The 48,016-nt window shown below is 44.6% G+C and carries 42 protein-coding genes, 2 pseudogenes and 1 riboswitch; of the genes and pseudogenes, 6 read left to right on the top strand and 38 right to left on the bottom strand.

Annotated features, from left to right (window positions below):
* The first annotated feature begins 58 nt into the window (after positions 1-58).
* Together HMPREF9443_RS05930 and HMPREF9443_RS05925 are read left to right on the top strand one after the other, a co-directional pair.
* Entirely contained in the window at positions 59-319 is a 261-nt protein-coding gene (locus HMPREF9443_RS05930; protein ID WP_009145634.1) for a DUF4160 domain-containing protein, read from the top strand.
* 17 nt (positions 320-336) lie between these two features.
* Positions 337-591 carry a DUF2442 domain-containing protein gene (locus HMPREF9443_RS05925; protein ID WP_009145633.1) on the top strand — a complete coding sequence of 85 codons (255 nt, stop codon included), beginning with the start codon at positions 337-339 and terminating at the stop codon, positions 589-591.
* Between the two features lie 182 nt (positions 592-773).
* Here the strand turns inward: HMPREF9443_RS05925 and rfbB are convergent, their stop codons facing one another.
* The 4 genes and pseudogenes from rfbB to HMPREF9443_RS05905 all read right to left on the bottom strand — a co-directional run bounded on the left by rfbB (position 774) and on the right by HMPREF9443_RS05905 (position 6,723).
* Positions 774-1,736 (bottom strand): dTDP-glucose 4,6-dehydratase, encoded by a 963-nt coding sequence (rfbB, locus tag HMPREF9443_RS05920; RefSeq protein WP_009145632.1) that lies wholly within the window; start codon positions 1,734-1,736, stop codon positions 774-776.
* 92 nt (positions 1,737-1,828) lie between these two features.
* Positions 1,829-2,029 (bottom strand): annotated as a pseudogene (locus HMPREF9443_RS11250) (hypothetical protein); the annotation flags it as partial.
* A 42-nt stretch (positions 2,030-2,071) separates the two neighbouring features.
* The gene (locus tag HMPREF9443_RS05910; protein WP_009145630.1) at positions 2,072-5,443 is read right to left on the bottom strand and encodes a hypothetical protein; all 3,372 of its coding nucleotides are present in this window, start codon (positions 5,441-5,443) and stop codon (positions 2,072-2,074) included.
* A 269-nt stretch (positions 5,444-5,712) separates the two neighbouring features.
* Entirely contained in the window at positions 5,713-6,723 is a 1,011-nt protein-coding gene (locus tag HMPREF9443_RS05905; RefSeq protein WP_009145629.1) for a glycosyltransferase, read from the bottom strand.
* Between the two features lie 272 nt (positions 6,724-6,995).
* Here HMPREF9443_RS05905 and HMPREF9443_RS05900 point away from each other — a divergent pair, with 272 nt between their 5' ends.
* Positions 6,996-7,214 carry a hypothetical protein gene (locus HMPREF9443_RS05900; RefSeq protein WP_040565117.1) on the top strand — a complete coding sequence of 73 codons (219 nt, stop codon included), beginning with the start codon at positions 6,996-6,998 and terminating at the stop codon, positions 7,212-7,214.
* 115 nt (positions 7,215-7,329) lie between these two features.
* On the opposite strand, the gene HMPREF9443_RS05895 is transcribed toward HMPREF9443_RS05900, so the two are convergent.
* From HMPREF9443_RS05895 to thiC, 33 genes and pseudogenes are all read right to left on the bottom strand, one after another.
* A complete protein-coding gene (locus tag HMPREF9443_RS05895) occupies positions 7,330-8,373 on the bottom strand; it encodes an asparagine synthase-related protein (RefSeq protein WP_009145627.1) in 1,044 nt (347 codons plus the stop codon).
* A 3-nt stretch (positions 8,374-8,376) separates the two neighbouring features.
* Positions 8,377-8,793, bottom strand: a complete 417-nt coding sequence (locus HMPREF9443_RS05890; RefSeq protein ID WP_009145626.1) for an adenylyltransferase/cytidyltransferase family protein — start codon at positions 8,791-8,793, stop codon at positions 8,377-8,379.
* A 19-nt stretch (positions 8,794-8,812) separates the two neighbouring features.
* Positions 8,813-9,610 carry a LicD family protein gene (locus tag HMPREF9443_RS05885; protein WP_009145625.1) on the bottom strand — a complete coding sequence of 266 codons (798 nt, stop codon included), beginning with the start codon at positions 9,608-9,610 and terminating at the stop codon, positions 8,813-8,815.
* Between the two features lie 21 nt (positions 9,611-9,631).
* Complete coding sequence (locus tag HMPREF9443_RS05880) at positions 9,632-10,762, bottom strand: glycosyltransferase (RefSeq protein ID WP_009145624.1); 1,131 nt, start codon at positions 10,760-10,762, stop codon at positions 9,632-9,634.
* Positions 10,759-11,517, bottom strand: coding sequence for a glycosyltransferase family 2 protein (locus HMPREF9443_RS05875; RefSeq protein ID WP_009145623.1), 759 nt, complete (start codon positions 11,515-11,517; stop codon positions 10,759-10,761). The genes HMPREF9443_RS05880 and HMPREF9443_RS05875 overlap by 4 nt, the downstream gene beginning before the upstream one ends.
* Before the next feature lie 206 nt (positions 11,518-11,723).
* Entirely contained in the window at positions 11,724-13,649 is a 1,926-nt protein-coding gene (locus HMPREF9443_RS05870) for an LTA synthase family protein (RefSeq protein ID WP_009145622.1), read from the bottom strand.
* A 261-nt stretch (positions 13,650-13,910) separates the two neighbouring features.
* A complete protein-coding gene (locus tag HMPREF9443_RS05865) occupies positions 13,911-14,588 on the bottom strand; it encodes an RloB family protein (protein WP_009145621.1) in 678 nt (225 codons plus the stop codon).
* On the bottom strand, positions 14,579-15,787 hold the full coding sequence (locus tag HMPREF9443_RS05860; RefSeq protein WP_040565115.1) for an AAA family ATPase: 1,209 nt from the start codon (positions 15,785-15,787) through the stop codon (positions 14,579-14,581). Before HMPREF9443_RS05860 ends, HMPREF9443_RS05865 begins: the two co-directional genes overlap by 10 nt.
* Before the next feature lie 283 nt (positions 15,788-16,070).
* Complete coding sequence (locus HMPREF9443_RS05855) at positions 16,071-17,429, bottom strand: MATE family efflux transporter (protein ID WP_009145618.1); 1,359 nt, start codon at positions 17,427-17,429, stop codon at positions 16,071-16,073.
* A 145-nt stretch (positions 17,430-17,574) separates the two neighbouring features.
* Positions 17,575-19,467: an ABC-F family ATP-binding cassette domain-containing protein gene (locus HMPREF9443_RS05850; protein WP_009145617.1), complete on the bottom strand. Its 1,893-nt coding sequence runs from the start codon at positions 19,465-19,467 to the stop codon at positions 17,575-17,577.
* A gap of 99 nt (positions 19,468-19,566) precedes the next feature.
* Positions 19,567-19,836, bottom strand: a complete 270-nt coding sequence (locus tag HMPREF9443_RS05845; RefSeq protein ID WP_009145616.1) for a barstar family protein — start codon at positions 19,834-19,836, stop codon at positions 19,567-19,569.
* A gap of 10 nt (positions 19,837-19,846) precedes the next feature.
* Positions 19,847-20,377, bottom strand: coding sequence for a ribonuclease domain-containing protein (locus HMPREF9443_RS05840; protein WP_009145615.1), 531 nt, complete (start codon positions 20,375-20,377; stop codon positions 19,847-19,849).
* Positions 20,378-20,950: 573 nt separating this feature from the next.
* Positions 20,951-22,537 carry an FAD-dependent oxidoreductase gene (locus HMPREF9443_RS05835; protein WP_009145613.1) on the bottom strand — a complete coding sequence of 529 codons (1,587 nt, stop codon included), beginning with the start codon at positions 22,535-22,537 and terminating at the stop codon, positions 20,951-20,953.
* A gap of 35 nt (positions 22,538-22,572) precedes the next feature.
* Positions 22,573-23,247, bottom strand: a complete 675-nt coding sequence (locus tag HMPREF9443_RS05830) for a 4Fe-4S dicluster domain-containing protein (protein WP_009145612.1) — start codon at positions 23,245-23,247, stop codon at positions 22,573-22,575.
* Between the two features lie 292 nt (positions 23,248-23,539).
* A complete protein-coding gene (locus HMPREF9443_RS05825; protein WP_009145611.1) occupies positions 23,540-24,376 on the bottom strand; it encodes an FAD/NAD(P)-binding protein in 837 nt (278 codons plus the stop codon).
* Positions 24,369-25,427 (bottom strand): 4Fe-4S dicluster domain-containing protein, encoded by a 1,059-nt coding sequence (locus HMPREF9443_RS05820; RefSeq protein ID WP_009145610.1) that lies wholly within the window; start codon positions 25,425-25,427, stop codon positions 24,369-24,371. Before HMPREF9443_RS05820 ends, HMPREF9443_RS05825 begins: the two co-directional genes overlap by 8 nt.
* Complete coding sequence (locus tag HMPREF9443_RS05815; RefSeq protein ID WP_009145609.1) at positions 25,420-26,409, bottom strand: 4Fe-4S dicluster domain-containing protein; 990 nt, start codon at positions 26,407-26,409, stop codon at positions 25,420-25,422. Before HMPREF9443_RS05815 ends, HMPREF9443_RS05820 begins: the two co-directional genes overlap by 8 nt.
* The gene (locus tag HMPREF9443_RS05810) at positions 26,397-26,834 is read right to left on the bottom strand and encodes a hydrogenase iron-sulfur subunit (RefSeq protein WP_040565114.1); all 438 of its coding nucleotides are present in this window, start codon (positions 26,832-26,834) and stop codon (positions 26,397-26,399) included. Before HMPREF9443_RS05810 ends, HMPREF9443_RS05815 begins: the two co-directional genes overlap by 13 nt.
* Complete coding sequence (locus HMPREF9443_RS05805; protein WP_009145606.1) at positions 26,828-28,816, bottom strand: CoB--CoM heterodisulfide reductase iron-sulfur subunit A family protein; 1,989 nt, start codon at positions 28,814-28,816, stop codon at positions 26,828-26,830. The genes HMPREF9443_RS05810 and HMPREF9443_RS05805 overlap by 7 nt, the downstream gene beginning before the upstream one ends.
* Positions 28,817-28,827: 11 nt before the next feature.
* On the bottom strand, positions 28,828-29,217 hold the full coding sequence (locus HMPREF9443_RS05800; RefSeq protein WP_009145605.1) for a 4Fe-4S dicluster domain-containing protein: 390 nt from the start codon (positions 29,215-29,217) through the stop codon (positions 28,828-28,830).
* Positions 29,217-30,020: a CoB--CoM heterodisulfide reductase iron-sulfur subunit B family protein gene (locus tag HMPREF9443_RS05795; protein WP_040565113.1), complete on the bottom strand. Its 804-nt coding sequence runs from the start codon at positions 30,018-30,020 to the stop codon at positions 29,217-29,219. Before HMPREF9443_RS05795 ends, HMPREF9443_RS05800 begins: the two co-directional genes overlap by 1 nt.
* Positions 30,021-30,278: 258 nt before the next feature.
* Positions 30,279-31,682 (bottom strand): alanine/glycine:cation symporter family protein, encoded by a 1,404-nt coding sequence (locus HMPREF9443_RS05790; RefSeq protein ID WP_009145603.1) that lies wholly within the window; start codon positions 31,680-31,682, stop codon positions 30,279-30,281.
* Between the two features lie 154 nt (positions 31,683-31,836).
* Entirely contained in the window at positions 31,837-32,481 is a 645-nt protein-coding gene (locus tag HMPREF9443_RS05785; protein ID WP_040565112.1) for a hypothetical protein, read from the bottom strand.
* Between the two features lies 1 nt (position 32,482).
* Entirely contained in the window at positions 32,483-33,529 is a 1,047-nt protein-coding gene (locus tag HMPREF9443_RS05780) for a glycosyltransferase family 9 protein (RefSeq protein ID WP_009145601.1), read from the bottom strand.
* The gene (gene waaC, locus HMPREF9443_RS05775; protein WP_040565111.1) at positions 33,529-34,572 is read right to left on the bottom strand and encodes a lipopolysaccharide heptosyltransferase I; all 1,044 of its coding nucleotides are present in this window, start codon (positions 34,570-34,572) and stop codon (positions 33,529-33,531) included. The genes HMPREF9443_RS05780 and waaC overlap by 1 nt, the downstream gene beginning before the upstream one ends.
* A gap of 2 nt (positions 34,573-34,574) precedes the next feature.
* Positions 34,575-35,081 carry a D-glycero-beta-D-manno-heptose 1,7-bisphosphate 7-phosphatase gene (gmhB, locus tag HMPREF9443_RS05770; RefSeq protein WP_009145599.1) on the bottom strand — a complete coding sequence of 169 codons (507 nt, stop codon included), beginning with the start codon at positions 35,079-35,081 and terminating at the stop codon, positions 34,575-34,577.
* Entirely contained in the window at positions 35,071-36,045 is a 975-nt protein-coding gene (gene rfaD, locus HMPREF9443_RS05765; protein WP_009145598.1) for an ADP-glyceromanno-heptose 6-epimerase, read from the bottom strand. The genes gmhB and rfaD overlap by 11 nt, the downstream gene beginning before the upstream one ends.
* On the bottom strand, positions 36,042-37,532 hold the full coding sequence (gene rfaE1 / locus HMPREF9443_RS05760; protein WP_009145597.1) for a D-glycero-beta-D-manno-heptose-7-phosphate kinase: 1,491 nt from the start codon (positions 37,530-37,532) through the stop codon (positions 36,042-36,044). Before rfaE1 ends, rfaD begins: the two co-directional genes overlap by 4 nt.
* Complete coding sequence (locus HMPREF9443_RS05755) at positions 37,522-38,085, bottom strand: D-sedoheptulose-7-phosphate isomerase (RefSeq protein WP_009145596.1); 564 nt, start codon at positions 38,083-38,085, stop codon at positions 37,522-37,524. The genes rfaE1 and HMPREF9443_RS05755 overlap by 11 nt, the downstream gene beginning before the upstream one ends.
* Before the next feature lie 11 nt (positions 38,086-38,096).
* Positions 38,097-39,575, bottom strand: coding sequence for an LPS-assembly protein LptD (locus HMPREF9443_RS05750; RefSeq protein ID WP_009145595.1), 1,479 nt, complete (start codon positions 39,573-39,575; stop codon positions 38,097-38,099).
* 124 nt (positions 39,576-39,699) lie between these two features.
* A complete protein-coding gene (locus tag HMPREF9443_RS05745) occupies positions 39,700-40,629 on the bottom strand; it encodes a hypothetical protein (RefSeq protein ID WP_040565109.1) in 930 nt (309 codons plus the stop codon).
* A gap of 176 nt (positions 40,630-40,805) precedes the next feature.
* A pseudogene (locus tag HMPREF9443_RS05740) lies at positions 40,806-41,611 on the bottom strand (DUF535 family protein).
* Positions 41,612-42,105: 494 nt separating this feature from the next.
* A complete protein-coding gene (gene thiC, locus HMPREF9443_RS05735; protein WP_009145591.1) occupies positions 42,106-43,407 on the bottom strand; it encodes a phosphomethylpyrimidine synthase ThiC in 1,302 nt (433 codons plus the stop codon).
* A gap of 63 nt (positions 43,408-43,470) precedes the next feature.
* A riboswitch (TPP riboswitch) is annotated at positions 43,471-43,569 on the bottom strand.
* Positions 43,570-44,070: 501 nt separating this feature from the next.
* On the opposite strand from thiC, the gene serC reads away from it, so the two are divergent.
* Genes serC through HMPREF9443_RS05715 form a run of 3 tightly spaced genes read left to right on the top strand, consistent with a single transcriptional unit; the run spans position 44,071 to position 47,417 of the window.
* Positions 44,071-45,144: a 3-phosphoserine/phosphohydroxythreonine transaminase gene (gene serC / locus HMPREF9443_RS05725; protein ID WP_009145589.1), complete on the top strand. Its 1,074-nt coding sequence runs from the start codon at positions 44,071-44,073 to the stop codon at positions 45,142-45,144.
* A gap of 17 nt (positions 45,145-45,161) precedes the next feature.
* Positions 45,162-46,748 carry a phosphoglycerate dehydrogenase gene (gene serA, locus HMPREF9443_RS05720; RefSeq protein WP_009145588.1) on the top strand — a complete coding sequence of 529 codons (1,587 nt, stop codon included), beginning with the start codon at positions 45,162-45,164 and terminating at the stop codon, positions 46,746-46,748.
* Between the two features lie 30 nt (positions 46,749-46,778).
* Entirely contained in the window at positions 46,779-47,417 is a 639-nt protein-coding gene (locus tag HMPREF9443_RS05715; RefSeq protein WP_009145587.1) for a histidine phosphatase family protein, read from the top strand.
* 332 nt (positions 47,418-47,749) lie between these two features.
* Here HMPREF9443_RS05715 and HMPREF9443_RS11010 read toward each other — a convergent pair.
* On the bottom strand, positions 47,750-48,016 hold a 267-nt coding region (locus tag HMPREF9443_RS11010), incomplete at its 5' end, for a hypothetical protein (RefSeq protein ID WP_222859553.1).

The raw sequence follows: 48,016 nt of genomic DNA, 5'->3' as shown, positions 1-48,016 counted from the left end.
GGCAGCTTATGTTGTATTTTGTAGGAGCAAATATTATAATTAAAGGAGAGAAAACAGTATGCCGGCCATTTCAATGTTTTATGGTATTATTATTAAGATGTACAACAACAGTGAACACAATCCGCCTCATTTCCATGCATCATATCAAGGATATTATGCTACCTTCAATTTTGATGGTGAGCTAATTGAAGGAGATATGCCAAAAAGACAGATTAAATTTATAGCAGCCTGGACAGAAATTCACAAAGATGAGCTAATAGCCAATTGGGAACTGGCTATTAACGAAGAACCCTTATACAAAATCGAACCATTGCGTTAAAAGGAGTGACCACGATTATGAAAACGCCAGTATGGGTAGTTACCAACGTACAACCGCAAAAGGATTATACGCTGATTTTAACCTTTGCCAGCGGCGAAAAAAAGCTTTTTGATGCTCGCCCACTTCTTGCAAAAGCAATCTACAAGCCATTGAACAATCTCAGTTTTTTCCTGACAGCTAAAGCTGATTGTGGCTCCGTAGCCTGGAGCGATGAAATTGATATTGCACCGGAATATTTATACGAGTGCAGCCTTCCTTTGCAGGTTATTTAAGCTGCTACTTAATTTTGCTAATGTAAGATTAGCAGGGATGGACTTACAACTATGGATAATTTCTGCAAGCAAATTTATGAAGCTGGCATTAACGACGGCAGAGCTGAAGGTAAGGCTGAATACATTAAAAATCTTATGTCTATATAGTGCAAACGAGGTCAGCAACGCTGACCTCGTTTTTCTTATCTGTTTCCATACATCTTCTTATAATAATGCTGATACTCGCCATTAATAATATCCTGCCACCACTTTTGGTTCTCAAGATACCATTTAATGGTCTTTTTAATGCCATCGGCAAACTTCGTTTTGGGAAGCCAGCCAAGCTCATTATGAATCTTAGTCGGATCAATTGCGTAACGCATATCATGACCTTTGCGGTCAGTTACATGCGTAATCAGGCTCTCCGGTTTGCCAAGCTCCTTGCAAATCAGCTTTACGATATCAATATTGCGCATCTCATTATTACCGCCGATATTATATACCTCGCCTACTCTTCCCTTATGAATAATCAAATCAATAGCCTTGCAGTGATCCTCGACATACAGCCAATCGCGTACATTCAAGCCTTCGCCATATACAGGTAAAGGTTTATCTGATAAAGCGTTCACAATCATCAATGGTATCAGCTTTTCGGGAAACTGATAGGTCCCGTAGTTATTACTGCAGCGCGAAATCGAAACCGGCAAGCCATAGGTCCTGTGATAGGCCATGACGAGCAAATCTGCGCTTGCCTTGGAGCTGCTATAGGGAGAGCTCGGCCGAAGTAAGGCTTTTTCGGTAAACGGCTTTGCCTCTGCAGAAAGTGTTAAATCTCCATACACCTCATCTGTAGATATCTGATGGTAACGCCTGATACCGTATTTACGGCAAGCATCCATCAAGGTTGCAGCCCCCATGATGTTAGTCTGCAAGAAAATACCGGGATTTTCAATGCTACGGTCAACATGTGATTCTGCAGCAAAGTTCACCACGATATCGGGATGTTCTTCCTCAAAAAGCTTGTCTACTGCTTCTCTGTCGCAGATATCTGTCTGCACAAAGCTAAAGTTCGGCTTGTCCATCACAGGCTTTAATGTAGAAAGATTACCTGCATAAGTCAGCTTGTCAAGACAAATAATGCGGTACGCAGGATGCTTTGCCAGCATGTGAAATATGAAGTTGCTTCCGATAAATCCGGCACCGCCGGTTACGATAATATTAATAAGAACGCCCCCAAACAGAAAGATATTGTTAAGGCCTAAATTACAATAACAGGTTGCAAACTTTTTGAAAAGTAAAATGCATAGATTTTATCCAACTCAAAGTCAAACAGTTCCTCTGGAGTTTTATATCCCAGAATCTTCCTTAGACATACATTACACCAATCGGCTATAAACATCATATTTTCGCAGATGTAACTGTCAATTCTCTCGCCTTCACTGATGAATCTTCTGAGCAAAAATAAGCTCTATGTTCATTTTTTAGTTATCTTGCTTCTTCTCTAGTCCATTCTTAACTCCTCTTGAATTCGCTTCACCAATCGCTTATGAAGTTTCGCATCCACGATACTTACATCAAAGCCTGGAGGTGTTGTTTTAAATTTATCTTTTTCATCCCTTTGCAATTCATATTGTTTACGTTGGAAGTTTCTCAACCCATCTATGTCTACATCTTCTACTAAAATAGCTTCATTGCAACCACCTTTTATGCGCATCATATTCATTTTAACAGATGATGCCGGTTTAATTAATCTGCTATCACCATAATCAGACGTATTGACCTGTAAACAATAGCAATGCATATCCCTGCACAATGACTCCATAACATTAGAGAAATAATTAATATCCTTATTACATTCTACTGCAACAAATAAGTCTAAATAATTTTTAAAGGCACTACGTAAAGAAATTGAAGCTATTTCAAAACAACAGTATACAGAAAAGAAAACATCATGCCAATAAAACATTTGCAAGGTTTTTCCTTCACGCGGAAAATGGCTATAGTTTACTACCATCCTTTGTTCCTCTGGCGAGAAATGAATCTTTTCATGAAATGCCATATACGCAAAGCTATAATTATTAATCTTATACGGTAATATAACTGCCGTTAAATTTAAAATATCCTTTTGAAAGCTATTTTCATCGGAATGATTCAATGCTATAATCTCAATTCCGGAAATGATAGCTATCTTATTCGTAGCGCTAAACCTGTATAACCTTGCTAGCCACTCATAAGGTAAATAGCATTCCGGGAAGACTATCATATCTACTTTTTCCTTAACCGCCAGCCTTAGGATCTCTTCAAGCTTTTCATACCTATCTAATGAACGATCATAAACATCTTTCAATACATCTTCAAAATATTTCTCATATATCTTGGTATTAGCTATAGCAACACGCAACTTTTTCTTAGCTTCACCTTTGATAGCAACAAAAGTTTTGTCTATTGCATCATCAGGATAATATGTATATATATCTTTATCTGTATCTGGTCGATTTGAAGGAACAATAGTAACAACGTTGTCTAACCTATCTCCGTCATAATCATCGCCACCTGTATTTCCATTATTAAACTTATAGTTATAATTTAATAATGCGTAAAGCTTGTTAATTTTCTCATCTACTTCCAGTTTATTCTTTTTACTGAACATCTGAGCTGTATACATTGAAAACTTTAATTCTTCTGGTTTTATAACTGTAGGAGAATAATAGTACTTATTAGTTGATAAATCAATTTCACTAATTAAGCTTAGAGAATTTTTGAGATCAAAAAGAAAAATATTCTCCTGTTTATCTTTGGGATTTTCTTTTTCTAAATCATCTTCCATTACCTTTATTTTTTCTTGCAGTTTATTTATGATACTTTCAATGCACAGTGGAACAAGAAATTTATTCAGCATACGTGAATAACAATACTGTTTTCTAAAACGGAATATAGTTTTTTCATCCAAAATAGTTACTTCATCTGCAAGCCGTGCTTCGTTGAAAATCTTGCAGACATCTTTTATTGCACTATCCGCTCTAGGCCCCCATGTAAGTGCCATAACTCTGCATAGACCGGAATAGAATACCCTCACTAAATCCCTACTACAAATTTTAGTTTTATCAGATGAAGCATCACCTTTATAAGTTAATTTGCGTAAACTATCTACTATATTCTGAGTAAAACGAAGTAAATTTTTCTTATCATGCCTCAATATTAATACTTCTAAAATTCTTTCCCAAAGCATGTAATTTTCTATTAAAACATCATCAACCATTAACTTCAGAAGTTCACAAAAATTAGGATTATCCTTACTGTCCGTAAGCATACTAATAGACATCTGCTTACCTAAGAATTTTGATAGCTCAAATTTGTTTATCGCTATATCCTTTACAGAGCTTATTTTATTAATACTGTCCGAATACTTTACATCGAATAATTTGCAATAAGAATCAACGCTATATATCGTATCTGCTGGCGCTAAAAATCTAAACTCACTGGAATTTTTTAAGATTTCATTTTGGAAATATCGTAGCAGCATATCAGATGAGCCAGAATCAAAAACAAATAAGCGAACTTTTTTATTCTGAACCTTTATATACACATCTCCATTAACCTTCATTGTGCCAGTTTCAGCATTTTGATTACTCTGACTAGCAAGAGGCACCTTTAAAAATTCAGGATTGAGATAATAATAATCTTGATCTTCAATATTTTTATCATCTTTATCCTCATTTTGTTTAATATTACTATGACAAAATAAAGCTCTTTCAGATTGATTAAAACAAGCTTCACATTTTTTTGCATTACAGTTTGTCAAATATAATTCTATAATATCGGAAGCCTCTGTATTATGATTATAAATCAGCTTATACAGCTCACTATTCTTTTCTACCTTATCAACAATAATAATATCGTCTACATAACGACCATAGTACAAAGGATTCCAACGACTATTAATTTGTTGATCTAAAACATTGAGGCGATAGTTTGCTAGAATGCAAGATGGTAAAAAGCCTATCGGAAGAACATTGTTAGCATGCTCCTCACTGTTTTGCTGAATACTATTATCTGTAATCCATAAACCTTCATCATTACATTCACTACGTAATTTACAGGAATAACTCCGTATCACGTTAAACACAAAATTATGAATACGGGTTAATACATCAGTTTCTTCGGATTCCTCATCATCATTTTCTCCTTTTAAAACTTGGAGCATATTATCAAACTCGTCCTGTTGATAATTTACAGAATAGTAATAGCGCTGCAAATCCATAGTAAGAATAATTATGTCATCACCTTTATCAAGGTGTTCTCTGGCAATATCTATACCATTATCACGCCAAGCCGTATATTGAGAAAAATAAGGCTCAAACATTCCTGGATAATATGTAGGTTTTTTACCCTTCTTAAACATACTCCTGCGCAATCTATTGCCATAAGAATGCTTATACATCTTGTCATCTTCATCAAGATAGCGACCAATAAGTAAAATCCACAGAACGCCCAAAATATGCCCTTCTATAGGCATGTCAATCATATATTGAAAATCTTTAATGTTGATTTTTTTATTATGATTCTTATTGAAAATGACCTTACTTTTCTCTTTATCTGTAGTATTATTTATTGCTTTAGGAAGAGTAAAAATATTTATAGCTTCTAAAATCTCTTTTTCTTTACTTTCCCATTGGGCGGAATCAGTAAGTGATGCCGCTAAATCTTTGAGCTTATTCTCCCACTGATCACCATATTCAAATTCAACGAGATCATTTCGTGTAATAACATTGGATTTATCAAAGAAAATACTGTTCTTTAATTTTTTATAAGCTATTTCAACATATCGTGGTAATTCATCTAATTCAAATAGATTTATTTCATTATTTTCCATGATAAAATCCCCTTTAGATGCTATTTTTCTTCACTGCAAATCTTTTCAGCATTTGTCCAAATTTATGAGTTGACAGTAATGGATGAATCTATTAATATACCGTCTCTTAATCGAGCACAAAAATTGAACTAGATCAATCCAACCACAAGCAATGGATTAATGTGGAATTTATTATAAATCTGATTAATAATAAATTCAAGACACTATGCTATATATTGTTCTACATCGCATACCGCTATAATAGCTGAACCTGCTGGCATATTCATTTATCATCTAAATAGTTTCTTGCATTTTTTGCTAAATAAAGATATCTTTGCAGAAATTATATGGATAATATTAAAATCTCCACTAAATTTAAGCCAAATCTTATATTTAGAATTCAATTTACAGTAACTATCTTTGTCAGATTTGTATTTTATCAATTCCGGAATGATTTTCTCCTTATACATCCTTTTTTCACTGTCTGTCCCACAAGCATAAACAGCAGTCATACAAGATAATAAGGCCTTTACATATAAACTTTTACATTCTTTGATGCAAGGAATATTTTTCGCTACACTATACTCAAATGCCTCTTTACGCGCCAAAACGTAATCCCATCTAGCTTTAGGAGCAAAAGAGGTTTGGGTAATAGAGTTACCATTATAATAATAATTATAAAAAACTTTGTTTAAATATCCCACCTTTTCTGCGTTAGCTATGAATAAATACATGGTAGCAGAATCCTCAAAAATGCGTCCTACCGGAAAGCGAACATCTCCTATTGCTTTTTTTGTATACACTTTACACCAAACAGCAGCCCCATCATTCGCTAAACAATTTATTAAAGCTTCTCTGCCATCAACAATACAAACGCTTCCATCTCCATATGTTTCTTTTATTTTTTCTCCAGGCTTAATTCTCTGTACTCCACAAGTAACAATATCCAGATTATTATTCTCAATTACTTTTATCATAGTGGAATACATATATGGCAAAATACTATCATCGCTATCTATAAAACTAATATACTCGCCTTTAGCAACATCTAGTCCAGCATTCCTAGCATAGCTAAGACCTCCATTTGGTTTATGTATTACTCGTATACGCTTATCTTTCTTTGCATATTCATCACAAATTTTTCCACAATTATCAGGGGACCCATCGTCAACCAAAATTACTTCTATATTAGGATAATCTTGTGCAAGAATGCTATCTATACCTCGTCTTAAATATGCTTCGACTTTATAAATAGGTACAATAACAGAAATCAATTTATATTTTTCATTGTATTCGTTCATAAACACTTCTTGTATGATATTTATAAAAGCAAAAATTCATACTCTCCGTTCTTTTAATATTGTGGTTCAATACATCCAGATACTGTAAACAATCACTGATGTTTTGTAACTTTGACTACGCGCCAGGAATGTATTGCCGCTACCTTTATCTGAATAGTTTATAGCTAGATGCATCGAAGTTTTTCTTCCGAATGCTTATTTAAATCAAGTCTACGATGATAATCATTGGTAAATATCACAATATTAGACTTTTTTCCGGAAGGTTGATTCTCATGATTTTTGTTGGTATTGATATTGCTGAACTTAATCATTTTACTTCTGCCATCTCTTATAATAAAGGAGTAATTATTGAGCCGTTCAGCTTTACTAATTACTCTGATGGCTTATATATGCTGCTTTCCAAGCTTTCTCACTTTGAAAAAGACAGTATCATCTCCGGTCTTGAGTCAATGGACACACTACGGCAACATGTTTTTAAGATACCTTGTTGAACCGAGCTGCAACGTGTATGTTATCAATCCACCAGACTTCTTATTTACGTAAAACGAATAATGATAAAATCAATACTTATACCATAGTTGCTTGTTGTATATTCATCTTTGAATATTATCGTTCAATCATATTTAAAAACATTTCCAAAGCATACACTAACCATTTTTCATCCGGTTTTAAACTACTTACACAATTTGGTAAAAATTCTTTTCTCACAGGTCCTTTCCAACCTTTTAACCACTCATCCATTGGTCTTGGCATCGGTATTTTGTTTGGTATATCCCATCCTCTATATAAATTACTAAATAATTCACGAACAAAATATTTACTATCACCTTTTTTTATACGCTCATAATCTAACGGCTTATTTAAGTACGTATTACTATATGGTGCAACAAACTCGATTCCTGCCAACTCACAAGCATTCTCGTAACTAGCAATACTTTCCAAAATATCCCATTTCAACAAATGTTTATGGACATCTATTAATCCATTGGTCATTAAAGAATCTTTGTATGGCAACTCCTCCAATACATATTCTTTTAACACTTTGCTTGGCAATAAATAGGAAAATCGTTTTAAATATTCATCATAAGTCCAATTTCTTGATAAAAGCTTATCCAAGCCACCATAATGAATATCTGCTGTTTCACCAAATATCATTTTGCTAAAACCTTCTTCTTTAGCTTTAAGAGCAGCCTTATATATTTGCACTTCTATAGAATGAATAGGCATACCTTTGCGTTTCATTAGTATAGGAGCATATTTAATCATATCCTCCCAACTTACATTTACAATTTTATGATTCAATCCACATTCAGATGCATATTTAGCTGCTTGTATTGTTTCATCTACAACTTGTTTATTCGGCACTACACATTTAAAGGTATAAGCACTAGATCCCGCTGGCATATATTTAGCCAATACCGCAGAATCAATACCTCCGCTTAAAGCCAATACCGCTTTCCCATACCTACATGCAGTTTCAACTTGTTTTTCTAAACATAATCCTAACTCATGGCTATTGTTAATCGGCACACCATCTATTTTCCTTTTAGTAAATTGGGGAATTATGTTGTCTGCAAATTGTTTATTTTTATCTATAATATTTCTATGCATAAGCCAAGAACTCATACAATAAATCTTGTCAACAGTCATATTCTATTCACCTCGTACTGCAAGCAATGCCTTTGAAATTTGAGTTGAGGAAATTCCTTTAGTATATGGAAAATAAATAATCTTTATGCCTTCTTTTTCAAATTCTTTCTCATAGTTTTTCCATTTTTCAGTACCATAGCAATCATCGCCAACAAACAAAACAGATGCTCCTAATTTTTTACACATTGTGAGTTTATCCATATCGTACTGCGGAACTACTGCATCAACATACTTTATAGATCTTACAATTTCCAGTCTATCTTCAAATGGAATCATTGCTTTTTTTCCTTTATATGCTACTAACTCATCCACAGTAACACCAACAATTAATTTATCACATAACCCTTTAGCATTTTTTAATAAATTTAAATGTCCAATATGAAACAAATCAAAAACTCCAGCTGCATAACCAATTTTCATTATTACTATACCTCCAATACTAAAATTTTATCTTTTGATGATGGCATATCCTTTTTTCTTCAGGTGGCAAAACCATCCAATTTTCATCATAGTAGCTACTTAAATATTCTTCAGGATTATTGGGTACATAAAATTCAAATCCTTCAAAACTTCTTTTTTCAACAGGGAGAATATCCTTTGTTTTAGTAAAATGTAAACATCCAAAATCCAACGGATGTGTCAAATATTTTGCATCTCTATTCGAAAACCAATCCTTATGTTTACTAAAATACAACCTTACACATTTTGTAAACTCCAATGGTAAGCAAAGAATAATATTTACATAAAGCGTAACCATTATTCTTTTTATGCTTCCACGCAAATAATCCTTTTTCTTTTCTCTTGCCAATACACCCCATCTCATCCATTTTACGAAAAAGATTGAATCGTAAAAGTCATTAGGTATAATATCTATAAAAATACCATGATGGTAGTTTTCATCTCCATTTTCACCAGTTTCAATTAACAATGTATTATGCTTTCTAATTTTGGCAATATTCAAAGGAAATGCAGGCTCAATATCTCTTGTTTGCAAAAAATATTTTGCATCAAGTTCTTTTTCTGCCACTTTCAAAAATCTTTCATAGTCTTTTCTAGGCATAGAAATATCAATATCATCATCCCAAGGAATAAATCCCTTATGACGAAGTGCACCTAAAAGAGTTCCTCCTTCAAGCCAATACGTAATATTATTTTCTACACAAATTCTGTGTACTTCTAACAATATCTCAAGCATAACTTTTTGCGCTGCCGCAATAGTTTTATCCTCATTAAACATAATTGCTCCCCCATATTTTCTTTATATTTCTACTATATTCTTAATCAAATTCTCATGGCTATAAGCCTCATTAGCTTCAACCAACCCTTGCTTATACTGCCCATGCTTCTCCGGATAACTGTTAACAAATGCTTCCAGCTGCTCAGTAAATGCAGCAACGCTATCCAATGCGACAGCCTCGCCAACATTGTAAGCTGCCAAAACCTCCGGATTCATTTCCGGTGACTGCAAAATCGGCTTGTAAAAGCCAATAGCAGTAAACAGCATAGCACTCCAATGATAACGATAACGTTCTGCAGCATAAGGCGCTATTATAACATCAACCCCAAGCAATGCCTTCTGCCACTCTTCACCGATCAAATTTTTATGCCAAAACTCTATCCCCTGAACATCCCTGTATTCACTGATAATCTTCTCAAACTCTTCACTGTCTTCCGTACGCGCTGTTGCTCCCTGCATAATAAGTTTTACAGGAACAGTAAACTTAGCCTGCTTAAATGCATCTAAAAAGAATCGTACATTCTTTTCACGACGATACTGACCAAAAAATCCCAATGTCAATGGCTCCATATAAGTCAAATTTTTATCTACAGGCAAATCCTGCGGTTTAAATACAGGTGGAGCAATAAGGTCTACATTTTTCAAGCCATCATTTGCAAAATCATTGCGCAAAGTAATAACTTTCAAATGAATATCAGGATAACGCTCACAACGCTTTGCCTGTTTTACAAAATTAGCCTTTTCCTGAGGGTTAATACCATGGAAAATAATATATACCGGTATCTTGCTGTTTTTTAAATCTGTATCTAAAATTGCTCGCAGATATCTATATGTTGCTGTAGGAATAATGATAGCATCATAATTATTTTCAATGCTTTTTTTATAAGCAGAATTAAACCACTTCCTGCGTCTACTTTCACGCTTTACAGATAACCACAGCTTTTGAAACTTATTAGAACCTGCATAAGTTACAACCTCTCCACCTTCAAGGTAATCAACCTTAGCATTGTATTTTATTTTAAACGGAAAGTTTTCCGGCACCAGCATCACCGGTTCATGCCCTTGGTTATTCAGCTCATCAACCAAGATACGGTCAAACTCAACTTCATGACCTGCCGGCATAATAATACTTTCTAAAATCGCTATTTTCATTTTTCTTTACCTCTTTGCAAATCTATAAGCTTAATATATTTAGTCAAGGTATACATAAAATGATATACAGATAAGGTTATTCCTAATCTACCATCAAGAATACCTTTTTTTAGTAACAACATCTGAATAAATGAAAAAAAAGCATGACCATATGCGGTGAAATAGCCTACTTTCTTCCCGTTTTCGTAAGCATTCTGCGCCCAAATAGTCGTATATTGGTTAAACTTATTAAAATACTGCTGCCATCCGGTATACGTATAATGCTCAATATAACCGCCCAACACCTTTAATTCATCCTTGCACATCGGCTTTTCATGTACTTTATTAACCCAATGCACATTTTTAGTCTTAAACAAGCGCGGTACAAAATCAGGCTTTAAAACACCATAATTAAATTCCTGCCCAAAAGCTACAGATTTGCGTTTTATTGAATACTGGCATGTTTTATCATTCCCAACAGCATTCTTTACGGAAGCTAAAAGTTCATCATTCATTCTTTCATCTGCATCCAGATACAGCACCCATTCAGTTTCTACATGCTGCAAGGCAAAATTGCGCTGCGCCGCAAAGTCATTGTCCCAAGCACGATAAACAACCTTCGCACCATTTTCTTCTGCTAATTGAACTGTTTTATCCGTACTGCCGGAATCGACAATCAGCACCTCTGCTGCAACTTTCTTGGCATTCTGCACAACAGCGACTATATTTTTTTCTTCATTTTTAGTTAAAACTACTACCGTAAGATTATTATTCATCTGTACCCGGCACCTTTCAAGTGTATATTCTTTAAACCTCTCATTGTATTCTAAACAGACACATGTATTATTATCATTTAAATAACCTATGCTCAGCAATAATTATACCATATGTAAGCTATCACTGCATAACATTGTGATTAAATCTTGAAATTTCCAGCAAAAACGGCCATAGCCAGCAATGAATTGCAGCTATGGCCTTTCTTTTACTTCACCGCATCACCCTTCAGCACACGCCACGCACCTACTCCGCGCATACTGTTGATGTATTCAGTGATTTTTTTATCAGTATCAGAACTATGCGTATAAATTTTGCCATCTGCAGCGTAAAGCCTATGATTAAACACCACGTCTTGATTTTCAAACATATTTGATTGCAATGCAGCATAAGTAAAACCAGCAGGTCCAACAATTTCTGCCAAAGTTCCTGCCAACTGCATGTGGTCACCAACAGATTTATCATTAAACCAAGCTTGCTGCACACCGGCACCATAAAAAATACACGGTATAGACGACAAAGTGCGTGTATCCTGCTCCTTTACAAAGCTGAAGCGCTCCGAATGATCACCGGTAATAACAAAAAGCGTATCACTGTACATGCTTTGCGCCTGCTTTACAAAATCACCCATCGTTTTATCCGCATACCAGATATGACCAAGCTCTGTAAGTGTTTTTTCATCACTGGCAATATCTGCAGGCAGCTTGCTCTTAACCTTTGCTCTTGGGAAGCCCATACCATCCACATCAATGCTGTAAGGCGGATGATTAGTTGTTGTAAGCACCACATGGAAAACCTTTTCCTGCTCTTTTTCCTTGCTCATATAAGCTTCGATTTGCTTAAATAAAGCAGCATCCGAACAGCCCCAGGCATTACCGCTATCATCACTGAACTCATCTGCACAATGAAATTCATCAAAGCTTTGCGCTTTAGTAAATTTGCCGATATTTTGCCATCCAGAAAAGCCACCATACCAAAAAACAGTCTTGTAACCAAGCTGCTTCATAATATAGCCAATACCGGTAGCATACTTGCCATTAAAGCTATTTGCCTGATAGTTTTCATATAACCCCATATCAGGAATACCGCTTACCAAACCATTAACAGCAGAAATTGTTCCGCTGCCATGTGGCAGCATAGTAGCAACGTGAGCAGCATCAGCAGAATTTTGCAAAGACAGCATATTATCAACCAATCCCAAATCCTTGTACTTAGGTAAAAATGGCCAATTACCAAAGCTTTCACCAACTATAAGCACAATGTTGCGTGGTTGCTTAGCCAGCTTAGGCTGTTTAACAGTATGTATAAAGGCCTTGTCAATGCTGTCTGCAGCTTTATTGCCACCACTTGCAGCAATTTTTTCACGCAGCTGTGCTACAGTAATGTTGATATTTGTCACCTTATCAATTTTACGCTTCATATCACGTACACGGTATAAGGCTTGTCCATCATCCAAAATTGCTTCGTTCAAAAGATTGGATTTTAAGCGTGCAGCACTTTCCCAATTGATGGAATGAGCATAGTTAAAAGCACCGCCATAACGCACAAATACACATAAAACTGCGAGCACAGGCAATGTCAATGCAATTACCAGTTTTTTATGCTGTACTTCAACGAAGGATTTAGCAGGCAGCTTGTGTAACCATATACGCAATCCATAAGCCAAAGCAATGCCCAAAACCATAGCTAAAGGAAAACGCCACAATAACTGGTACTCTTTAACCGCAGTCACAAATATCGCATAAATATCATCATGCGCACCATTTATAAGCATCATATTAAAGGCTGCATTAAAAATCTTGTAATACGGTATGCGCGTCATAAAGCAAACAGCAAAGAAAACTAAGGCCACAGCATGCCAGCAAAAACGTAGCTTGTCTGCTGGCCAATTTTTCACAATAAGCTTCGGCAAAGTTGCAAACACAAAGCTAATCAGAGCTATCATGCCTGCTGTCTTTAAGCTTAAGCGCAGTCCTAACAATAAAGCCATCGGAACATCGCCATATTCACCGTTAAGCTGTCCGTTGTAAATAGTAATAAAGGCTATACGAAATACCGTAAAAACCAAGCACCAATAAATAAATGCCTTGAGATCCTGCTGCAGGTTTTCAAAAAATCTTGCGTAAGAATTCATATAAAGCTTTCATCTCCCCATATTTTATGCAAATCTAACTAATTATACCATACTTTTCGCTTAGCATCTGCTTATGATTCAGAAGAATTCTATTTTTTAATTAGAATAAGCAAATTGGTTCATTCGTCAAAACAGATATTTTCATTAAGGAATAAATTCAATCACTACTAAATCTCTCTGCTTACCTCTCTCCAATGCCAATCGTACTAAAAATCCCCCTGACAAATCAATGCCAAGGGGATAATACTGTACAAACTTATATTATTTCAGAGACGGAAGCAGCTTTTCTATTAGGCGATATACTTCTGTTCCGGGCGTGAATTGAGAAGCCTTCTTGCCTTTATTGATATTGGCAAGTTTCTTGGCATTGCTAATAACCTGCTCCATATAAGGTTCCAAAAGCTGGTACATATCAGACCTGTTTTTCTTATATTCACTTGTGTTTAATTTAGCCAGGCACGAACTGAGCTTTGCCCAATATTCCTGACGATGTAAATCGGAATGAATAAACGAGAAATGCAGCAGGAACCATAGTTCAATGCATTGGTTTGACCAAAGCGCGTGATAAGTAGTTTCTTCGTTACTATAAGTATGGCAAAGGTCGACAACCTTATCAATGTTTTGCGCAGGAAAATCGTCAGTATCATAGACAATCCATACATGCTTATAGATATTGGAGCTTTTGGCAACTTTTTGCTTAACTTTCTGTAAAAGGTTGAGAGTATTATCACCTACACCGATAATATCTAGCTGCACTCTGCCACGATATTTGCTGTTGATAGTGTTTTTGACACCTTGGAAGTAAGCCGGCTCTGTGCTTATACCTTCGGTAGTTATAAGATGATACTCAGGCTGAATCTTTTTGGGAGTGTCACGTCTGGGTTTAAGCCAGGATTTCTTCAAGTCGCCTTTTTTCGGAGGTTTTAAGCTCATTGCCATTCACCATCCTTCAGCATATTCTGCAAGTATGGGTCTGCACCGTAACGTCCTTCAAGATACTGCTTGTCATAAGCTGCAGTATTGTTGATACGCTCGTTGTTTTCTTTGCGGATTTCATAGAGCGAGTACAGCTCGCTGCTGTGGTTATCTCCTTCAGCAGCAAACCAAATCTCGTCACGGCGGTAAACAGTGTTTTTCATAGTTGCTATATCGTGAGAGGTGAAAATTAGTTGCGCTCCATGCGTATTTAGCTTAGGATTTTTAAACAGAGCTATGATGTAACGCAGCAGCTTCGGATGAAGCTTGGCATCTAATTCGTCAATAACTGCTAACCGGCCTTCTGCTAAAGCAATCAGTAGTATCGGCAATGCTGCAATGAGCTTTTTAGTACCATCGGATTCATCTTTATAGGATAACTCGTAGGTTTTTCCATGCAGTGTTCTTTGCATGATGAGTTGTTTGCTATCGTTGTCGTAGCGATAGCCGTTGATATCAATACCCATATCATTTAAAGCACTTATAATTTGCCGGCGTATGGTTTTGTTATCAGACAGCATTATCTGTAATTCAGCTTCAGGATTAGCATAGCTGCGGATAATGCAGCTTTCAAACCATTTTTGAGCGTCGTTGATAGCAGGGATATCATAGTTGATTGCCAAGAACGATAAGTAGGGCATCTTTGGATTTACATCTCTATTTATGGATGCCTTGTTTATGCTAGAGCCTAAAATAATAACCTTACCTTCTCGGTCAAAAATATGGGCGGTGCGTTTGCCGCCTATTTTTTTTCTGTCCAGTGCTTCGGCAATGATTTCATCATGAAGCATAGAAAGGTAATAGCGGTACTCATAGCCATTAGTACGGAAGTAAAGCAGGAATTCTGTAGGCTCATTAGAGGTTTTTTCATCAAACAGGAAGGGCGTGCAAGATACTTTTTGCTGTACTATAAGCTTAGTACGAGTTTTTTCCATATCGTAGATAGGTTTTACCACGGTGGAGATAAGGCAGGTTAAAGCCTGCAGCATATTTGTTTTACCGCCGCCGTTAGGTCCATAGATAGCTGCTACAGGTAAAAGATTACTCGCTGGCTTGCAGTAAATAATATTTTCGGCAAACTTAGGCAGATTAGCTGCCTGCATATCAAAAACTGTTTCATCTTTATATGATTTGAAATTTTTAAATGAAAATTGACAGAGCATGAAATCAACTCCTTTCATGCTCATTGTAACATTAAAAACGCCAAAAATCAATTTTATAAGCCCATTTTAGAAAATATTTTACTGAAAACGGCATATAAAACATAAAATTTGTTTTTTTAGCTGCTACTGGAAGTGCCTTTAGGCGTTTTTCACCCAAACTCTAAACTATTGGCATTGTTTAATATTCTATCATTTTCCCTAACGAATATCATACGCGTACATTATTCTACTATACAACTACATTTAAAGTGCAAAATAAGGAGCAGCTTAAGCCGCTCCCTATCTATTCTTCATCTTTCTTTATCCTGCGCTGCAGCAAAACAAGACGCAACGACAAAACAACAGCACTGCAGATTACGCCGATATCCAGGCTCTGCCAATAAGCAAAGGCACCATTATTGAACTTGTAATCCAAAAGCAGACCCACCGGCAGGCAAATTGCCCAATAAGCCAGCATGCTGCACCAAAATGTAGCATTAACGTCCTTGTAGCCACGCAAAATTCCCTGTATCGGCGCCGCGACTGCGTCGCCTCCCTGCCACATAATAGCGTAGATAATAAACACCTTCACCAGCTCAATGACGTGCGGATTCGTTGTATAAATGAGCGCAATATACTCACGCGTCACCAGCTCCAGCGCCATGTAAACCATAGCAATAAAAAGGCTCATCTCCAGTCCCAATGCCGTGTAATCGCGCGCCCCCTGATAGTTTTTCGCACCATATTCAACGCCCACCACGATCGTCAGCGCCAGCGAGAAGCTCATAGGAAACATATAAATAAGCGAGGAGAAGTTAAGTGCCGCCTGATGCGCAGCAATAACCTCTGTGCCGAATTTGGCAATAAACAGCGCCACAACGCCGAAGATGCTCGTTTCCATAAAAATGGCCACGCCCATAGGCACACCGATGCGCAGATATTCTGCCACCAGCTGCTTTACTGGGCGCACAAAGCCCAGCACATCATACTGCTTGAATGGTGACAGCTTCGTCACCACCACCGCGAACATCACCAAAAGCAGCCAAAAGGTGATGCCCGTTGCTACGCCGGCGCCAATGCCGCCCAGGCGCGGCAAGCCCAGCTTGCCGAAAATCAGCACATAGTTCAGGAAGGCGTTGACAGGCAGCGCCAAAAGATAAATCTTCATCGACAGCTTGGTATAACCCAAAGTATCTACAAGGCTGCGCAGCGGTGTGATAAGGAAGAACGGCAGCACGCCTATGCCAAGACCGGCCATATACCACAGCGCAATGTGATAAACCTCCGGTGCCAGGCCCATGCCCTGCAAAAACGGCGGCAGAAAGATAACGCCACCGACAATTATCAGCACAGAAAAGGCTACAGCCAACAGCATGCCATGTCGTACTACCGTAGAGATTTTTTCCTTTTCGCCTGCCCCCAAAAGGTTGGCAATCAAAGGCATCGCCGCCAGCAAAATGCCTGCAAAGCAGGTCTGCACCGGCATCCAGATATTACCGCCGATGGCAGCGCCGGCCAAATCCGCATCACCTGCCTGCCCGGACATACTGGCATCAAAAAAGTTCATGCCCATAATCGCAATCTGCGTGCCGATAATCGGCAGCATAACGCTCAGCAGACGCTTAACCTTGTCCTTATAATCCTTGTGTAAAATTTTTAGCATATCATTACTCCCATTTTCCCTAATATAACAAAAGCCACACGGCTGCAAACACAGTCGTGTGGCGAAAAGATGACTATTGAATCAGAAAAAATCCACAACAATTTTTCAGATTTAATTTTAACAATAAGCAGCCTGCTTGTCAAGCTCAGTCTTCTGCTTCTGCCAATTCGGAAAGATAAGCCCAACGGTCCACCATCTCATCCAGCTTTTGCTGCACAGCCTCCTGCTGCTTAGTTAAAGCTGCCAGACGGGTGAAGTCACTGCCGCATTGGTTGATTTCCGCACCAAGCATTTTCAGCTCTGCCTCACTGCGCGCAATCTCCTGGTCAAGACGCTCCAGCTCCAGGCGCTCGCCATAAGTCATTTTCTTCTTCGCAGGCTCTTCGGCAGGCTTTGCTGCAGCCACCGGCTTAGCCTTAATAGGCTGCGCCTGCTGCGCACTTTCCTCCTGCAGAGCTTCTGCATAATCGCTGTAGCCGCCGATATACGGCTTAATGCTGCCATCCTGCTCCAATGCGAAAATCTTTTGCGCAAAGCGGTCGAGGAAGTAACGGTCATGGGAAACGGCGATAACCGCACCGGCGAAGCTGTCCAGATAATCCTCCAAAACAGAAAGTGTCGGGATATCCAAATCATTTGTCGGTTCGTCCAAAAGCAGCACGTTCGGTGCCGTCATCAGCACACGCAACAGATACAGACGGCGTTTTTCACCGCCACTGAGCTTGGACACCGGCACCCATTGCAGCTCCGGCGGGAAGAGGAAGCGTTCCAGCATCTGTGCCGCACTGATGCGCTGACCGTCGGCCGTTTCAATGTAATTATTTGCTTCCTTGATATATTCCAGCACACGCATATTGCTGTCCGGAAACTCGCTGTGCTGTGCAAAATAGCCAATCTTCACAGTCTGGCCTACGCGCATTTCGCCGCTCGTAGGCTGCAGCTTACCGGCAATGATATCCATCAGCGTTGATTTGCCTGCGCCATTAGGACCGACGATACCGATGCGGTCATTACGCAGCAGGATATAGCTGAAATCCTTGATATAATCCTTACCGTCCCACACCATGCCGATGTCTTCCAGCTCGATGATTGTTTTGCCAAGACGACTGCTGACGGAGGACATCTCCAGATTTGCTTCCGTCTTTACATTCTTCACTTCCGCTTCAATCTGAGCAAAGCGCTCCACGCGGTCCTTCTTTTTGGTACGGCGTGCTTCCGCACCACGGCTGATCCAGGCCAGCTCGCGGCGGTAAATGTTGCGCAGCTTTTGCGCAGCAGAGGCCTCCGCAATACGGCGTTCCTCACGCTTTTGCAGGAAGAGGCTGTAGTTACCGACGTAAACATAACCCTTGCCGCCGTCTATCTCCAAGGTACGATTAACAACACGATCAAAGAAATAACGGTCATGGGTTACCATCAGCAGCGCACCCTTGCGCGCCAACAGCTTTTGCTCCAGCCAGGCAACAGTGGCGTTATCCATATGGTTGGTAGGCTCGTCCAAAATCAGCAGGTCCGACGGACGCACCAGCACACCGGCCAAGGCCACACGCTTGCGCTGGCCGCCGCTCAGCTCGCCCATCTGCTGCTGCAGATTAGTAATGCCAAGCTGCGTAAGCACCGCCTTCGCTTCGCTTTCCAGCTGCCAGGCATATTTATCATCCATCTGCTGCTGCAAATCAAGCAAATGCTTTTGCAGCTTTTTGTTATCAGGCTCCGTTGCAGCCTGCTCCACCGCACTTTCGTAATCACGCAACAGCACCATCAGCGGCGAATCGCCTTTAAAAACCTGCTCCAGAACAGTTGCGTCTGCCTCAAACGGCGGATCCTGCGGCAGATATTCCATCACCACGCCGCCGGGAATCGTCAGCTTGCCGTCACCGGCCTCATGATGGGCAATCATGCGCAGCAAGGTACTTTTACCGGTGCCGTTGACACCGATAATACCGTACTTGTCGCCTTCCTCTACGTTAAATGTAATATTTTCAAACAACAATCTGTCGCCATAGCTGTACGACAAATCCTCTGCACTTAAAATCATTTTACTTATCTCCCTGTGAAAAATTTACACTCTAAAATTATATCACGCCTGCTGATAAAAGTAAAAAGGACGAACCGCTAAGGCTCGCCCTTCGTATTGCTATTTCACTATAACCTGTAAATTTTCGTTTTCCTCTGCTGCGTCCTGCAAAACCTGCAGCAGCTGCTCGCCATACCAGCCCAGCTTTTCATTGTCGGTAATATCAGCAGGCACAATAATCTGCGTCGGCTCGGCAATTTCTGTCAGGCAATCATACAACGCGTCTAAATTGGCACCGTAGTACACAGGCAATGCCAGCGCGCTGCGCAGATATTTATGCAGCGCAGGCACAGAGGTCATGCGCTCAAGGTCTAATGTGATTGTTCTCATAATAATCTCCTTATTTTCCGTAAAGCTTGCTGAAGGACTTGTAGTGATCACCGGTATAGTAAATCAGACCATCGTTGGAAAAGACAATGCGCTTCGCGTTACGATTACCCTTCACATAATCAATGTCACATTCCTTCCAGTTACGGCCGTTTTTCTTCGGCAGCTTGCCTTCGTAATTGCCGTAGCGGTCGCCGCCGATGGATTTGCCGGGTGCAACCTTGTCTAGGGTGCCTTTTGTCTGCCAGCCCAGCTTTTTGGCCTCGTTTTTCGTGATATAGTTGTGCGGCAATCGCTTATATTCGTTGATGTAGGCAGCAACGTGCTCCTTATCGGTGTAGGCAGCGCTTTCGCTGATTTTGATTTTGCCGCTGTTGGCCTTGACGTTGGCCGCAGTGTTCTGGCCATTGTTGCTCTTGGTTGTATTAACATTTGTTGTCTGGGTTGTCTGTTTATCGTTGCTCTTGAGGCTGTTACTGCCGCAGCCGGCAATTACGCTGACGCTGAGCAGCATCGCCAGGAAGAACGCTAAAAGTTTTTGCATAAGTATGCTCCTTTCGTTTTCTTTTCATTATATCATATACAAAAAATCGGCGCACCATATCATGATACGCCGCCCCCCAAAAGTTCACAAGTAATTCCTTGAAAAAAACTCTGCTTCATGTTATATTATAGATAAAGAAGACAACCGCCCAAGCATTTCGTGCCATTCCAATCGGCTTACGCCTCTTGGGGCACTATTGCATGGCGTGCATAAACCAATCAGCAGCGTCCTACGGACTTGCTTCTTGGATGCACCCGCAAAGGTGGGTTGCCGCTTAAATTAGGTTTGAAAAACCGTCTCTAGCTCGCAAATTACAGAGGCGGTTTTTCTATGTCTAGACTATCTGCTGTACTGAAAGATAAAAGTCAGCAATGCCAGAATGAACATGCCAAAAGCCATCAGGTCTTTGGAATCATCGTTCCTCATAGACATCACCTCGATTCTCTTAGAGAATTTCAGCAATGCCACCCCGTAAACGGTTGTCTTAAAACATATTTTAGCATATAAAACAAAAACATACAACGAACAAACTGTGAAGTTTGCCGTTGTATGTTTTTTATTTATATCTTGTTTTTACCTTACATCTCTGCCATGAGTATAAACCGGCAGCAGCTTCGGCGACAACTCACCATGCACTCCGGCAGCCTTTTCTTCCTCAGCGTAGCGACGTACATGCTCCAGGCTCAGCTTGCCCAGCTTAACAGACTTCGCTGCTTCGGCAGCCTTAGTACCGGCAATGCGGCCAAAGACGATGATATCCAGCAGGCTGTTGCCCATCAGACGATTGGTGCCGTGAATACCGCCCACAGCTTCACCGGCAACAAACAGTCCCGGCAGCTTTGTTTCCGCATCCTTATCAATCAGAATACCGCCATTTTGGTAATGCAGCGTCGGATAGATCAAAATCGGTTCCTTACGCAAATCAATACCAAACTTAGCATACATACGCAGCATACCCGGAATGCGTTTGGCAATAGTGCCTTCACCATGCAGCATTTCAATCAGCGGCGTATCAAGCCACAGCGCCACGCCATCGAGCGCCTTCACGCCCTTGCCGCGGGCAGTACACTCGCGAATGATAGACGCAGCCGCCACATCACGGGTTTCCAGCGGATGCATAAAGATTTCGCCCTCGCTGTTTACCAGCTGCGCACCAATCGAGCGCACCTTTTCGGTAACCAGCGCACCGTAAATCTGCGCCGGATAAGCAACACCCGTCGGATGATATTGAATAGCATCCGCATAAATCAGCGGCGCACCGGCACGGTATGCCATAACAAGGCCGTCGGCAGTCGCACCATAATGGTTAGAAGTCGGGAAGCCCTGATAATGCAAGCGTCCTGCACCACCGGTTGCCATGATTACGCATTTAGCACGTACAACCTTGTACTCCTGCGCATCAAAATCCCACAGCACCGCACCGGCAGTTTTGCCCTCCTCGTCAAGCAGCAGCTCGACTGCGGGTGAAAACTCCAGCACCGGAATACCGCGGTTCTGCACTTCGTCACGCAGCACGCGCATGATCTCCGCACCGGTGTAATCGGCGCAGGCATGCATACGCTTACGGCTCGTGCCGCCGCCATGCGTCGTTACCATAGTGCCGTCCTGCTCCTTGTCGAACATAACGCCCAGCTTGCTCAGCCAGTCAATCGCCAAAGGTCCGTTGGTTACCAGCTCTTCCAACAGCTCGGGAATATTTTTGTAGTGACCGCCGCCAAAGGCATCCAGATAATGCTGCGCCGGGGAATCGTTGCCCTTATCCGCAGCCTGAATACCGCCCTCGGCCATCATCGTGTTGGCATCGCCCATACGCAGCTTCGTTACTACGAGGACGTTAGCACCGCCGTTATGTGCTTCCAACGCAGCGGAAGCACCGGCACCGCCGCCACCGATAACCAGCACATCAACGTCATAGTCCACTTTTTCCAAATCAAGCTCTACATCCTGCAGGCGGCTTTTGCCCTCCAGCAGCTGTGCCAATTCTACCGGCACCTTCTGGCCCTTGTTAGGACCAACCTCCAGCACCTTGAAGCCCTTGGAGCTGTAGTCCGGATGGAACTCCTTCAGCAGCTCGTCCTTCTCCTCTGCCGTAAAGCGTTCGATAGAAGCGTGCAGACGTTGGGCACGGGTAGCTTCAACCTTAGCCATAGATTTTAACATATCTTCAGTAAATGCACTCACCTTGCCGCACCTCCTTATTTTTCAATCTCACGCTTGTTATACAGGTCTTTGATTTCGTCCAAAGGCATATTTTTGAGCTTTTCCAACAGCGTTACATAATCGCCGTTTTCAATTTCGGCAACACGCTGAGCCAGATGCTCGCACTTCGGCGCAATATATTTGCCTGTCAGGCGACGGCACAGCAGGCCGACAGCGCTGTGGCTGATTTGCGCCGGGCAACGGGATGCACATATATTGCAGCCAACGCAGTCAAAGGAAGCATGTGCTGCCTTCTCATATTCGCCGCGCTGAGCGTAAGCAATATACTGCATAACATTCAGGCCCTGCGGACAGCCCTTCGTGCAGGCATTGCAGCCAATGCAGCTGAAGATTTCCGGATACAGCTGACCGACAATATTATCGCTTGCCTTAATCTCTTCGATATTAAAGGTGCGCTTGTTAATCGGGAAGGAATCAATCTTGCCAACGCACATGCCTTCCTCAACCTTCGTCTGGCAGGAAAGCACAACCTTCAGCTCCGTGCTGCCCTTCAGGCGATAAATTACTGCACAGGCTCCGCAAAAGCCGCTGCGGCAGCCACAGCCGCGCACCAGCTTAAAGCCTGCATATTCCATGGCATCCATAATGGTCAGGGTTGCCGGGACACTGTACTTTTTGCCCAGCAGGTAAACAGTTACCATTTCTTCCATATTTTTGCTCCTTATATTTTCTTCTCCAAAACGTATTTCAGAATCTCAAAGCTAAAATCCGCTATAAACGAAACAGCTTCATTACGAGCCATCAATATATCGTGTAAGGAATAGCAATTTTAGCAAATGAGTGCTTGGAAGCACAGGAACAAGGGTACGTAACTTACTGTTACTATATGACAAATTTTACCGAAGTTCCGTCTTGCTTCCGCACGAAATTTGCGTTATGCCCTAAGGCATAGGAAAATTGCTCCTGACTGGAACGATATATTTATGGCGACGCAAAATATAATCAATATTCGTCCGGTATCTCGTCCAGCTCATCGCAAGTAAACACCGGTCCATCCTTGCACACGTACTTCTTGCCGATATTACAGCGACCGCACTTACCAACGCCGCACTTCATGCGCAGCTCCAGCGTCGTATAAACCTGCTTCTTCTCAAAGCCCATCTCAATCAACGCCGCCAGGCACAGCTTAATCATAATCGGCGGACCGCACAGCAGCACCGTCTTATCCGGCGTAAACTTCAGGTCCTTCAGGAAATTAGGCACAAAGCCGACATTGCCCGTCCAGCCCTCCTGCGCACGGTCAATCGTCAGATGCACACGCGTATCCTTTTGCACCGGCCACACATTCGTCAGCTCGTCATAACGCACAAAATCTTCCTTGCTGCGTGCGCCGTAAACAACATCAATGCTGCCGTAATCCTCACGCTTGTCCAGCATATAATTGATTACACTGCGCAGCGGTGCCAAACCGATACCACCGGCAATAAACAGTAAATTCTTGCCCTTCAATTTATCCTCAACAGGGAAATGATTGCCGTAAGGTCCGCGCACTGCTATCTGCTGGCCCGGTTCAATATCAAAATGCAAAAAGTTCGTAATCGAGCCGCAGCGTTTAATGCTGAACTCCATATATTTTTCGTTCGTCGGAGAGGAGGTAATGGAAAAAATCGCCTCACCCTTACCGGGAACGGAAAGAATAGCGCATTGTCCCGGCAGATGCTCAAACAGCTTACCGCCGCCGATTTTCTCCACGCGGAAGGTTTTTACATCAGCTGTTTCCGTGCAGATATCCGTCACCACGCCAATCTGCGGAATCAAGGTATCCTGACAATTACACATCCTGCTTCACCTCCGCTTTTTCCAAGGCCTTGGCTACCTTGACGATATTCAGCTGCACCGGACACTTTTGCAGGCAGCGTCCACAGCCGACGCAAGCATATTCACCGTCATTGTTCTCCGGGAAATATACCAGCTTATGCATATAACGCTGACGGAAGCGCTCCACCTTCGTCTTACGCGGACTGCCATGCGCCATCAGCGTAAAATCCTTCGCCATGCAGCTGTCCCAGCAGCGATAGCGTTGCGTGCGCTCCTCAGTCTCCTGATAATCACGGATATCGTAGCAATGACAGGTAGGGCACACATAGGTACAAGTACAGCAGGACAGGCAGCCTGCAGCCATCTGTTCCCAGATTTTGCTGTTGAATACCTTCAGCTCATCCTTAGTCAGCTCGTCATTTACCTTGAAATCATGCAAAGGCAATACGCTCAAAATTTTCTGCGTCTGCTCCTGCTGCTCGCTGACCGCTGCCGCAGCATCTGCAGTTGCCTCCGCCAGCACACCGCCATCGACAAGCTTCGCTGTCAGCTCCTCGCCCTTGGCAGTCACAGCCTGCCAGCAAAGCTCCTCGCCTGCCAGCCAGGTCTGCACATCCGTCTCCGGAGCACCTGCGTCAATGCCAAAGGCATGGCAGAAGCAGGTTTCTTCTGGAGCACTGCAGCCTAAACCGATGAGCACGCATTGCTCGCGTCTTGTTTTGTAATATGTATCAACAGGTGCTTTTAAAAACACCTTATCTAAAATCTTAAAGCTGCGCGCATCGCAGGCACGCACGCCCATGACAATCGTCATGCCGGCAGGCGGAACATTCTGCTCCAGCGCCAGCTCCTTGCCGCTCGTCTTAAAGGTCAGCAGATTTTCTACCTGCGGGAAGAAAACATCCTTCGCGCTGCGGTTCGTCAGCGGCGCATCCAATGCAACCTCCACATCCTCGCGATACGGTGCGAAGTCCGCATGACCGCTCTTGTTCTTGCAGGGCAGCAGCAGCGTACCGATATTTTGCAGGGCTGCATATAACTTTGGCAGCTTATCCTTTGTTATCTTATACATGCTGCTCCCTCCCTTCTACCGCACTGTTGGCCTCGGGATCATTCTGCTTATAGCTTACCTGCGGTGCAGGCGTTTCGCTATCCGCACCGGCCTGATACTGGCCGAAGAAGCTGTTGATATCCTTCATAAACTTCATATTCAGCAGCTCCAGATGAATTCCCTGCGGGCAAACACGCGCACATTCGCCGCAGCCGGTGCAGCGCCCGGCAACGTGGAAGGCACGGATGATATGATACATCTGCTCCTCAACTTCGTCGGCATAAGCCTTGCCTGCTACCGGAGTATCAGACTTATCAAAAATGCATTGCTCGCAGCTGCACGCCGGGCAAATATCGCGGCAGGCATTGCAACGGATACACTTGGAAAGCTCACTTTGCCAGAAGGCAAAACGCTCCTCGGCGCTCATCGCTTCAATCTCCTTGACCTTGGCGAATTTATCACCGGTAAACTGCGGTACAGTCAACGGCTCAGCCAACTCCTCATCCGCAATTTTATAAGCAGCGCCCTTGCACATCAGGCATTTGTTCAGCAGCACGTCAGCCTTCGCCAGACGCTTTTCACCATAAGCGGTGTTGACAACAACCTCATCACCGTCTACGCTCACGCTGATGATACCCTTAGCACCGGCAGCCTTAATCTTGTTGATATCCAGCATACCGCTGCAGGGTGTGCCGATGGCGTAGACAAGCTCACGCTTAATGCGGTTATCCTTCAGCAGCTGGTTCACTCCGTATGTATCGCAAGGCTTTAAGAAAACAGCCGTCTTCTTGCCTGCATGGCTTGTTTCGATTAAATATTTGCAGAGATTGGCAGGGCAGAACTCATTATAAACGAGCTTGTCGCATTCGTCTGCGCTGCCAACAGCAGCAGGTGCGTTATCGTAAAAGAATTCGCCTGCCTGCCATGCTAGCACACGCTCTACTGTGCCCTCTGCCAACAGCTCAGCTGCACGCTTCTGCAGCAGCTTTTCTATTTTTTGCATCGCAAATCCCTCAACTTTACATTCTCACCCAATGCCGCAATATGCTCGGCAAAATCGTTCATCACCTGTGCAAAACGTGCGCCCTCGGCCGCACTAACCCATTCCACACGGAAGCGCTCACCGGCCACGCCCAGATAATCAAGCATACTGAGCAGCAGTGTCATACGACGGCGTGCATAATAGTTGCCTGTCGAATAATGGCAGTCGCCGGGGTGACAGCCGCACATGATGACACCATCCGCGCCACGCTGAAACGTGCGCAAGATAAAGAGCGGATTCACTCTGCAGGAGCAGGGAACCTTGATGATTTTGATATTAGCAGGATAATGCTTGCGGGCCGTTCCGGCACCGTCAGCACCGGCATAGCTGCACCAGTTACAGCAGAAGGCCACGATTTTCGGTTCAAAATTTTTCTTCTCTAGCATAATGCATCCACCTCTGCCAGAATTTGTTGATTAGTAAAGCCCTGCAAATCCATAGCACCACAGGGGCAGGCTACCGTGCAGGCACCGCAGCCCTGGCACAGCGCATTGTTTACCACAGCAACGGTACGTGTTTCGCGCACGCCCAGCTTAGTAATAACCTGCTTGCTCTCGCCGGTAATCGCACCATAGGGGCAGACATGCGTGCAAGCCAGGCAGCCGCTGCAAATGCTTGTATCGCACTGCGCAGTGCAGGGGTTCGTCAGCAGCTTATCCTTCGCCAGCAGGCCGACAACCTTAACGGCCGCCGCACCGGCCTGCGAAACAGTTTCCGGAATATCCTTCGGTCCCTGGCACATGCCGCTGAGGAAAATGCCTGCCGTCGGACTTTCAACCGGACGCAGCTTCGGATGCGCCTCTACGTAAAAGTCATCGTTATCAATGCTGGCAGTCAGCATCGTTGCCAGCTTGCGTGCATCGGGAGAAGGCTGCACAGCCGTCGCCAGTACTACTAAATCAGGATTCAGCATCAGTTTGCGACCGCTGTTCAAATCACTGGCAAAAACCGTCAGCTTGCCATCGCCATCAACAACAACCTTGCCTACCTGACCGCGTACATAATGCACGCCGTACTCTTCCACCGCACGGCGCTGGAACTCGTCAAAGCCCTTGCCCGGAGTACGTACATCTATATAAAAAACAGTTACATCCACATCAGGATATTTTTCGCGGATATACATCGCATGCTTGGCATTATACATGCAGCAAATTTTACTGCAGTAGCTCTTGCCACGACCGCTCACATCACGCGAGCCTACGCAGGAAACTATAATAACCTTCTTCGGCTCCTTACCGGTAGAAGGACAAACGAGATGACCTTCTGTCGGTCCTGCTGCGTTCGTCAGACGCTCCAGCTCCAGCGAGGTGATAACGTCCTTGCTGGCACCGTAGCCATATTCGCCGAACTTGTCGAGAGACAGCGTTTTAAAGCCTGTTGCCAGCACAATCGCACCATATTTTTCCGTGATCAGCTCATCGGTCTGCGTATAATCAATTGCTCCTGCCGGACAAAACTTGGAGCAGATACCGCATTTACCTGTCTTGAACTTAATGCAGGCCTCGCGGTCGATAACAGGCACCTTGGGAATCGCCTGCGCAAAGGGAATATAGATTGCGCCGCGATTCTTCAGTCCCATATCGAATTCACTCGGAGTTTTGCGGGACGGACATTTTTCGGTACAGATGCCGCAGCCGCTGCACATATCAGCCTTCACGCTGCGTGCCTTTTTGCGGATTGTCACATCAAAATTGCCCACGAAGCCGCTCACGCTTTCTACCTCGCTATAGGTATAGAGCGTAATATTTTCATGGTTTGCTGCATCCACCATCTTCGGTGTCAGGATGCAGGCAGAGCAGTCGAGTGTCGGGAAGGTTTTGTCGAGCTGCGCCATACGGCCGCCGATTGTCGGCTCCTTCTCCACAATATCAACCTTGTAGCCTGCTTCCGCAATATCCAGCGCCGTCTGAATACCGGCAATACCGCCGCCTATAACCAGTGCGCGCTTCACTACCTGGCTTTCGCCGGGCTTCAGCGCTCCGTTAAAGCGCACCTTGGCAATTGCTGCCTTGGCTAATTTAATCGCCTTCGCTGTCGCTTCGGCCTTATCCTTCAGCACCCAGGAGCATTGCTCGCGGATATTGGCAATCTCTACCATGTAGGGATTGATGCCAACGCCCTCCGCACATTTGCGGAAGGTTGCCTCGTGCATACGCGGCGAGCAGCTGCAGACAACAAGTCTGTCCAGCTTATAATCTGCCACAGCCTTGCGAATCAGCTCCTGGCCCTGCTCGGAGCACATATATTTATAATCGATGGCATAGGCAACGTCAGGAATTTGGCGCACTGCCTCTACCACCTGGGCAACATCTACCGTGCCGGCGATGTTGCTGCCACACCAACAAACAAAAACACCAATCTTTTGCACGTAGCTTCCCCCTATTTATTATATTTTCTAAAGGCTGCAACCAAAAGCTGCTGCGGCATATCGCTCGGATAATGCTCCACACTTTCCGCAGACAGCTTGTTGTTTCCTTGCTGACGAATCTGCAGCAGACGCAACGCCTCCATAATACGCGCCGGACTCACGCCACGTGGGCAGCGCTCCTCGCACGCCATGCAGGACAGACATTGCCACGGTGCATCAGCCTCCAGCAGCTCGGATGCATAACCGCTGTTTAAGTCCCAAACTACGCGGTGGGGCAGCAAATCCATTTTAGACGCAGCTTCACAGTTCGCACTGCAGCGGCCGCATTGCATGCAGCGACGCACGTCGGTAGCAGCAAGGCGCAAAATATCCTCTGTCAATTGCTTTTCATCAACAGCCATTATTCCGCACCTCCTTCGCTCTCCGCAACACCAAGTGCTTCTGCAAGAAGCTCCGTAAAGTAGCGCGTCGGCAGGCTGCCTGCGGCACCATTGGCCGTCAGGTTATATGCACACAGCGGGCATGCAGTAACAAGCTCCTGCGCACCACAGCTTGCAGCATTATTTTTAATATCGCTGACGAGCTTTTCGCATTGCGCCTTATCCTTCAGCGCCAGATAACCGCCGCAGCATTCATTGCGCATGCTGTAAATAACAGGCTCTGCACCCAACGCTTTAATAAAGGCTTCCATAACAGTAGGACTCTCTACGTCATCGAGGGCCAAAACCGCTCCCGGTCTGAGCAGCAAACAGCCATAATAAGCGCCAACCATGCGTTCCTTTAAAGGATGGCTCACAAGCTGCGCCAACTTTTCCCAACCGATTTCATCACGCAAAACCTCCAGGTAATGCAAAACTCGTGTTTCACCGGCATAAGGCTCTTCAAGTTGCAGATAATTATTTACCTTTTGGCGAATCTCCGTATTCGTCGCCATATCGTGATTCACACGCTTGATGACATGGTAGCACGCACTGCACAGCGTCACCAGAACGCCGCCGTTTTCACGCGCCGCCACAAGCGCACGCACCGCACTCAGACGCTCGGCAATAGCATCAGGCGCCATCGGGTAAACCGCACCGCAGCACTGCCATTCCGGCAGCTCCACCAGCGGAAAGCCCAGCACCTCAGCACAGCGTCGTGCTGCCATATCCAGCTGCTTCGCCTTCGTTGACAGCGTGCAGCCAGGATAATAATTATAAATCATCGTCTTTCCCTCCTTCGCAAAGGACATAAAACAACCTTGACCAAAAAATTGCTTTATTACGTATCTATTCTACATTAATTCTGAAAATACTGCTAGTAGCAAATAAAAATTTTCTTGGTTGCGTCGTGTCCTGCGGACACGGGAAAATTTTTCTCTGAACGAAACGGAATGTGAATTGCGAATCATATATAATCTCTTTTTTATCATAAACAAAAAAGAGCTGCTACGAAATCTCGTAACAGCTCCAAGAAACAAATTTTAATCCTGCCAGTAGTCCAGCTTTTGAGTCAGACCAATCTTGCTGGCCTTAAACTCAGGATTCTTACCGGCATTGCGCTGCTCGGTGTAATCATCCAGCGCACGCAGAGCAGGACCGCCCAGAATGCAGATAACAGGCAAGTTGATAATTGCCATGCAGCCCATGGTAACATCTGCCAAATCCCACATTGTACCCATGCTGGAGCCGGCACCGATGAAAATCAGTACGCAAGCCAGAATGCGGTAGCACAGAGTAAAGGTTTTGCCCGGAACATGCTTCAGAACATAAGCAAAAGCATTATCTACATAATACAGGTTGCCCAGCAGAGTAGTGAAGGCAAACAGTACCATAGATACAGTGATAAACAGCTTAGCATAATCGCCCATGCTTGCTGCCAGAGCTGCCTGTACATAAGGCGCACCAGCAAGCTCCTTAGTCGGCTCGATGCCGGAGCTCAGGCACATGAAAGCGGTAGCGGTGCAAATCAGCAGAGTATCAATAAATACGGACAGCATCTGAACCAGGCCTTGCTTAACCGGGTGAGAAACGTCAGCTGCAGCAGCAGCGTTCGGCGCAGAACCAACACCTGCTTCGTTGCTGTACAAACCGCGTTTGATACCGAACATCATGCAGCTGCCGGCAAAGCCACCGAAAATTGCAGTGAAGTCAAATGCTTCAGCAAAAATTCTGCCTACAACGCCGGGAACCAGATTGATATGCATAATAGTAAGGATAAATGCTACAGAAATGTAGATAACGCCCATCAAAGGAACCAGAGTAGAGGTTGCTTTGATAACGCGCTTGCCACCGCCCAGCAGGCAATAGCCTACGAGTACTGCTTCTACTGCGCCGATAATCCAGGGAGTTGTATCCGGATTATAGAAGCTCAGAGCAGCAAAGGTGGATTGCAGATTGTAGGAGCACAGCATATTAAAGCCGCAGCCATAGGTTACAATCAAGGCCAAAGCAAAAAGCACTGCCAGACCGCGGCTGCCCAAAGCAGCTTCGATGTAGTATGCAGGGCCGCCGTAGCTGCCGTGCGGACCACGTTTCTTGTAAATCTGTGCCAGGGTGCTTTCAATAAAAGCAGAAGCGCCGCCAACAACAGCAATAACCCACATCCAGAACACAGCACCATAACCGCCGAGGCAGATAGCTGTGGAAATGCCGATAATATTACCAGTACCTACACGGGACGCAGTAGATACCATCAAAGCCTGGAAGGATGATACCGCACCGGATTCAACAGGCTTCTCCAAAATAACACGAATAGTTTCCTTAAACAAACGTACCTGCACCAGACGAGTACGCAAAGTGTAGTACAGGCCTACACCGATGAGCATGATAATCAGCAAATAACTATACATAAAATTGCTGATTGCTCCAATGATTTCTCCGAACATAAATGTTGCTCCCCCTTTTTTAGTTTGTTTGTTAATTATAACATATTTATTTGCTTTTCCAAAATTCAGAAAGGACGACAGCTAACAAAGCTAACACTTTTGCACAATATAATAAATCAATTAAGTGATTTTGATAACATCGCATTCTGCTGCTCTAGTTTAAGCCTTGCAAGCATTCCTTGAGACTCGCATAGCACGGATGCTCCAAATCAAAGGCTCCTGCCAGAGCCGCCTCGCCCAAGCGCATGCCCACATACCTTTCTGTTCCTGCGAAATATGTATACAATAAATGCCTGCTGTAGTTCATTAATCCGTTCTCACGCCCACGGCAGCAATTTACAGTCTGCAGATATTCCGCACTCACATTATAAAGATTATAGTAATCGCTACATTCGGAGCTTTCCTGCCGCAGCGATTGCAGCAGCATATCCTCAAGATAGCCTTTTTGCCAACGTTTAGTAGCTTTTTTGCCGGGAAAGAAAAAGTGCGTGCAATACTCCACTTCTCTAAAGAAAGTATTGTCACGCACTGCAAAAAATTTCTGCATTCGGCGTTCGCGCTCATCAGCCGCGTCGGCAAAGAATACTGCTTTGCGCACTATTTCTCTGCCTTCCAGCTGTATAAGGCGTTTAGTCAGCAAGTCTAACTTATCGATACTCTGATAATTTACAATCTGCATGTTAGGCAAGCTGATTCCCTGCTTAAATAAATGCCGGAGATAGGCGTGCATAAACTGCGCCATCTCCAATCTTTCACACAGCAATAAAACCTCACCGGTAATAATGCTTTGCTTACTCAATTTATTTCTCCTTTTGTTCCAACATCTGCTCGGCAGCCTGCACTACCTGCTCCACCGTCAGACGTGTCATACATTGCATATCGTCACATTTATGCTTCATGCCATCCGCACAGCCAGGGCAGGGCGGCAACGCTGTCACAATAGTTGCATCCTTGGTATAAGGGCCGTACAGCTTCGGACTGGACGGACCATACATTGCCACGATAGGCACCTTTTGACTGATAGCTACGTGCATCGGGCCGCTGTCGTTCGTGATAACCAGGCTGCAACGGCGCATTGCCGCCGCCAGCTCGCCGATACGGAAGCAACCGGTTGCTACAACAGGAGTTGTCTTCATGAAGCTTACGGCCTCCTGCACCATTTCTTCGTCCATCGTACCGCCGAAGAATACAGGCTTATAGCCTTTTTCCGCAAGAATATCAGCTACCTTGGCAAAGCGCTCCGGCGCCCAGCGCTTGGTAACAACAGCACTGCCGATGTTAAAGCCCACCAGCTTGTCCGAAGCGAACACACCGTGCTCGCGCCAGAATTCATCCGCATGCTGCTGATATTCCTCGCTCGGGAAAATCTCCAGGCCGTTATGCTCCAGCTTCTTGACGCCAAGCTGCGTCAGCACATCAAGATACATGTCTGCCGCATGGATTTTGCGGTTAAGCGGAGTAAACACATCCCAAAGCGGTTTGAACATGGTGTGTGTTGTACCGCAACGCAATTTCACTTTGGTAAAAGCATCAATAAAGCTGCAACGCTCATTCGGATGCAGATTAATCAGCACATCAAAATCCATCTTGCTCAGACGGCGGGCGCAGGCCATCAACGCCAGCAGGCTATTGTCCTTGCCCTTCTTATCAATCGTGATAACCTCATCTAAATACGGATTGTGCAGCACTACATCCTTCAGCTTCTCATCCGCCAAAAAGGTAATGTGTGCATCCGGTGCTGCCTTACGCAGCGCATGGATAAAAGGCGTAGTCAGCGTCAGGTCTCCCAGATGCATCAAAAATGTTACCAATATTTTTTTGCCATTTAATTCTACAGCTTGTGCCATCAGCCCTCTGCCACCTTTTCCTGATAAATTTTATAAACCATTTCCGGCGTTATATCATGCATACAATGCCAGTTATCGCATTTTTTCTTCAAGCAGCCTGCACACTTTGCCGGTGAAAGCAATACCGTGGAATTTTTGCTGCCGTATGGTCCAGTGCGGTCAGCCTTCGTCGGTCCGTACATCGCCACAAGCGGCTTTTTAAGTGCCGCCGCAAAATGCAGCGGGCCGGTATCCGCACTGATATAGAAGCTGCAGCCCTTAATCAGCGCCGCCAGCTCACGCAGGCTTGTCTGTCCCGTCAAATCGATAACCAGCGAGCTTGCTGTGCCTTCGGCAATCTTCTGTCCCTTGACTGCATCATCGGGACCACCTGCAAGCACCACGGCAGTACCGTCAGCCGTAAGCTTTTTCGCCAGCTCGATATAATGCTCGACCGGCCATTCCTTCGTCCACCAGCGTGCACCGGGAACAATAACAACGTAATCGCCGCCCTGCCAGCCGGCCTCCTGCAGTTTATGCTGCACAGAAGCGGTTTCCGTGCTTAAATCCGGCATCGGGAATTCCACATCATCCAATGACTCTACCTTGGCACCAAGATAACGCGCCACGTCAAGATAGCGCTCAATAACATGGTCCTTGCTATGACTTCCGCCAATCGCCTTGCTGATAAAGCCGCTGCCCTCGCGCATTTCGCAATAGCCGATGCGGTTATCGCAACCGCTGATAGCAGCCAGTACCGCGCTTTTGAAAAGGCCCTGCATATCTATCACCAGGTCAAAATGCTTGCTGTGCAGCAAAGAGCGCATTTCGCAAAAATATTTCAGCTTATCACTGAAGCCCAGCTTATTAAATTTTACCTTATCAAAATAAAGCACCTCGTCAATCACCGGCGGATCCGGTACAAAGCCGGCAAACTGCGGATGTACCAGCCAGGTGATTTTCGCCTTGGGATAACGCTTGCGCAGTGCTGCCGCAAAGGGCAAAGTGTGCAGGATATCACCTAAAGAACTCATTTTGATTAACAGGATATTCCGATACTCCATTATCATCTCTCGCTTACAATATTTTTTACGAAATCCAGCAGATTGCCTCCTGTGTAAAGATAGCCTTTGACACCAGCAGCCTCCGCTGCTTCCACATCGCGCTTACTGTCACCGACCAAGAAGCTCTGCTCCTTGTCGATATCATAGTCTGCCAGCGCCTGCAGCAGCATGCCCGGTTTGGGTTTGCGACAATCGCACACACCGGTATATTCCGGCACGCTGCCCTCTGGATGATGCGGGCAGTAGTAGATTTTTTCTATTTTGCCGCCTGCCGCAGCAATTTCACGCTGCATATAAGCATGCAGCTCATTCATCTGCTCTACCGTATAATAACCACGCGCAATACCGCTCTGGTTTGTTACAACAAAAATTGTATAGCCAAGCTGCGTCAGATACGCCACAGCCTCGCGTGCACCGTCAATCCAGCGCAGGTTCTCAATTTTGTAGAGATAGGCTACATCAACATTGAGCACGCCATCTCTGTCAAAAAATACCGCCTTAGCCTTCATAAACGTAATAACCGCCGGTCTTGTCGAGAAGCTGGCAATATTCCTCTGCAGCTTCTTCAATCGGAGTAAAGCCTCCGTCATAGCCTGCTGCCAAAAGATTAGTGTCATCTGCTTCGGTAAAGCTCTGGTATTTGCCCTTCAGTACTTCAGGGAACGGTACATATTCCAGCTCGCCGCTACCAAAGTGGTTCAGCACAGCCTTAGCAAGAGTATTGAACTGATGCGCATGGCCGGTACCGCAGTTGAAAATACCGCTGATTTCCGGATGATCCCAGAAGTAGAAGTTTACCTTAACAACGTCTTTTACATACACAAAGTCACGAGTATGCTCGCCCGGTCCATAACCGGCGTACTCACCGAACAGGCGAACTTTATGTTCTGCTTTCCATTGGTTATACATTTGATAAATCATAGAAGCCATTTTGCCCTTATGATTCTCCTGCGGACCGTATACGTTAAAATAACGCAGGCCTACTACCTGGCTTTGTGCCTGCGGCAGCAGACGGCGCAGATAGTTGTCGAAGAACAGCTTGGAGAAAGCATATACATTCAGTGCTTCCTCACAGGCAGGCTCTTCACGGAAGCCATGCGCACCGCTGCCATAGGTGGAAGCAGAGGAAGCATACATCATCTGAATCTTTCTGTCGAGGCAGAAATGCAGCACGTTTTTAGTATACTCAAAGTTGTTTTCCATCATGTATTTGCCGTTATATTCCATTGTATCGGAGCAAGCGCCCTCATGGAAGATAACGTCGATTTTTTCATGATTGAATTTGCCTGCCTTCAGTGCATCCATGAAAGCATACTTATCCATATAATCCTTAACCTTCAGGCCTTGGATATTTTTGAATTTAACCATGTTGGTCAGGTTATCGACAACAAGAATGTCATCAATACCACGGTCATTTAAGCCTTTAACAATATTACTGCCGATAAAACCGGCACCACCAGTTACGATAATCATAATTTGCCCTCCTTAACCATTTTGGCAATTTTTTCCACCACACCGGTTGTGGAATAACCATCTTCAAATTCTATAATGCGCACTTCACCGGCATATTCACGTCCGGCAACCTCCTCAGGCTTGTAATCTCCGCCCTTGACGAGAATGTCGGGACGAATTTTTTCAATCAGCTCGGTCGGAGTATCCTGATCAAACAGTACTACCGCATCTACGCAGGCCAGCGCTGCCAGTACACGCGCACGGTCCAGCTCATGCACCAAAGGTCTTGTTTCACCCTTCAGACGGCGTACGGAAGCGTCCGTATTCAGGCCGACAATCAGGTGCTTGCCAAGGTTGCGCGCCTTTTCCAAATACGTTACATGTCCTACATGCAGAATATCGAAGCAACCGTTGGTGAAAACAATCTTTTCGCCGCAGGCTCTCCAGGTTGCCGCCAAAGATGCTATCTCCTGCCAGCTCAGCGTGCGATAGCCACGGCCCTGCTTACGTTCCTCCGTCAGCAAATCCTTCAACAGCTCGTCACGGTGCACCGGATAAGTGCCAACCTTGGCCACAACAATTCCTGCAGCACGATTCGCCATATAAACAGCATCTGCCAACGCCAGCTTGCCTGCAACACCGGCCAGAAGCGTAGCCGCCACTGTATCACCGGCACCGGAAACATCAAACACTTCAATCGCAGTAGCAGGACTGTGCAGCACCTGCTCAGCATTAACCAGGCTCATGCCGCGCTCACTGCGGGTAACAACAACATTTTTGATATGGAATTTTTCACGTGCAGCCTGCGCCATGCTGACAACGGCTTCATCAGAGTTTTCACGCTGACAGCCTGCAGCCTCACACATTTCCTTTAAATTAGGCGTAATAAAATCACAGCCGTCATATTTAGACCAGTCTGCTCCCTTAGGATCAATCAACACCGGTATATCATAGGCCTTGCCCTGAGCAATCACCCATTGGCAAAAATCATCCGAGCAGACACCCTTGGCATAATCGGAAACAATAATACCATCCAAGCCTTCGTCAAGCAAGCCTGCCAGCCAATGACGCAGCTCAACAATTTCATCCGGAAATAAATCGCCGGTTTCTTCAAAATCAAGTCGCAGCATCTGCTGATTACCGCCCAAAACACGCAACTTGGTAATAGTCTTGCGGCGTTTGCTTTTCACCAGTCCCTGATGATTGATGCCTGCATCATCCATCAGCTTTTCCAGCAGCAGACGGTTTTCATCATCACCTGTCACACCGCCCATAAAAACCTGACATTCCAGATGTGCCAGATTGGCAGCAACGTTTGCCGCACCGCCCAACACAGAATTTATCTTTGTAATACGTGTTACCGGTACAGGTGCTTCCGGAGAAATGCGTTTAACCTCACCCTGAAAATATCTGTCCAGCATCACATCGCCGATAACAGCAATGCGTACATTCTTAATCTGTTCCGCTAAAAAAGTTGTTACAGCTAAATCAGCCAAATTATTCACCATCCACCAGCTCACATAAAATGTGGCCTATCAAAATATGCATTTCCTGCGCACGGGCAGTAACCTTCGCCGGCACAGCAATGCACTCGTCGCACAGCAGCTTCATTTTACCGCCGCCCTCAGCCGTCATGCCTACGCAGAAAACACCCATGCTCTTGGCCAGCTCAACAGCTTCCACAACATTAGCGCTGTTGCCGCTTGTGGAAATGCCTACCAGCACATCGCCCGGACGTGCGAGTGCCTGCACCTGACGTACGAAAACCTTATCATAGCCGTAATCGTTGCCGACAGCAGTCAGAATGGAGGTATCTACCGTCAGTGCGATAGCAGGCAGACCGGCGCGTTCCTTTTGAAAGCGGCCTACAAACTCGGCAGCCAGATGCTGGCTGTCAGCGGCGCTGCCGCCGTTGCCGCAGAACAAAACCTTCTTGCCATTGGCCAACGCCTTTTTTACTTCTACAGCAATGCGCTCAATCTGTGCCAGAATATCGCTGTTCATCACAGCATTTGCCACCTGCAGATGGTCTAGAAAGCGTTGCTTAATAATCTCTTTCATTTTCTACCTCATTACCAGTTTACAAAATCAAATTTAGCTTCAAAAGCACTGTCTTTATTATCAGTATCTTTATGCTTGTAAATCAAAGAAAGCTGCCAGCAGCAGAACTTATGCGTCCAGCTGTATCTTGTTTCATAATTTTTCTTTTGGTCCAAATCATAGCGGTTGACAATGGTAAAGCTGTTCTTGTCATCCATGATGTATTGCAGACCATTACGCAGCTCTTTAGCCATATCAGGCTGATCGTAGGTAAATACATCTGTCGTAAAATCTTCACGATAATAACCAACCCAGGTATTCCAATGCGGACTGATTTTCTGGGCTAAGGTTGCATAATAAACATTAGTGGATTCTACAGAATCATCTGCGCTCTCGCGTGTCCACTTCTTACCGATTGTCAAATCTAAAGAGGTTTTTTTACTGTTGAACAGATAAATGCGGTCATGGTTAAGGAAGGCACCATATTCTGTATGCCAGCTCTTACGTCCGGTATCATCATTTTTCCACAGACCACGTTCAAAGTAAGCACTGTAGGATAAGGGCAAACCTGGTGCAATATGATGATTTTTATAATCAAAGCGGATATTGTTCTGCTTCTCTACCCATTCATCATCATCCTCATACCAACCGTTTTCATAGGTAACCTTAAAGTTACGCTCGTTGTGCTCCAAGCCGTAAACAGGCTTATAGCCGGCCTTGCTGTAATAATTCAAATCAGCGTAAATTGTGTCTTTATCTCCTAAAGGACGCTCGTAGGAAAGATTGACATAGGTACCCTTGTCGCTGTCCTTAAAGCCGATATGCGGCAGAATACGTTCCTTGGACTTTTCCGTCAGGCTATTTTCCCAATAATCACGGGAATAGATATGCTTGCCGCGTACATAAACCTTGACGTCGCGGGCTACCATTTTATCATGAGGATAAATTTCAAAGGTCTTTGCCTTGATTTCAAGACATTTGGGATGCTTTACTGCCGGACAACGGCTCGTAGAACCTCCCTCATCAAGAACCATCTTATCAGGATAAATTTCGGCATGAGGCGCAGCAAAGAAATCTTTGCCGTTCTTACCGGTCAATTTTTTCATTTCACCGGTTTTATTGTTAAAGTTATAATGGCCCCAGGCAGCCTGTGTTTCGCTGGCACCCTCTACCAGCTTGCCACCCTCCAGCAGCCAGATATCGCCGGTTTTCATATTACCCTTGACCTGCGTTGTATAAATATCCTGACCGTTCTGCGATACCTTGATATTGCCCTCGGCATGAAAATCACCGCTGACAGTATCATATTCGGCATGTTCACCGGTCAGACGAATCGGCAGCCCCTGCTGCTTTTCTGTATCCAGCTTTTCACGATGCGGTACCGCTGTATTAGGTTCATCAACAGTTACCGGGCTTAGCATACTGTCACTATTGCTGTTGCTGAACTGCTCAGCATAAACAGGCAGGCACATGCCAAGTGCCAAAGCTGTAGCTATAAAAGTCTTATGCATATAAAAAACTCCTTTTTTCTATACTGATGAAGAAAAAATTTCATAGTAATCCACTTAACATTATACCATAAAAAAAGCAAAAGCTCACTCGAAAGAGTGAGCTTTTCACGTATAATTTTCGATTTTATTCCTGATATACAACGCCTTGCAGAGAAGTATCTTCAGCAGTCTGTACAAATGTTTCACAGCCAACCGGAATAGTTACGCTGTTACCCTTGACAAAAGCACCGCCAACCAGGCCCACAGGACCAAGGATAATCATACCGCCGATAGCAGCTCCGGCTGCACCGGCAATGCTTTCAGCCTTTTGTTTAGCAAGCTCGCCTACAGTAACGGGAATCTTGGTTCCGTCTACGCCATAGATATAGGTAAAGTCAATATCAATGCGGCCATCCTTACCGAAAATACCGGGCTGAACAACCTTCTTAACCTCACCAACACCGGTTGCACCCTTCGGCAGTACCAGTACGTCATTTACATACAGGTTATCCGCTGCCTTAAAATGAACTACATCACCCTTACGGCTCATTTTAGTGCTCAGCTCAGAGGTAAAAGCAATTTTAAAAACAGAATCCTTCGGAAGCACAACCTGCTGTACAGGCACATTTCCGTCAGTATAAGAAGCGAGCTTCAGCAGACTTTCCAGGCGACCGCTCAAAGAACCGGTCTGATTCTGGCCATAAAGCAGCTTTTCCGTGGCTTCAATACGGTTTTTGGCAGCGCCGCCAGACATGCTTTCGTTCATTTTCCATTCTACCACATTCAGCTTAGTAGCAAAGGAAGCTTCACCGTTATCAGGAGTACCCTCAAGATAATCGTACATATTGTCAACGCGGTTTATAATAGCATCGCTGGTAATAGTTCCGTAAACATCATCTTCCAGACTATCCATACGCTGCAGCAAGGAACCGCTCTGCTCCGTGCCATAGAGCATTTTTTCCATAGCGCCGATTTTATCTGCCATCGGGACAGCAGAATCAGCAGCAAAACCTGGAATTACTGTAGTAAAGCAAAAGATAAAGGTCAACAATAAAGTTGCAAGCTGTTTTTTCAATTTTCTTACCTCCAATCAGAGCTATATATTTTCATTATAGCATGTTTTACCTAAAAAAAACAGAGGTTCTATTCTGAACCTCTGCTTTATCCAATGTAAAATTTGTACAGATTGTTACTATAAATAATATTGCAGACAGCTTTTGTACCTATATTACAAACCAAACAAGTAATTTTTTATTTTTTGTAGCTGTCAACAGCAGACTTAACAGCAGCCTTCATTTCATCCATTTTAGCAAAGCGACGACGATGCTGTGCTCTTTTGGACGGCTTCAGCTCTTCCATAGATTTGCGGTGTTCCGCGGTCGGCATAATATAGAAGCGACGATCTGAGCAGATAACACCCTCGCACTCCTGCCAGAAAGCACCGAAATCAGTCTTCAGCTTACGATCTACACGTACATGGTTCATCGCGTAATAGCCGTCATTGGTAACAGCGAAAATATTTTCAACGCCTATAGCCTTAGCAAAACAACGCAGACCATAGAACATCAGGTTTTTGGTACGATAGCCGAAGAAAGCCTTCGTCATGCCCTTAATCAGCTCATTACCGTTCTGCGGTCCCTGCAGGGCACCAATATAAATAACATTCTTGCCGTCTGTTTTATTCTTTGCCAGCCAGAACATGATTTGGTATAAAGGCTCGCCCTCATAGAATAAAGCCAAAGACATGCAGCCTTCCTTGCGTTGGCCGGCATGAAACCACAGCTGCAGCGTCAACGGTCTGTCATCGTAGGAATCCTCCCACAGCTGCACCATTTCACCCTTGCTATACAATTTATCCATCAGCTCCGGCTTGAACAGCTCTTCCATAATCAGCAGATGATTCTGCACCAGCTCTACACGTTCATCCCAAGTTGAGCCTTTATAAAAAACGCTCTGGTAGTCTGTTCCAAAAGCGCAGGTGCTCCCTGCAGCCATGCCTGACGATTGCTGTTTGCATCAAAAAATTTCAGCAAGCCTTCTATCGAGTTGCTATGCATAGCACAACGCGCACGGAAAACGACATAGCGCTTCATTTCCTTCAAAATATGTGTCTGATATAAGCTTTTGCCGACATATTCTAAAATATTCTTTTCCATCAGTTACCTCTAGAAATATTATAATTATCTATATTATAGCATAGTTCAGAATGATAAGCATCAAGCATTCTTGATAAAAATATGTTTATGTGTTAAAATTTTTACGACAACCGTTTTACAGGGTGGTATTGCCTTCATTCAATTAAGAATGGAGGTGATGTCTATGGTATATTTTACATTCCAGGATCTTATGATTTTCGGTATGTTTATACTGGCATTGCTGACGTTCATTTTTCAGAACCGAAAGTAAATCGCACATAGAAAAACCGCCTCTGTAATTTACCAGATTCCGAGGCGGCTTTTCAAGTCAATTCAACTGGCAACCCACCTTTGCGGGCGGTTGTCTTTTTCTATATTTAATATATCACATTCATACTATTTTTTCAAGTAATGACTTAATTCTTTCTCATATGCTCTTCGAGATACTGACCGACAATTTTAACGGCACAGTAATCACCGCACATGGAGCAAGCCTCATCATCGGATTTGTTCTTGCGGCAGCGATATTCCTTAGCCTTTACCGGGTCGATAGCCAGATCAAGCTGAGCAGGCCAATCCAGAACCTTACGTGCTCTTGCCATCTTCAGGTCCCACTCCCATGCCTGCTTGTTGCCGTTAGCCAAATCAGCGGCATGCGCAGCGATACGGGTAGCGATTACGCCCTCGCGTACATCATTTAAGTCAGGCAGGCCCAAATGCTCGGCCGGAGTTACGTAGCATAGGAAGTTAGCACCACTGACAGCAGCAAGAGTGCCGCCGATAGCACTGGTAATATGGTCATAGCCGGGAGCAACATCTGTTACAAGAGGTCCGAGCACATAGAACGGTGCGCCGTGGCACAGGCGTTTTTGCAGCTGCATGTTCGCAGCAATCTGGTTGTAGGGCACGTGGCCGGGGCCTTCTACCATAACCTGTACCCCCTTATCCCAAGCGCGCTGTGTCAATTCACCCAGGTTCAGCAGCTCCTGAATCTGCGCTCTGTCGGTAGCATCAGCAATGCATCCGGGACGCAGGCCATCGCCAAGGCTGATAGTTACATCATATTCGGCACAAATATCAAGAATTTCATCATAGTATTCATACAGAGGATTCTCTGCGTCATTGTGCAGCATCCAGCCGGTGATAAAGCTGCCGCCGCGGCTGACAACATCCATCTCACGGCCTTCGTCAATGAGTGCTTTCAGCACATTTTTGTTAATGCCGCAATGAATGGTCATGAAGTCGGCGCCATCTGCAGCCTGTTGGCGGATAACATCGAAAATATCTTCCTTAGTCATCTCAACCACTGCGCCACGCTTCTTAATGGTTTCTACAGTTACCTGATACATAGGCACAGTGCCAACCATTACGGTAGATGCAGCAATAATTGCCTGACGGGAAGCGCTGATATTGTTGCCGGTGGAAAGATCCATAACAGAATCCGCGCCTGCATCAATAGCAGCCTGCAGCTTTGCCAGCTCCGGTTCCGGATCAGGATAGCTGCTGGAGGTACCGATGTTAGCGTTAACCTTTACAGTAAGGCCGGTACCAACACCGCGCGGAATAATATTTTTATGATTGATGTTGCAGGGAATGGCGATAGTACCGTTTGCTACGCCTTCGCGAATAAACTCCGCAGTTACATGCTCCTGCTCTGCTACAATTTTCATTGCTTCGGTAATCACACCTTGGCGTGCCAATTGCATTTGTGTTGCCATAATTTTTCCTCCTTATAATTAAAAGACCGCTTTCCTGTCGGAAAGCGGTTGAATTGTCTTTTTGCAGAAATCTGCTCGCTTTCCTACGCTGGTTTTAACCAGATTCAGGTTCAAAGGGTCGGATGTAAGTCCTCTCAGCAAATTGCGCCCCTAGCGGTTGCGTTGTTTTGTTTACATGCTTACTTTAACATGAATAACATCATTTTGCAAGCATACAAACCGAAACTTTTCTGTAATCTACGTTACAAATTCACTAAAAAAATTGTATACATAAAAAATCTTTACAAAAACACTTGACTCTAAAAGCAGGCGTGCTATAATCATCTACAAATCACATTAAGCAACGCAATGATGGAGAAGCAATGTGCAGGTCTTTTCAGAAAGCTGGCGGTTGATGCAAGGCAGCAGCGAAGCACACTAGTTCCGCTCCGAAGCGGCAAATGACGAATTTGACGGGTGCGCCCGATACAGCGTTCAAAGTTGGCCATAGGCAAATTGGGTGGCACCGCGAGCAGTCCTCGTCCCAAGATAGGGATGATGGGCTTATTTTTTTAGGTGAAGCAATTATGCAATGGCAATTTGGGTGGTACCGCGAGATAAAGGCAAGCTCGTCCCAAAAGGATGTGCTTGCCTTATTTATTTTCAGGAAGAAGGAAAGAATACATGAAAAGAGCATATAACTTTAACGCCGGTCCTTCCGCTATGCCGCTCGAGGTACTGTTGGAAGCGCAGGAAGAATTCTTAAACTATCAAAACACCGGCATGAGCATCATTGAAATGAGCCATCGCAGTAGTGAATACGCTGCCCTGCATGCAGAAACAAAACAGCTGCTGCGTGAGCTGATGGAAATCCCCGAGGATTACGAGATTATGTTTATCCAAGGCGGCGGCAGCACCCAGTTTTTAATGACAGCTGCCAATTTCCACACTAAAAAATACGCCGCTTATGTCAACACCGGCGTCTGGGCCAAAAAGGCTATGGCAGAAGGAAAATTCTACGGCGAGGTTTATGAGGCCGCTAGCAGCGCTGATAAGAACCACAGCTACATTCCACAGGAATTCACGCTCCGCCCCGATACTTCTTATGTACACCTCACTGCCAACAACACGATTTACGGCACCGAATACAAGGATTTCCCCAAGTTTGATGTTCCCGTTATCTGCGATATGTCCAGCGACATCCTCTCGCGCAAGGTGAACGTCAAGGATTTTGATCTTATCTACGCAGGAGCGCAAAAGAATCTTGGTCCTGCAGGCGTAGTCATTGTCATTGCCAAGAAAAGCTTTTTGGCAACAGCGCGTGAGGAGCTGCCCACTATGCTGAAGTACAGCACCTTTGCCAATAACGATTCTTTGTACAATACACCGCCTGTCTTTGCCATTTATATGGTTAACAAAACTCTGCACTGGATTAAAAAGCAGGGTGGAGTAAACGCTATTGCCAAGAATAATGCAGCAAAGGCTAAGCTCATCTATGACGTTATCGACAACAGCAACGGTTTTTACAAGGGTCATGCTGCTCCCGAAGCTCGCAGCAATATGAACATTACCTTCAATCTGGCTACGCCGGAAATGGAGAAGGATTTCGTAGCTAAGGGCAAGGCTGCCGGCTTTGTCGGTATCGGCGGTCATCGTCTTGTCGGCGGCTGCCGCGCCAGTGCCTATAATGCTGTGCCGCTGGAGGCCTGCAAGGCTTTGGCGGAGTTTATGGAAGAATATATGAAGGAAAACAAATAACAGGAGGATAAATCACCATGAAAATTTTTGTCAGCAACGATATCAGCGAAAAAGGCGTAGCTCTGCTGCGCGAACACTTTGATGTAGATGTAATGCCCAACATGAAGCCGGAGGAGCTTATCAAGGTTATCAACAATTACGATGGTCTGGTAACCCGCAGCATGACCAAGGTAACCAAGGAGGTTATCGAAGCCTCCACCCGCCTGAAGGTTATCGGCCGCGCCGGCGTTGGCGTTGACAACATCGATATTCCTGCCGCTACCGCTAAAGGCATCGTCGTACTCAACACCCCGGAAGGCAACACCATGGCAGCTACCGAGCACACCGTTGCTATGATGATGGCTATGACTCGTCACATTCCGCAAGCCCATCAATCCATTCAGGAAGGCAAATGGGACCGCAAATCCTTTGACGGCATTCAGGTACAGGGCAAAACCCTTGGCATCATCGGCGTCGGCCGTATCGGCAGCCGTGTTGCCAAACGTATGCAGGCTATGGAAATGACCACCATTGGTTACGATCCTTATATTACCGAAGAACGTGCGCATCAGGTTGGCGTTGAGCTGGTTGATTTTGACACTCTGCTGGCTAAATCCGATTACATCACTATCCACACTCCGCTCACCAAAGAAACCGAAAAAATGCTGAACGCCGAAGCTATTGCCAAAATGAAGGACGGCGTGCGCATTGTCAACTGCGCCCGCGGCGGCTGCATGGATCCCGAAGCTATTGCCGAAGGCGTTAAATCCGGTAAAATTGCCGGCGCTGCCATTGACGTTTATCCGACCGAACCGCTTACCAAAGAAAATAACCCCTTCCTGGGCCTGTTCAACGTTGTACAAACTCCGCACCTTGGTGCTTCCACCATCGAAGCGCAAATCGGTGTAGCTGTTGATGTTGCTTACGGCGTAATCGATGCTCTCGAAGGCCGTCCGGTTATGACCGCCGTTAATATGGCGCCCATTCCGAAAAGCGTGGCAGCAGTTATCCAACCGTACTTCAAGCTGGCAGAACGTATGGGTACCGTGGGCATCTATTTGGCAGACGGACCGATTAAGAGCGTTGAGGTAGAATACACCGGTGCGCTTGCCGAAACCGAAACCCAGGCTCTTACTACCGCCTTCCTCAAAGGCCTGCTGAACCCAATTCTGCAGGAAAGCGTTAACTTCGTCAATGCTCCTGGCATTGCTAAAAAACGTAACCTGGAGGTTAAAGAGGTTAAGGCTAACAAGCCAGGTTACTTCACTACCGCTATCAATGTAAAAATTGCTACTGCCAAGGGCACACATAAAATCGAAGGCACTTTGTTCGACGGCAAGCAGCCTAAAATTGTACAAATCGACCAATATCATGTTGACTTCAATCCCGAAGGCTACCTGCTGCTGGCACCGCACGTCAACAAGCCTAATATGATCGGTCAAATGGCAACTATTTTGGGCAGCGCCGGCATCAACATCAACGGCATGCAGGTTGGCAGCACTCCTAAATCCGACACCAACATTATGGCGATTGCTGTTGGCGATGATATTCCTAACGATATTATGCTGCAGCTGCGTGGTGTGGAAGGCATTATTGACGTTAAGCTTATCAACTGCGAAGGCTAATCACTATATAAATTACAGCGAGGAAATTCTATGAGAATAATTTTAGTCCGACACGGCGAAACAACCTGGAATATAGAAGGCAGATACCAAGGACAGGAAGATACACCGCTGAGCGAGCGCGGTCTGCGCCAAGGCCACCTGCTGGCCGAGGGCTTGCACCATATCCCTATTGATGTGTGCATCTCCAGCCCACTGCAGCGCTCCTATCAGACCTGCAAGTTCTGCGCCGATCTGCACAAGCTGCCGGTAGCAACAGATGAACGTCTGCTGGAAATAAATCACGGCAGCTGGGAAGGCGTGCTGGCACCGGAAATTGCCAAGCAATTTCCGCAGGAGTTTGCCCTGTGGCACACCAGGCCGCACCTAGTACAAATGCCTGACGGCGGCGAAAGCCTGGAGGATGTGCGCAAGCGTGCGCGCGCTGCCTTTGACGATTATGCTGCCAAATATATCGATAAGACTGTGCTGGTTGCTGCGCATGATGCAGTGAACAAAGCGATTATCTGTGATTTGCTTGGCCTTGATATGTCGCACTTCTGGCAGATTAAGCAGGATAATACCTGTATCAATGTATTAGAATATAATGAAGGTGTTTGGCGCGTAGTGTTGCTGAACTCCACCAATCATTTAGGCTTCCTGTTCAGCGGTATTGAGCAGGCTGGCCTGTAATTTAACAAAGCAAAACTACCGTCCTGCGCAGCAAAGCTGCGAGGGCGGTAGTTTTTTGTCTTTCTTGTCAAAATTTTGTTTGCATGATACAATATTACAGACAACCGTGTTGCGGGCGCATCCAAGAAGCAAGTCCATAGGACGAAGCTGATTGGTACTGCGCGCCATGTGATAGCACCCCAAGAGGCGTAGCCGATTGGTTTGGTGCGAACCACTGCAGGGTGGCGTTGCCGAAATTCCGTTGGAATGGAGGTGATGCTTATGAAAAATTACGACTTCAAAGATCTTATGGCCTTTGGCGTATTTATTCTGGCGTTACTGACATTTATATTTCAGTTCAGCAAATAATCCAGACATAAGAAAACCACCCCAAAACTTGCCGGTCGCGGGGTGGATTTTCTTTCCTCTTTGAATCGGCAACCCACCTTGTGGGCGGTTGTCTTTCTATTTTTATTATACCACATCCAAATATTTTTGCAACACCGTAATCCAGACATAAGAAAACCACCCCAAAACTTGCCGGTCGCGGGGTGGATTTTCTTACCACATTGAATCGGCAACCCACCTTGTTGCGGGCGCATCCAAGAAGCAAGTCCATA

Origin of the sequence: Phascolarctobacterium succinatutens YIT 12067, from assembly GCF_000188175.1 — a bacterium.
Classification (GTDB): domain Bacteria; phylum Bacillota; class Negativicutes; order Acidaminococcales; family Acidaminococcaceae; genus Phascolarctobacterium_A; species Phascolarctobacterium_A succinatutens.
The sequence above is the reverse complement of the archived record's forward strand: the minus strand, read 5'-3'. Positions and strand labels throughout refer to the sequence as shown.

What these genes read in the sequence shown, in the direction of transcription:
- serC (WP_009145589.1), top strand. Translation starts at nt 44,071, where the DNA reads ATGAAAAGAGCATATAACTTTAACGCCGGTCCTTCCGCTATGCCGCTC.
- HMPREF9443_RS05840 (WP_009145615.1), bottom strand. Translation starts at nt 20,377, where the DNA reads ATGCAAAAACTTTTAGCGTTCTTCCTGGCGATGCTGCTCAGCGTCAGC.
- HMPREF9443_RS05795 (WP_040565113.1), bottom strand. Translation starts at nt 30,020, where the DNA reads ATGATTTATAATTATTATCCTGGCTGCACGCTGTCAACGAAGGCGAAG.
- HMPREF9443_RS05820 (WP_009145610.1), bottom strand. Translation starts at nt 25,427, where the DNA reads ATGTATAAGATAACAAAGGATAAGCTGCCAAAGTTATATGCAGCCCTG.
- HMPREF9443_RS05905 (WP_009145629.1), bottom strand. Translation starts at nt 6,723, where the DNA reads ATGAACGAATACAATGAAAAATATAAATTGATTTCTGTTATTGTACCT.
- HMPREF9443_RS05860 (WP_040565115.1), bottom strand. Translation starts at nt 15,787, where the DNA reads ATGCTCTGTCAATTTTCATTTAAAAATTTCAAATCATATAAAGATGAA.
- HMPREF9443_RS05925 (WP_009145633.1), top strand. Translation starts at nt 337, where the DNA reads ATGAAAACGCCAGTATGGGTAGTTACCAACGTACAACCGCAAAAGGAT.
- HMPREF9443_RS05870 (WP_009145622.1), bottom strand. Translation starts at nt 13,649, where the DNA reads ATGAATTCTTACGCAAGATTTTTTGAAAACCTGCAGCAGGATCTCAAG.
- HMPREF9443_RS05850 (WP_009145617.1), bottom strand. Translation starts at nt 19,467, where the DNA reads ATGATTTTAAGTGCAGAGGATTTGTCGTACAGCTATGGCGACAGATTG.
- HMPREF9443_RS05825 (WP_009145611.1), bottom strand. Translation starts at nt 24,376, where the DNA reads ATGTGTAATTGTCAGGATACCTTGATTCCGCAGATTGGCGTGGTGACG.
- HMPREF9443_RS05895 (WP_009145627.1), bottom strand. Translation starts at nt 8,373, where the DNA reads ATGACTGTTGACAAGATTTATTGTATGAGTTCTTGGCTTATGCATAGA.
- HMPREF9443_RS05865 (WP_009145621.1), bottom strand. Translation starts at nt 14,588, where the DNA reads ATGGCAATGAGCTTAAAACCTCCGAAAAAAGGCGACTTGAAGAAATCC.
- thiC (WP_009145591.1), bottom strand. Translation starts at nt 43,407, where the DNA reads ATGGCAACACAAATGCAATTGGCACGCCAAGGTGTGATTACCGAAGCA.
- HMPREF9443_RS05855 (WP_009145618.1), bottom strand. Translation starts at nt 17,429, where the DNA reads ATGCTAAAAATTTTACACAAGGATTATAAGGACAAGGTTAAGCGTCTG.
- HMPREF9443_RS05790 (WP_009145603.1), bottom strand. Translation starts at nt 31,682, where the DNA reads ATGTTCGGAGAAATCATTGGAGCAATCAGCAATTTTATGTATAGTTAT.
- HMPREF9443_RS05885 (WP_009145625.1), bottom strand. Translation starts at nt 9,610, where the DNA reads ATGTTTAATGAGGATAAAACTATTGCGGCAGCGCAAAAAGTTATGCTT.
- HMPREF9443_RS05810 (WP_040565114.1), bottom strand. Translation starts at nt 26,834, where the DNA reads ATGCTAGAGAAGAAAAATTTTGAACCGAAAATCGTGGCCTTCTGCTGT.
- HMPREF9443_RS05815 (WP_009145609.1), bottom strand. Translation starts at nt 26,409, where the DNA reads ATGCAAAAAATAGAAAAGCTGCTGCAGAAGCGTGCAGCTGAGCTGTTG.
- gmhB (WP_009145599.1), bottom strand. Translation starts at nt 35,081, where the DNA reads ATGAAGGCTAAGGCGGTATTTTTTGACAGAGATGGCGTGCTCAATGTT.
- HMPREF9443_RS05875 (WP_009145623.1), bottom strand. Translation starts at nt 11,517, where the DNA reads ATGAATAATAATCTTACGGTAGTAGTTTTAACTAAAAATGAAGAAAAA.
- rfaE1 (WP_009145597.1), bottom strand. Translation starts at nt 37,532, where the DNA reads ATGGTGAATAATTTGGCTGATTTAGCTGTAACAACTTTTTTAGCGGAA.
- HMPREF9443_RS05780 (WP_009145601.1), bottom strand. Translation starts at nt 33,529, where the DNA reads ATGGCACAAGCTGTAGAATTAAATGGCAAAAAAATATTGGTAACATTT.
- HMPREF9443_RS05910 (WP_009145630.1), bottom strand. Translation starts at nt 5,443, where the DNA reads ATGGAAAATAATGAAATAAATCTATTTGAATTAGATGAATTACCACGA.
- HMPREF9443_RS05750 (WP_009145595.1), bottom strand. Translation starts at nt 39,575, where the DNA reads ATGCATAAGACTTTTATAGCTACAGCTTTGGCACTTGGCATGTGCCTG.
- rfaD (WP_009145598.1), bottom strand. Translation starts at nt 36,045, where the DNA reads ATGATTATCGTAACTGGTGGTGCCGGTTTTATCGGCAGTAATATTGTT.
- waaC (WP_040565111.1), bottom strand. Translation starts at nt 34,572, where the DNA reads ATGGAGTATCGGAATATCCTGTTAATCAAAATGAGTTCTTTAGGTGAT.
- HMPREF9443_RS05880 (WP_009145624.1), bottom strand. Translation starts at nt 10,762, where the DNA reads ATGAAAATAGCGATTTTAGAAAGTATTATTATGCCGGCAGGTCATGAA.
- HMPREF9443_RS05830 (WP_009145612.1), bottom strand. Translation starts at nt 23,247, where the DNA reads ATGGAAGAAATGGTAACTGTTTACCTGCTGGGCAAAAAGTACAGTGTC.
- HMPREF9443_RS05715 (WP_009145587.1), top strand. Translation starts at nt 46,779, where the DNA reads ATGAGAATAATTTTAGTCCGACACGGCGAAACAACCTGGAATATAGAA.
- HMPREF9443_RS05890 (WP_009145626.1), bottom strand. Translation starts at nt 8,793, where the DNA reads ATGAAAATTGGTTATGCAGCTGGAGTTTTTGATTTGTTTCATATTGGA.
- rfbB (WP_009145632.1), bottom strand. Translation starts at nt 1,736, where the DNA reads ATGCTGGCAAAGCATCCTGCGTACCGCATTATTTGTCTTGACAAGCTG.
- HMPREF9443_RS05845 (WP_009145616.1), bottom strand. Translation starts at nt 19,836, where the DNA reads ATGAGAACAATCACATTAGACCTTGAGCGCATGACCTCTGTGCCTGCG.
- serA (WP_009145588.1), top strand. Translation starts at nt 45,162, where the DNA reads ATGAAAATTTTTGTCAGCAACGATATCAGCGAAAAAGGCGTAGCTCTG.
- HMPREF9443_RS05755 (WP_009145596.1), bottom strand. Translation starts at nt 38,085, where the DNA reads ATGAAAGAGATTATTAAGCAACGCTTTCTAGACCATCTGCAGGTGGCA.
- HMPREF9443_RS05800 (WP_009145605.1), bottom strand. Translation starts at nt 29,217, where the DNA reads ATGGCTGTTGATGAAAAGCAATTGACAGAGGATATTTTGCGCCTTGCT.
- HMPREF9443_RS05835 (WP_009145613.1), bottom strand. Translation starts at nt 22,537, where the DNA reads ATGTTAAAATCTATGGCTAAGGTTGAAGCTACCCGTGCCCAACGTCTG.
- HMPREF9443_RS05930 (WP_009145634.1), top strand. Translation starts at nt 59, where the DNA reads ATGCCGGCCATTTCAATGTTTTATGGTATTATTATTAAGATGTACAAC.
- HMPREF9443_RS05900 (WP_040565117.1), top strand. Translation starts at nt 6,996, where the DNA reads ATGATTTTTGTTGGTATTGATATTGCTGAACTTAATCATTTTACTTCT.